Here is a 53,152-nt window from a genome sequence, read left to right as displayed (position 1 = left end):
ACGCTGACGGTCCCGCTTGGCGATCTGCAGGCCGTCGCCGGGACGTCGGGCACCGACCGGGCGACGTTCGTCACTGCCGACGTGGCCGACGACGCCGATCACGACGCCGTTGCGGCCGATATCGGTGAGCAGTATCCCGAGTACGACGTTCGGACCAGTGACAGCCAGGTACAGTCGATGCTCGGGGAACGCACGGCCGTACTCGCAAGCGGCGCGACGCTGGTCGGCTTGGCCGTCCTCGGTGGTATCGTCCTGACCGCGAATCTGTTCGCACTCGTGGCCCACCAGCAACGCGCGGAACTCGCGGCGTTGCGGGCGGTCGGCCTCTCGCGTGGCCTGCTCGCCGGCACGATCGGCACGCAGGGACTCGTCATCGGCCTGCTCGGTGGCGTCCTTGCCGTCGCGGCAACGCCACTGGCCGTGCTCGGTTTGAACCGCTTCTCGGCGTCGGTGTTCGGGTTCGAGCGTCTCCTGCGGACGCCACCCGAAATCTACGCCGGCGGGTTCGCACTCGCGCTCGTCGCCGGCACCATCGTCGCGATCGTCGCCGGCTGGCGGGCCGGCCGCTACGCCCGGATCGACCATCTCGAGGCCTGACACAACCGGTTGGAACAGTCATAGACTCCGGTGCTCGAGCGAGCGAGTCCGCTCGAGTCCGTTCCGGTGCTGGCTTTTGCACGCCAAACCGACTTGTCACCCGAGTCCGTATCGGTCGTGATGCGACTTCGACAATCCGATCGCGAGCGATCGAACCCCGCCGAGACGGAGTCGACGGCCGGCACGTCGTCCGTGACCCAACTTATCAAACATCTTCTAACTGCTGTTGGCGTGCTTGTGTTCACCTACGCCGTGTTGCGCGTGCTCGGCCGGCGGGACGACGTGCCGGTCCAGTCCATCGACGAGGTGCAAGACGAAATCGCAGACACCGTCTCCGACGATCACCCGCTCGTGACGACACAGGATCGAACCAGCGCCACCGTTCCTGACAGCAGTACGAATGGTCCGCGAAACGAGGCGGCCGAGAGCGGTTCCGACATCCAGCCGTCGATCGACAGCGCGGACGCCGAGCGCGACGACCCTGCCGAACCGGGGGACGAGGGCGGTGGCGACGTGCTCGACGCGTCGGAGACGCGTGCTGACTACACCGACGACCGCTCGGACGCGGAAATCGCAGAACGCGCCGAACCCGACGTACAGGACGAGCCGGCCGAACCAGGCGAGATGGCGGTCGACGAGGACATCACAACGAATCTCGTCGACGACGACACCGACGCTGAAACGGAACCGGGCGGCGAGGCCGACGCCGACTCCGAGGAGTGAGCCGCCCTCGAGTTCACCGGAAACGTGGCCCTTATGCGCCGGTCGTCCCTACCGTGGCTCCATGACTGACGGGGACGTCGCGGCGTTTACCCACCTCGGAGCGACGGTTCGCGGGGCGCTCTCCGAACGCGGCTTCTCGAAGCCGACAGCACCGCAGCGACTGGCGATCCCGCCGCTTGCGGCCGGCGAGAACACGCTCGTGATCGCCCCGACCGGCAGCGGCAAGACCGAGACGGCGATGTTGCCGGTCTTCGATCATCTGGTCGCCGGTGAAGGGGCTCCTGACGGCTTCGGCGCGCTCTATATCACACCGCTGCGGGCACTCAATCGCGACATGCGCGAACGTCTCGAGTGGTGGGGCGACTACCTCGATCTCGCTGTCGACGTTCGCCACGGCGATACGACCCAGTACCAGCGGGGCAAACAGGCAGAGAACCCGCCGGACGTGCTGATCACGACGCCCGAGACCGTTCAGGCGATGCTTACCGGCGAGCGCCTGCGCGAGGCCCTGGCTGACATCTCCCACGTCGTGATCGACGAGGTCCACGAACTCGCCGCCTCGAAACGAGGGGCACAGCTGTCGATCGCCCTCGAGCGGCTTCGGGACCTCGCGGGGCCGTTCCAGCGGATCGGCCTCTCGGCGACTGTCGGCGACCCTGGCGAGGTCGGCCAGTTTCTGACCGGCGGCCGCCCCTGCGAAATTCGAGAGATCGATGTGGGAAGTAATGTCGACGTAACGGTTCGTGAGCCCGAGATTACCGACGAAGACGAGCGGTTATCGGGGGTGCTCATGACCGAACCCGATACGGCCAGTCACGTCCGATTAATCCGTGACCTCGTCGCCGACCACGAATCGACATTGATCTTCGTCAACACCCGTCAGACTGCGGAGGCGCTCGGCTCGCGATTCAAAGAACTCGAGTTGCCGATCGGCGTCCACCACGGCTCGCTCTCGAAGGAGGCCCGAATCGATGTCGAAGACCGGTTCAAGGCCGGCGAACTCGACGGCCTGTTGTGTACGTCCTCGATGGAACTGGGTATCGACGTTGGCCAGGTCGATCACGTGATCCAGTACAAGAGTCCCCGACAGGTCACGCGGCTCCTCCAGCGGATCGGTCGCGCGGGCCACCGGCAGGATGCGATCTCGAGCGGGACGATCGTCACGACCCGTCCCGACGACACGCTCGAGGCGCTGTCGATCGCCCGCCGGGCCCGCGACGGCGAGGTCGAACCAGCGGCGATCCACGAGGGGAGTCTGGACGTCGTGGCGAATCAGTTGCCCGCGATCGTCCAGAGCCGCGGCGATACGCCGGTCGCTGAAGCCGTCCAGACCATCACGCGGGCGTATCCGTTTCGGACGGTTCCCGAAGCGACGATCCGCGAAATCATCTCAGAACTGAACCGGAATCGAATCCTGTGGTTCGACGAGGGCGAGGACCGGATCGAAACCACCGGCGGCACCTGGCAGTACGTCTACGCCAATCTCTCGATGATCCCCGACGAGGAGACCTACGAGGTCCACGACATTGCCTCGGGAGGTCAGATCGGAACCTTAGACGAGCGGTTCGTGGTCAACTTCGCCCAGCCGGGCGAGGTGTTCATCCAGCGCGGCGAGATGTGGCGGATCGCTGAGATCGACGACGAGGAGGCCCGAGTCAAGGTCAGCCCGATCGAGGACCCCGCTGGTGAGGTGCCGTCGTGGATCGGCCAGGAGATTCCCGTTCCCGCCGCGGTCGCCGGCGAAGTCGGTGAGATTCGAGCCGTCGCCGAGCCACAGCTTCAGTCGGGAGCCGACGCCGCGGCAGTCGGCCGCGAATTGGCCAGCCGGTATCCGGCCGACGAGTACACGCTCACCGAAGCCTGCACGCAACTCGAGCGCCAGGTCGACGCCGACGCGCCGATGCCGACGGCCGATCGGCTCGTTCTCGAGCGCCGGGGCCGGACGATCGTCCTCAACGCGCCATTCGGTCACATGGCAAACGAGACGCTCGGCCGGCTGCTCTCCGCACTGTTGGGCCAGCAGGCCGGTTCGTCGGTCGGCCTCGAGACCGACCCCTACCGGATCGAACTCGAGGTGCCGACGTCGATCGCGACCAGCGACGTACTTGCGGTGTTAGAAGAGACCGATCCCGACCACGTCGAGGCGATCGTCGAACTCGGGCTCAAACGGTCGGATGCGCTTGCGTTTCGGCTCGCGCAGGTCTCGGCGAAGTTCGGCGCGCTCAAACGCTGGCAGAACAGGGGGTCGGGACGTCTCTCCAACGATCGGTTGCTGGCAGCACTCGAGGACACCCCGATGTACGAGGAGGCGATCCGGGAGGTGTTCCACGAGGATCTGGATGTCGACCGTGCGAGTGCAGTGCTCGAGGGCATTCAATCGGGCGCGCTCGAGGTGGTGACCCATCGCGGTCGCACGCCGGTCGGACAGGGCGGTCGCTCGTCAGGTGGCAAGGAACTGCTTGCGCCCGAAAACGCCGATGCGAGCGTTATCAAGACGGTACGGGAGCGGATTCAGAACGACCGCGTCATCCTGCTGTGTACGCACTGTATGGAGTGGAAGGTAAAGACGAAGGTCAAGCGGGTTTCCGACCAGCCCGAGTGCCCCGAGTGTGGCTCGACCCGAATCGCATCGCTGAACCCGTGGGCCGACGAGGTCGTCCAGGCAGTTCGGGCCCAGGAGAAGGACGACGAGCAACGGAAAATGACCGAACGCGCGTTTCGGGCCGCAAGTCTCGTCCAGAGCCACGGCAAACAGGCCGTGATCGCGATGGCTGCCCGCGGCGTCGGCCCACACAACGCCGCCCAGATCATCAACAAGCTGCGCGAGGACGAGGCCGAGTTCTACCGCGATATCCTCTCGAAAGAACGGGAGTACGCCCGAACCCAGTCGTTCTGGGAGTGACCGCTCATTGGATGACAAACGAGTCTTCCATCTCCTTTGGAGTGATCACCTCGAGATCGCCAGCGGATTCTAATTCGTTTACGTAGCTGGCCGTTTCTCGGAGCACCGACTGGGAACTCCCGTCGAGTCGGGTGAAGGTCAGCGACGTGATGCCGCCCAGTTGGGCGGTGAGATCGAGCGCCGTCCGCGCCTCCTCGGCACTGAGACCGGTCACCCGCGAGCAGAGCTGTGGATTCATCGCGGCACCTTGCGATGGGTAGCGCCCGGCGAACGCGAGGCTGTGGTTTTCCGAGACGGCCTCGAGGACCGCCCCGTTGTACTGACCGACTGGGTAGGAGAAGTAGCGTGCACCCTCCTCGTAGCCGTTGTCCTCGAGCCACGCTTTCGCGTCGCTGACCTCCGTTGCCGGGTCACGACCCGAGAGGGTGGTGAGATTCTGGCCGTGCATCGAATGGCTCCCGATCGTCCAGCCGGCGTCAGACAGCTCCGCGAGCTGGTCGGTGAGGAGATGTTCGCCCGTCGCGCTTTCGTCCTCGCGAACCCGACTTGGGACGATAAACGCCACCCCCGGGTAGTCGTACTCGTCGAGGATCGGAAACGCCCGCGTATAGGTGGACTCGTGGCCGCCATCGAAATGGAGCATGACTTTGCCGACGTCCGGTGTGGGGGCAAACCGGAGGTCGTCGACCCAGACCGACCCCTTGTCGTCGTCGGCAGTCCAGCGGATGATCTGGACCTGGTTGATCGCGCTCAGATCAGGCTCGCCGTCGACGGTGTCGACGCCGAAATTATTGTGGACGAGCGGCGTATCGCTGTGCATTCGCTGCCTGAAGACCATCCGGTTCTCGTCCTCGTCGAGCAACTGGATGACCATGTCGGCCTCGTGTTCCGTGGCCATCGCCATGGTCGGCCGCACGCCCGTGAAATCCTGTGGCTCGTCCAGTTCGCGAACGATCCGAAACTGGTTGTCAGGCCCTGACTCGAGCCGTGCGGACTGCGAGCCGGCGTACGAACGCTCTTGATCGGCCGTGAGCGTCCCAAGTGGCACGTCCCACGCGTCCAAGTTTTCGAAGTCGTCGAACAGCTGGGCCGTCGGCTGCTCAGAGTCGGGGCCGTCGTCCGATTCTTCGGACGTCGAACAGCCGGCGAGAGCGGCGACGAGAGCGGCGCTGAGATATGTTCGTCGTTTCATTGCTGGCGACCGCTTGCGCCACGGTGCGGTATATTGTTATTCTCGGTTGTCAACGACATATTATACGTCATAGCGTCGGGAAAACACGGGTCAGCGATGGGGAGACTCCCTGAACGCCGGGAACGAACCGACCCCTGTTCTCGAATGCCGTCATCCGGGATAGTCCTCGAATACGCCGTTACAGGGCCGCCGTATCAGTCGCCGAGCGCGGACTGACTGCGAGCGACGAACCCCAGATATCGTAACCCACGCCGTACAATAGCTGTAGGTCTGGATTGTTGTGTCCCGTGGGCGTCAGTGTGAGCGCTCGAGACCCGCCGAGGCGGGGTATCGATCCGTAACGGCCATACGAGTCGCTCTCGTCGGCTCCGGTATGAAATTCGCGCCGGGGGCCTGGAAGTATGCTCTCGTGCCCCTGCTTGCTGCGCCGTTTGCGCTCCTCTATAGCGCCACTGTCGGACTCGTCGCGCTTGCGCTTGGCGCGGGGACGCTCGCGTTCTTTCGCGATCCGGAGCGCACGCCACCGCCGACCGGTGTCGTCTCGCCGGCTGACGGAACCGTTTCCGTCCTCCGTGAGGAAGGCGATCGGGTCCGGCTGGGCGTTTTCATGAACGTCTGGCACGTCCACGTCGTTCGCGCGCCGTTTGCGGGCCACGTCACCGACGTCGAGCACGTTCCCGGCGCGAACCGGCCCGCGTTCTCGAAAGAATCCGATCGTAACGAACGCGTCCACGTCCGTCTGGCGTCGGACTCCTCGAACCTCCCCTCGGAACCTGACGAGACAGTGACGGCCGGAGACGACACCACGGCGGCAGTCGACGGACCGGGTCACGATGCCGAAGTCACACTGATTCGCCGGCGCGTTCGCCCGCCGCATCCATCCCTACGCCGACCCTGGCGATGACGTCGCACGCGGCGACCGCATCGGCCACATCGCCTTTGGCAGCCGCGTCGACCTGCTCTTTCCGCCGACGGTCGACCGCGAAGACATCGCCGTCGACGTCGGGGACTCGATGACCGCCGGAGAAACCGTCGTGCTCGAGGCGTCGTCCCATCCGACGACTGATCGATCCGGCCACGGATCATGACCTCGTCGCTCACGCTCCCGTCTTCATCCGAGAGCCGCTATTCCGGCCGACAGCCGACTGTTTCGGTCGATAAACGACTCGTTCAGTGCGGCTGATTCCGGTGAATCCGCTGTAACCGATCGAAACTGTCGAATCGCTATTTGCTCCGCGCGGACGAACGAGACATCACTGAGACCGATGGCCAGCCCACCGTCTCTCTCTGACCAACCGTCCGCTGGCTCGAGTTCGACGACAGAGTCCCCTGACGACGCTCATGGGGTCCGCGAGCGAGTAACGCCGGGACTCGTCACCTCGATCCGCGCTGTCGGGTTCTGGACAGCCATCGCCATGCCGTTTCTCTATTTGCCCCTGCTCGCAACTGGATTATCGTCTTCGTTCGACGGCATCCTGTTCGTCTGTCTGCTCGTCGGAAACCTCCTCGCGTTGTACGTCGGCCATCCCCACCGCCAGTAGGCCCGCGCCAGACAGACTTCGCCAGCAGTTGTCTGCTTTGCGGCCGCCGGCCTGTTCGAGAGTACGGTGTTGAGACGGTCAGCCACTCCTCTAGATGGCGCTGTCGCCCCCTCTCGAACGTGCGACGCTGAGGTATACGAACTCCTGTCGGTCAGTGCCGGCCGGCCGCGACCCGCACTGCGGTCCAACCGGGAACTGGGTACGGCAGCCCGGAGACAGCTACTAGGGGAGTTCCCGACGGATCGCCCGCCGTTTGACGAGGACGAAACCGACCGCGATGAGCCCGAAGCCGACCAGCGTCACGGTCTCGATGGCTTCGTCGAGATAGAGCCAGCCAACGATGGCGGTCACGATCGGAGCCACGTACGAAACCATATTGATCTCGACAGCGCCCAGTCGCTCGAGCAAGTCGAAGTAGATGAGAAAGCCGACCGCGCTCGCGCCGAGTGCGAGGGCGGCGAGCGCGCCGATCGCCTCCGGGTGGATCCATGCGGCCGGCTCGAGCGGTTCGCCGATCGCCAAGCTCACGAGATGGAGAACGACTGCGCCCCCGACCATCGACCAGGCTTCCATCGTCTCGATCGGCAGTGCGGTCTCGAGACGGCGGGTGAGGACGCTGCCGAGTGCGAACGCCGCGGCCGCACAGAAGACGAGTCCTTTCGACACGGCGTCGGCTGCGAGCAGATTCGACGGGTCCGGCTGGACGATCACCGCGACGCCAGCGAGTCCGACGAGGACGCCGATCACGCCGGCCGGCGAGAGAGCGTCGGTTGGAACGAGCAGCCGCGCGAAGCCGGTACTTAAGACCGGTGAGAGACTCACCAGAATGGCCGCGGTGGCTGCCGGCGTGCGCTGCTGGCCGACGAACAGGAACGCGTGATAGGCCGCGATCAACAGGACGGCACCGACGGCGACTTGTCCCCACTCGGCTCGGTCACGAGGTCGCCACGGTTCGACGGCCACCGCTGCATAGCCAAGCATCACGACACCAGCGATATCGTAGCGAAACGCCGCAAACAGAAGCGGCGGAAAATACGAAAGCCCTGCACTGATCGCGACGAACGCACCGCCCCACAGCGTCGCGAGCGTCACGAACAGCCCGAGATTCCGATACCGGTTCACAGCGGCTCTCTCGGGTGAGCCACCCTTTGCATTTCGATTCGGACTACCCGGACCACGACTCGAGCGTGATACTGTCCCGTCAGTGTGCGGTAGAGCGCGTCACGATGGTCAGTACGACTGCACGTCGTCGGTTGTAGACCGCCCTCGCTGTCTCAGAGCGGCGGTCGTCCCCGAAGCTCGGGTTCGTCCTCCGTCGCCCGGAACTGCTCGAGTAAGGGTTTGATGTCGTCGAACCCCTCTGCCAGGACGATGTCACCGCTGCGGAGGTCGTACTCGATGATATCGTAATCCGCGAGCCGCGGCAGGTGGTTGTGGACGAGGCTGACGTAGACGCGCTGTCGGGTTTCCTTGTCGAGTGTGTGGGCGCTGACGTCCAGTTCCCAGGCTGCGATCTGGTCGACGAGGTCCTCGAGGTTGGCGGTCCGGTTGTCCGCTAACTCATAGAGGAGAAACCGTCGCTCGGACTCGGCAAGCAGGGAGCAGGCCGCTTCCATCCGACTGGCGTTCGTCGGGCTCATACACCGACCATGCACCCAGTGGTATTACACCTACTGCCAACACAGATTGGGTCCCACCCGATCGACGATAGCAACCGAATTCGAGATCTGTCGAATGCGGCCGATTTACTGCCTACTACTGGAAATTTCACCGCTCTGGTTAGCGCAGACGACTGTTCACGTTGGGAGTGTGCACAACCGATCGATTTCACTGACAATCACTGCAGATTGATTCTGCGGTGGCTCTGCGATCGGTATTCGAGCCGGTTTGGGTGGGACGACTGCCCGTTCCGGAGTGGACTATTGGTCTCCCGAGACGTACTATGTCATATGTTATCTCAGACGACATACCTAAGTGGTGGACCGACATACTCGGTTGTATGGCCGCTCACGGCCGGTCCGCACTGCGGGACCTGTTCGACGAGTCGCCCACGCCTCACATTGCCCATCCCCCTCGGACCCACCATCGTGATTTCTACGTCGCTACCGATGGGTCCTTCCGGGAATCGGGCGGTGGGCTGGGTGCTGTTATCGAAACGCGCGACGGCACCCGCGTCGCACGCGTCGCGACGACGGACACGCCGCCGGACAACAACGTCGCCGAGTATCGGGCGCTCCATCTCGGGCTCGACGTGCTCGCTGCGCGAGCACCACGAGACGCCGCCGTCGGCGTTCTTATCGACCACGACGCGCTCGCCAGCAACGTCAACAACGCCATCCTTGCGACCCAACACCCCGACGGAAAATCACCCCGCCCGATCTCCGTCCCGGCCGCGACCCGGTATCACTGGCGAGGCATTCAGGCCCGCCTCTGCGGGTTCGACGAGGTCCGGGCCGCTCGCATCGACAGCGATCAAAACCCCGCCCACCCGCTCGCGAACGCGCCCGAGCGGTACCGACACGTCAACCGGAAACCCGACCGGTGTGTCCTTCCCGAGACGCCGGAACCGACTGCTTCCACCGAGTTCCCACCGCCGTCTCGTGCCGACCGCAACGGCACCGGCGGCGGTCGTGCCTCGGACTAAGCCCGAGACGCAAGCCATGTGCCCGGCGACGGAGGCCGGCCCGAACCGTCATCGTTTTTTCACCGCTCGAGCAAGTCCTCTCCGATGAGTCTCCGCGTCGCGGTCGCCGCCCCGTTCATCCAGCACGGCACGCGTCGCCTCAAGGAAAACGAGTTCGTCGTCGCGCTCTCGCTCGACCGCGACTGGTTCTCTCCCGACCAATCGAAGCGACTGATCGATGTCGCAACGAAAGAGGGGCTACTCGAGCGAACCGACGACGGACTCGACGTGACGTTCGATCCCGCCGAGGTGACGGTCCCCGAGGAGTTTACGCCCGACGAGGATCTCCTTCGCGAGCGGTCGGCGTTCGAACGCGTCCTCGACTCGTTGGTCGCCGAGGGAATGGAAAAACACGAAGCCGTCGGCGAAATCAACACGCTTCAGGGGGAACTCGGCCTGACGATCGAGGCCGCCGCCGTCGTCTACGCCCGCCGCGAAGGCTTCGCGGTCGACGATCTCGTCCCGATCGCCCGCGCAGCCGTCCGCGACACCGAAGACAGTTAGTCCCGACGACCTGAGCCACGCGTATGGTCGAGGATCGGATCACCGATGGGAGACGGATCGCCGAACTGCTCTCGAGCGAACTCGACGGCCGCGAGGACGGCGACCTCGCAGCTGTTGCCGTGACCAACGCCGACCGCGATGTCGAGCCGACGGCCGAGGGCGCGCGTGCCTACGATGTCACTTGCACCGACGAGCGAATCGCCCGCGTCTTTATTCACGAGGACCGGGCACACCTCGAGTTCGAAGCGGGCCAAGATGTCGCGGCCGATGCCGCGTCGGACGTCGACCTCCGGGTACGACCGAAGGCGACGACACCCCCGCGAACGCTCGTTTTCGTCGAGAGCGGTGCGGAGGTCAAGCGAGCGACGGACGTGGTTCAGGCTGTGAGCCGATCGCTCTGAGCACGCTGGCGGGTAGAATCGGGTCGCCCAGCAGAACGCAGCGGCGTGCGTATTACCGTGGCATGAATGCCCTCGAATCGGTCAGTGCGGGTTTCCGCCGTTACATACCGTTCACGAACGTTCTCAGGCACAGTGCGTTGTCCACTGTTCTTGGAACCCATCCACGATCGTCACCTGCGCTCGCTGCCCTTCGCGTTCGCAGGTGATGACGTCACTGCCGATGATCGATTCATTGTCGCCCGCTTCAACGACGTATCCCCACGTATTACCCGGTTTCCACGCTTCAATCGTGGTTGTCGTGTCACCGGTCGGACGAACTGTAAGCTGGCGACTTCGGACCTCCTTTTCTGCCAGTGTTACGTTATAATACACGGCACCGCTCTGTAAGTCAGCAAGTCCGACGTATCTGCGGTCATCAGCTTTTGTTGTTGCTTGGAACGTCACGTCAGTCGGAGAGTCAGCGTTCGGGGCTGTAAAGACCGTGAGCTGATACCGTGTTTCGTCTTGATTTTCGACCGTTAGCGTCGGTGGTTCGTCGGGCGAGAGAACAGTCCATCCAACGAGGATGGTTGAGAGGACGATGAGGATGGTAAGGGATACTCGAGGGCGCAACATTGGTGGGGTATTTCATTTCAAAACATCTATTAAAAATCATATCGTTCCGTCACGACTCTCGCCGACCCGCCTCTCACTCGAGGTCTGCAACGAGTTCCGGAACCGCAGTCGCGACTTGCGCCTGCTCGACGTGTGCGACGGCGCGGGGATCGGGGTCGGGGCCGTCCTCGAGTATCACCTGTATCGCGGCCAGCCCGGCGTTGGTCGCACCCCGAACGTCGGCGTCGATCTCGTCGCCGACGTAGACCGCTTCGGCGGGCGCGACACGCAGTTCGTCAGTGATCGCCTCGAACGCACGGGGATCGGGTTTTCCGGCCTCGAGTTCGCCGGTGACGACGGCGGCGTCGAAGGCCTCCTCCCAGCCCAGCGTCTCGAGTTTGTCTCGCTGGGCGCGGACGGGGCCGTTCGTGAGCAGGCCGACCAGATACTCGCCGCGTAAGTCCGCGAGCATGGTTTCGACGCCGGGCAGCGGTTCGAGGGCGTCGGCGATCGTCTCGCGATACGCTGTCGCGACGGCGGCCGGGTCGGCGTCGCTGTCGGTGTTCTCGAGCAGGTCGGCGAAAATGGGTTCGCGTGTCTCGGTCGTGAGGTTCCGACGGTGGGCCGCGAGATACGCTTCACGCGACAGCGATGGCGCACCCGTGGTGGCTGTGGCCTCTTCGAGAAGGGTCGCCCGATCCCGCTGGGGAACGGCGAGCGTGTAATCGAGATCGAAGACGACCGCCTGTGGCATAGCCGTGTGAGGGGGCTCGAGCCGGTTGAAGCTTTCCGTTTTGGGGGGTCGGCGTCAGTCATACGGTCTGCTGTCCCGATGTCCCGGCGCACCCGCGACCCGTCATCGGGTGCGCCGGCACTGACTGACAGTAGTCCGTCTCAATCGTTTGCCCGACCAGTGTCGCCACGTCCCCGCTCGAGGAGCGAGACGACGATGGGTTCGAGCCGGCTCGAGTGCTGCATAAGCGACGTCCCGAGGACGCTCATGACGAGGACGTAGCCGACGGCGACGGCATAGATCGTCTCCGCTGTCTCGGTTGGTAGCCCGCTGCCGGCACCGGTAAGCGCGAGGCTCGCGATGATCAACGAGAACTCGCCGCGCGTGGCCATGCCGAGCCCGACACGCAGCGACCGACGGTCGTCGAGGTTGTAGATCCGCCCGCCGAGGTAGCCGCTGATGAGCTTCGTCGGCGTCGTCACGATCACCGCGGCGACGATGATCGCGACGACCGAGAGCGTAAACAGCCCCGGGTCGGTGACGAGCCCGATCCAGAAGAAAAAGATCGCCGCGAAGGCGTCCCGAAGCGGCTCGAGCAGTTGCTCTAAGTCGTGGACGTGATCGGTCCCGGAGAAGGCCATGCCGACGAAGAAGGCAGCGACGGCCTCGCTGACGCCCAGCGCGAGTGCGATGCCGGCGACGAGGATCGTCACGCCAAGCGCCCGGACGACGACGAACTCGTTGGTGTCAGCATCGAGAAAGTGCTGGAAGAAGTCAGTCCCGTACGTGACCAGCGCGAGCAGTGCGAGGATAACGCCGATCGCGAGCACGATCTGGCCCGCAGCCGCCCCGAGATCGCCGCTGCCGAGGACGAGTGCGGAGACGATCGCCAGGTAGACGGCGATAAATAGGTCCTCATAGACCAGCGTCCCCAGCATTGGTTCCGACTCGGCGTTGGCGATCCAGCCCAGATCAATGAGCGACTTCGTGATGATCGCGCTCGAGGAGATGTAGACGACGCCGGCGGTCAGCACGGCCGCGAGGACATCGCCGAAGACGAGGTAGCCGAACAGGAGTCCGATCCCGAAATTGAGAGCGAGGTCTATCGTGCCCGCCTTGCCGATCCGGTCCTTGCTCGCGAGTAGCCGATCCAGATTGAACTCCAGTCCCAGGAAGAACAACAGGAGGACGATCCCGATTTCCGCACCGACGACGACGAAGTCGGTATCGCTGAGTGCGACCCCGCCGAGTGCTGCCAGGAGGTCGACGCCAGCGACCGTCATCTCGGGGATGACGAGCGAGACACCGCCGACGGCGACCTCGCTGCCAGCGAGGTCGGGGAGTTTGCCGAGGACGTTCGATCCCAGCACCATCCCGGTGACGATGTACAGCGGGATGACGGACTGATTGATCCGATTCGCGGCGACGCCGGCGAGTGCAACCGCGGCAAAGAGCACACCCACGTCGACGAGTGCCGTCTCAGTTGCCACTAGCGATCACCTCCGACGAACACATCGGTTTCGATCACTCCTCGAGTTCGTCGCCGAGCAGCTCTTCGAACCGGGTACAGTCCTCGCTGTCGCCGATGACGACTACCGTATCATCAATCTCGAGGACCGTCTCCGGCGTCGGCGGTGAGATCAGTTCATCGCCACGCTGGATGGCGACGATCGAGACGCCCGTTCGATCGCGGATGTTCGATTCGGCGAGGCTCTGGCCGGCGATTTCAGCCGACGCCGTGACGGTGTACCACTCGAGGTAGGTCTCATCGGAGAGCATCGTCTCGACTGCATCGGCCTGGACTGGCTGGAAGTATGCCCCCTCCAGGATCGTGCCGATCTTCCGGGCGAGTCGATCCGAGACCTCGAACAGTTTGTCGCCGTCGGCGTCCGCGTCCGGTTTCAGGTAGACCTCCCGTTTCCCTGTATTATGTGTCACGATGACGAGTCGTTCGCTGCCGTCGAGTTCGACCTCGAATTTTTTCCCGACGCCGGGGAGGTCGCTCTCGTAGATGGTCATATCATAAAGAGCGGAACGTGTGGCCATAAATGGCATGACCCGGTCACCGGGTCACTCGTGGCCGGAAACCGGATGGGGACCGCCATTACTCAGCGAGTCCTTCGATGAGGAACGTCGCGGAGGCGAGGTTCGTCGCCAGCGCCGTATCCTGCACGTCACAGATCCGCAACAGCGCCGAGATATCCGGCTCGTGGGGCTGCGCTCGCAGCGGGTCGCGGAGGAAGACGACCCCATCGAGGTCCCCCGCTGCGACCTCGGCACCGATCATTAGGTCCCCGCCGTGCGGGCCGGACTCCATGCGCTCGATTTCGAGGTCAGTTTCCTCGAGCAGCCGTTTTCCCGTCGTTCCGGTCGCGATCAACTGGTACTCCCGAAGCTGTGACTCGTGGGTCTGTGCGAACTCGATGAGGTCCGGCTTCTTCCGATCGTGAGCGATCAGCGCGATGCGCGTCATACCGGCCCATCCACCCCGCCAAAAATAAGCGCTGGCTCCGGCAGGACTCTCGGCTCGAGCGGCCGCTCTCACCTATGATGAACCCCGTGGCGGGTCAGAACTCTTCAACGTGCGGCCGGAGGTCGACAGGGGTGTCCGAGATAGCGATCCAAACGAGCAACACGACCCGGGATAAGCCACTCCCTGACGACTGTCGGGCTGTGACCACCGTCACCGTCGCGACGGCGATTGCAGAACTCTCCGTCTCCGTCACCGTCGACGGCCCCACGGTCCGAACCGTCGAGCAGGTCGACACCGATGCGAGCGCTCCCAGCTCCCGAATCCGATCGAAGCAGACGGATGAGTGTCGGCAGTCTCGATACCGGACGCCAGCGTGACCCCTGTCCTAACACGACAGTTCCGGGGAGATCACACCGCATTGGTACTCAAGACGGACACTTTTGCCACCAAATCCCGTGAAACTGCGCATGGGTGTTTTGCGCGGCCGTGACGGTACGCGGCTCCTCTGGACCGGCCTTGGGCTAGTCATCGCGGTGCTGATCGGACTCGCCCTCTTTCGCTATGTCGGGACGCTGCTCTTTGCGATTTTCGTCTATTACGCGACGCGGCCACTCTACCGCTGGCTCGATCGCTATCTCGAGCATCCGAACGTGACCGCGACGGTCACGATACTGTTCGTCGTCATCCCGATGGTTGCCGTCATCGGCTATGCAGGCGTCGTCGCGCTCGGGGAACTCGACCGGCTGCTTGCCACGAGCAGCCTCGAGACGTATCGATCGGTCTTCCAGCCATATCTGCGATTGGCCCGAGAGGGACATATCGGCCGCCTGCGGGAGATGCTCGGGACCGGAATGGGTGGGTCGGTCGCGGGGACGCTGGCGCAGCGTTTGCCGAGTGCCGTCACTCGCCTCTCGTCGATCGCCGGTTTCGTCTTCTCGGTCCTCGCGCGATTCTTTCTCATGCTCACGTTCCTCTTTTATCTCCTGCGGGACGATCACAAGCTACGACACTGGTTCTACGACAGTGTCGACCACGACGAACGGATCGTCGAGTACACGACCGCGGTCGATGGTGACCTCGAGACGGTCTTCGTCAGCAATCTTGCGGTGATCGCGGTTGCGGCCGGCGTCGCCACCGCGACGTACGTCGGTCTCAACGTCTTCGCCTCGAGCGGGTCCGTCGTCGCAACGCCGGTGTTGCTCTCGTTGCTCATCGGGATCGGGACGCTGATCCCGGCGGTCGGAATGAAGATCGTCTACGTTCCGTACGGACTGCTCTTGCTGGGGCTTGCAGTGACGACGGCGACGCCACTCTGGCATCCGATTGCCTTCTTCGCCCTCACGTTCGTCGTCGTCGATACCATTCCCGACTTCTTCGCCCGGTCATTTCTGTCCGCACGAAGTGGCGTCCACATGGGGCTGGTTCTTCTGGGCTACTTTCTCGGGACGCTCGCGTTCGGCTGGTACGGCCTGTTTCTCGGCCCGATCGTCGTCGTCCTCGCGGTTCACTTTGCCGACAAAATCTTCCCCGACCTCGTGGACGACCTATTCGTGAGCTAATCGCGCCCCGTCCACGATCGGCCGTTCGTTGTCGCTCGAGACACGCCGCCATCGCGCAGACGAACGTTTTTCGTCGGTGCAGCGTCGATTCACGACGGATGACCGAACTCAGCGCACACCACGTCGGTATCACCGTCACCGATCTCGAGGAGACGCTCGCGTTCTACCGGGACGTGCTCGACCTCCCGGTTGCAACTCGGTTCAGCGTCGGCGGCGAGGCGTTTTCCGACGCTGTCGGGGTCGAGGGCGCAAGCGCCGACTTCGCCCACCTCGAGGCCGACGGCGTTCGGATCGAACTCGTCGAATACGACCCCGAAGGGGCGGACGTATCGGCGTCGGAGCTCAACCAATCGGGGGCGACACACATTGGCCTCTCGGTCGACGACCTCGAGTCGTTCGCCGCGTCACTTCCCGACGACGTGCCGACGATCAGCGGGCCACAGACCACCGAAAGCGGCACCACGCTCATGTTTCTGCGCGATCCAGAGGGGAACCTGATCGAAATCCTCGAGGCTTGATACGGACTCCTGTAAATCATTGCCGGTGCAACCGCGACCGTCCTGCGGTTACACCGGTACACAGTTACAACAGACCGTATGAACCGAGCGAGAACACACGCTCTAGCCGATTCGGCCACGTTACGGTCCTCGACAGGCCAACGTCGATCGCACTTCCTCGACATCGCCATCACACTGCGAACAGCTGCGTTTCTCGGCGGCGATGTAGACGATCCGACACCGCGAGCAGTGAAAGAGGTTCCCGACCGACTTCGAGACAGCATGTTCCGTTTCGCCGTCGTCTCGCGTCGTCTCAGTTCCCGTCGCGTCTCGGTCGTGCAGCAGTGCCGCCCGGAGCCGGCCGCGAAGACGACGTGAAGCCGCCGTCGCGTTCCGTCGGATTCCCATACAGTCGTCGACCAGAAGACGAATGAAATAGGCACTACCCAACATGTTTGGATGCCGGATGGGCGAACGCAGCATCCGCTGCCTCGCGGCAGCCATCGGTGCGGCCCGATCGACCGGGCCGTGGATAGCAACCTTTTCGACCATCCCGAAGCCAGTTCCGGCATGAACTTCTTCGACCGCCTGCACGACCGCATCCGAACGGTCGACAGCGTCGTCTCCGTCGGCCTCGATCCCGACCCGTCGCGCGTTCCCGACCATCTTCAGGATCACGACCTCCCTCGCTGGGCGTTTAACCGACGTATCATCGATGCGACCCACGAACACGCCGCCGTCTACAAGCCCAACGCAGCCTTCTACGAGGACCCCGACGGCTGGCGCGCACTCGAGGAGACGATCGCCTACGCCCACGGCAAGGACGTTCCTGTCCTGCTGGACGCCAAGCGAGCCGACATCGGGAACACGACCCGACAGTACGCCCAGATGCTCGAGACAGTCGACGCGATCACCGTCAACCCCTACATGGGTCGGGACTCGCTGCAGCCGTTTCTCGCCGACGAGGAGTCTGGCGTTTTCATCCTCTGTCGGACGTCGAACCCCGGCGGAGCCGACCTGCAAGATCTGACGCTCGAGACGGGCGAACCGCTCTACGAGCGCGTCGCCGCGCTCGCCGACCTCTGGAACGAAAACGACAATGTCGGGCTGGTCGTGGGTGCGACGAAACCGGACGAACTCGCGGAACTCCGCGAGCAGGTTCCCGACCTCCCCTTCCTCGTGCCCGGCATCGGGGCACAGGGTGGCGACGCCGAGGCGGCCGTCGAGTACGGGCTCGCAGACGGTGTCGGACTCGTCAACTCCTCGCGCGGAATTATCTTCGCGGGCGAAGATGATGGCAAAGACTTCGCCAGTGCCAGCGGTCAGGCTGCAAAGCGGCTCAAAAAGCGGCTCAACCAGTATCGAGAGTAAACACTAGTTCGTTTTATCCAATTCTTGGAACTGTGGCTCTTGAATGTAGTTTTCTAAAACTCCGATATCTGATTACAACATGTCTACACTTGATGGGTTACTCAAATCATCTCGTCCATCTCGTCGAGAAAAGCCTGAAAATCCTCCGCCCCGGCCTGTGTTGCGATGCTTCGGAGTGTCCCGGTCGCGAGTTCATCATGCAGCGGAACGATAACGTAGCGCGTCTCATCGGTATCTGGGTTGACGTATTGTAGTTTGACGTGGCTACCCGTCTGATCAACGCGGCGGAATCCCCAGTTTCCAAGGACCTGTATGATCTCTCGACCGGAATACGTTCCGCGTGTCACTCTATGCCAGCGTACTCGTGGTTGCGGTAAAAAGGAACCCTTTACGCGCGCGGGAAGGGGTCCTAAAACCAGGGTGCCGTTGACGGATCAGCCGTGTCTTCGTCGCTTTCTGGAACCGGCCGCTCGTGAAGTGAAAGTGCCTCGGCGAGGTTTTCCAGTGCTGCTACTTTCGTCTCACCTTGGCTGGCAATCCCACTTGATTCGTCAGTCGCGACGTACCACTGTCCCTCCTTGGTAACAGTAATGGTCTCGTCGGTCAACTCTCTGCGGGATTGCACGCCCATATATACTCACAGGACGACCGGCGTGAAATGTTTTCCGACAGCGTAACGGACACGGTCGGCTCGCTCAACACTCAAAACCGGTTAATATCCACGTCGTCGCGCTGTCCCGGCCGGGCCTGCCCAGCGCAGTCGGCACACAGCCCCAGCTCGTCGTCGTAGTGAATCTCGCAGACGAGCGTCCCGCAGTTGGGACACCGGTGCTGAGCGGGGCGCGATTCGCAGATTTGACAGAGGCCGCTGACGCTCATACGCCGAGAAACGCACTCGAGGTGCTTGAAACCGGGCCCGGCACGGGCGACCGACCGTCGATTCCCAGTTCGGTAGCCGCACTGTGTCATATAGTGCCAATCTACGGGAAGCCTTTTGCCATGTGGCCAACTACCAGGGGATATGAGCCGTGACCGGGCTCTCCTCGAGCGAGCCCTGGACCGTGGCGAACAGGACGGTGGCAACGTCGAATTCAAGGAACGACTGTCACGAGACGTCCACCTCGAGGGTGGACGACGGGAGAGTCTGGCCGCGCAACTGCGACATCGTTTGCTATCCGGCGACGGTGAGGCGACCTACGTGGTCGGCGTCACCGACGACGGCGGTCTCGCTGGCATCGATCCTGACACCTTCTCCGAGACGATGGACGTCCTCTCATTGCTGGCCGAAGAGGCCGACGCACACATCGAAGACGTCCAGACGTGGGGGATCAATGGGGTTTCGGACTCGCTCGAGTCCGACGCAGATCGGACATCGAAGACGGCCGAGCGTGGTCTGGTCGGCGTCGCGAAGGTACGAGAAGGCGGTGTCCTCGAGACGGACGACGAACACGTCGTCGTCGGGACGGCGGGCCACGTCGACCACGGGAAGAGCACGCTCGTGGGCTCGCTCGTGACGGGCAAAGCCGACGATGGCGACGGAGCGACGCGTGCGTTCCTCGACGTTCAGCCCCACGAGGTCGAGCGTGGTCTCTCGGCTGACCTGTCGTATGCCGTCTACGGCTTCGACGACGAGGGGCCGGTCCGGGTGCGGAACCCGAATCGCAAGGCAGACCGCGCCGAAGTCGTTCAGGTGGCCGATCGGCTCGTCTCCTTTGTCGACACCGTCGGCCACGAGCCGTGGCTCCGAACAACGATTCGCGGGCTCGTCGGCCAGAAACTCGACTACGGCCTGCTGGTCGTCGCCGCTGACGATGGCCCAACGCGGACGACGCGTGAACACCTCGGCGTGTTGCTCGCAACCGAGCTTCCGACGATCGTCGCGATCACGAAAACCGACGCCGTCGATGCCGAGCGCGTCGAGGAGGTCGAACGCGAGGTCGAACGACTCCTCCGTGACGTCGATAAGTCGCCGCTGCGGGTCAGCCGCCACGGCGTCGACGCCGCCGTCGAGGAAATCAGCGACCGCGTCGTCCCCATCGTCGAGACCAGCGCGATCACGATGGACGGCCTCGAGACGCTCGACGAACTGTTCGACCGGCTCCCCAAGACATCCCAGGATACCGGCGAGTTCCGGATGTACGTCGACCGCAGCTACTCGGTGACCGGCGTCGGTGCGGTCGCTTCGGGCACCATAATGGCCGGTGAAGTCGAAGCCGGCGACGAACTCCTGATCGGTCCCATGCCTGACGGCCGCTTTCAGGAGGTCGAGGTCCGTTCGATCGAGATGCACTACCACCGGGTCGATCAGGCACAGGCGGGCCGAATCGTCGGCATCGCGCTGAAAGGGATCAAAGAAAGCGCCATCGAGCGCGGCATGGTCCTGTTGCCTCGGGATGCCGACCCTGACCCAGTCCGAGAGTTCGAAGCCGAAGTGATGGTACTCAACCATCCCACCCGCATCGGCGAGGGCTACGAACCGGTGGTCCACCTCGAGACGATCGGCGAAGCTGCCGTCTTCCACCCCGAGAACGGTCGCCTCCTGCCGGGAGATACAGGCACGACCACCGTCGAGTTCAAGTTCCGTCCGTATCTCGTCGAGGCGGGTCAGAAGTTCGTCTTCCGCGAGGGTCGCAGCAAGGGCGTCGGCACGGTCACTGACGTCTCGCCGATGGAGTGACCGCCGGTATCGAGTTGGGTCGCCGCCCCTGTGAGTTCGCGTCGATCGATCGCGCCATATTTTGCTCCGTAAACCGTATACATTAGACGAGACTAAACCAGACCATGACTGGCGGCATCAGCGATATTATTGACTATCCGCCGTTGCGGTTGCTCGATCACTCGAGCGATCGAACAGCGGTCGCTCGGTCCGTCCGACGATGTGAACGACTGCGCGCTCTCACTTCGTTCGAGCCATGACCGGCTGGCTCGAGATCCTCGTCGTCGCGTTCGTCCTCCAGCTGTCGGTGCTGCCTGGCGAGAAGGTGCAGTTCATTATCGCTGGGCTCTCGACACAGTACGACCCACGGATCGTCGTCGCCGCTGCAGGGAGCGCCTTTGCCGGGTGGACGGCCCTCGAGATCCTCTTCGGTGCGGCGATCAGGGGCGTACTGCCGCCGATCTACCTCGATGCGATCACGGCAGGGCTGTTCCTGCTCTTTGCGGTGTTGCTCATCAGGTCGGCACCCGAGACGAGCACTCAGTCAGTCGTGACCAACGGCGGGACGGTGATGGGCGACGTACTGGACATCTCGCTTTTCGGGTACGATATCCCGCCGTATCTCCGCGGGTTCGTCCCGATCTTCGCGCTGATGGCCGTCGGGGAGTTCGGTGACAAGACCCAACTTGTCACGATCGGACTCGCGGTCAAGTACGGTGCCAACCCCGCGATCTGGGCCGGCGAGATGCTTGCGATCATTCCCGTGAGCGCAATTAATGCGTACTTCTTCCACCGGTTCTCGCATCGTTTCGATGCTCGGCTGGCCCACTTCGCCGGCGCGGCGCTGTTTCTCTTCTTTGGACTCGACACGGTCTTGCAGATCCTGACCGGGTTCTCGATCTGGGAGACGATCGTCGACGGGATCGCGACCGTGATTCTCGGTCTCGTCTAACCCGCCCCGCGGGCAGAACGAAACCAAAGTTGGTATGTCCGTCTCGGTTCCTGGGCTAGGGTAAGATGGTACAGACGAGCGTTATCGGTTGTGGTAACATGGGGAGCGCCCTGATCACGGGCCTCCATCGGTCGGGAAATCACACGGTGACCGCGTGTGACCTCGATCCCGACGCACTCGAGGCGGTCGCCGACTACGTCGACCACACGACGACGGACGTCGCCGAGGCGGCCGAAGCCGACGTTGTCGTCGTCGCAGTGAAACCTGACATCGTCGGCGCGGTTCTGGACGATCTCGAGCTCTCGCCCGAGCAGACGCTGGTCTCTATCGCTGCGGGCGTCTCCACCGACTACGTCGGCGCGCGAACCGACGCGAACGTCGTCCGGATCATGCCAAATCTCGCGGCCGAAACCGGAAACATGGCTGCGGCCATCACCGGCGACGACGTTCCTGACGAGGTCCGGACGCTGCTCGACGACGTCGGCGAGTTCGCCGAGGTCGACGAGAGTCAGATGGACATCGCGACCGCCGTCAACGGAAGCGGCCCCGCCTTCGTCTTCTATCTCATTCAGGCGATGAAAGAGGCTGGCATCGACGGCGGGCTCGAGCCTGACGACGCCGAGACGCTGGCCGCCCAGACGTTCAAGGGCGCTGCTGAGACGGTTCTCCGGTCGGACGAGGACCTCGATGACCTGATCGACGCCGTCTGCTCACCCAACGGGACGACCATCGAAGGGATGGAGGTCCTCTGGGACAGCACCGCCAAGGAAGATGTCGCCGCGGCGGTGAACGCGGCCGAAGAACGCTCTGCGGAACTCGCAGCGGAGTTCAGCGATGAGTAGCGAACTCGAGGACGCGGCCATCGACGAGACACGACAACTCGCAGCCGACGCTGATCGCGTGATCGTCAAGGCCGGGACGAACTCGCTGACCGACGACGAGTCGAACCTCGACATCGAGAAGCTCGACAAACTTGTCGACGACCTCGAAGACCTCCTCTCGCGTGACAAGGATGTCATCCTCGTCTCCTCTGGTGCAGTCGGTGCCGGGACGGGCCGAATCGAACCGTCCAGCGGGACTGTCGAGGAATCGCAGGCGCTGTCGACCGTCGGCCAGAGCCACCTCATGCACCACTACACCGAGAGCTTCGGGCGCTACGATCGGAAGGTCGCGCAGTTGCTTCTGACCCAGCACGACCTCGAGAACCCCGAGCGCTTTACGAATCTCCGGAACACGATCGAGACGCTGCTGGATTGGGGCGTCGTCCCGATCATCAACGAGAACGACGCGGTCGCGACCGAGGAGATCCGCATCGGCGACAACGACATGCTCTCGTCGGCGGCGGCGATCGGCGTCGACGCCGACCTGCTGGTCACGCTAACTGACGTCGGCGGCGTCTACACCGGGAACCCGAAAGAAGACGACGACGCCGAGCGCATCGAGGCCGTCGGAACCAACTACGACACGGTGCAGGATATCATCTCCGAGACCACCTCTGCGGGATTCGGCGGCATTCAGACCAAAGTCGAAGGCGCACGCGATGTCAGCGAACACGGCATCCCAGCGGTCATCGCGAAGTCCACCGAACCCGACGTCCTCGAGAAGATCGCTACTGCCAAACCCGTGGGAACCATATTCATCCCCATCAACGGTGTGAGCGATGACTGAGACCGATATCGAACACGATGTCGAAGAGGCACAGACCGCGGCTCTAGAGCTCGCGAAGCTCTCCGACGAGGACCGCAGCGCGGCACTCCACGAGATCGCCGACGCACTCGAGGCCCGAACCGACGCGATCCTCACGGAAAACGAGAAAGACATCGACGAAGGCGAGCGGCTGCTCGAGGAAGGCGAGTACACGCAGGCGCTCGTCGACCGGCTGAAACTCTCCGAATCCAAGATCGAGGACATCGCCGAGATGGTCCGCAGCGTCGCCGGGCAGGACGACCCGCTTGGCAAGACGCTCTCGGCCCGCGAACTCGACGACGATCTCGAACTCTACAAGGTCGCCGTGCCGATCGGCGTCGTCGGAACCGTCTTCGAGTCCCGACCTGACGCGCTCGTCCAGATCGCTGCGCTCGGTCTGAAATCAGGCAACGCCGTGATCCTGAAAGGCGGCAGCGAGGCGCTGCACTCCAACCGGATCCTCTTCGAGATCATCGAGGAGGCTGCCGCCGAAGCGGGCATCCCCGACGGCTGGGCCCAGCACATCGAGGCTCGCGAGGACGTCACTGCCTTGCTCGAGATGGATGACGCGATCGACCTGCTGATGCCCCGGGGCAGCTCCGAGTTCGTCAGCTACATCCAAGACAACACGAGCATCCCCGTGCTCGGCCACACGGAGGGGATCTGCCACGTCTACGTCGACGACGCGGCCGACCTCTCGATGGCCGAGGACATCGCCTACGACGCTAAGGTCCAGTATCCTGCCGTCTGTAACGCCGTCGAGACGCTACTGGTCCACGAAGACGTCGCCGACGAGTTCCTGCCGGCGATCGCCGACCGCTACGAGACGGCTGACGTCGAGATCCGCGGCGACGAAGCTACCAGCGAGATCATCGACGCTGAGGCGGCGACTGACGACGACTGGGACACCGAGTACGGCGACCTCATCGTCTCGATCAAAGTCGTCGACTCGCTTACGGCCGCGATCGACCACATCACGGTCCACAGCTCGAAACACACCGAGTCGATCGTGACCGACGACACAGACCGCGCAAGCACATTCATGCGCAGCCTCGACTCCGCAAGCGTCTTCCACAACGCCTCGACCCGTTTCGCCGATGGCTACCGCTACGGGCTCGGTGCCGAAGTCGGCATCAGCACGGGCAAAATCCACGCCCGCGGCCCCGTCGGCCTCGAGGGACTGACGACCTACAAGTACCACCTCGAGGGCGACGGCCAGCTCGTGGCCACCTACGCCGGCGAGGACGCGAAACCGTTCACCCACGAAGCGGTCGACAGCGAGTGGACGCCTGGCCGGCTCTCTGACGAGTAGAATTCGCCGTTTTCGTCTCGATTCTTCGCTTGGATTCCGCGCCCACGCGGGCGCGGAGTCATCATATCTTCTGTGTTGACGACCTCGAGCGCCTCAGAGATCGAAGGAGTCGACGAGGAGCTGCTCGTCCGTCTCGCCGTAGACGTACGTCGGCCCGCCGAGCACGTCGATCGTCACCGTTGCGGGCGCGAAGAGATCCGAGGGCACTTCCTCGAACTCCCAGTCGAGGTCGTCGAAGACCTCGCCAAACGGGCGGCCGTGATCCTCGGCGGCGGTCGACGGCACCGAGTCGAAGAAATCAGCGTCCTCCCGGACGGTAAGATGGGCACGCCCACCGTAGGCGATCGCGTCGTTCGTCCGCGCGATGGCCGTCCGTTCGTCGCTCGCAATGGGTGCAACCGGGGCGCGACCGGTCGCCGAGACGATGTCGAGGGGATCGTAGCCCAGTTCGGCGAGCCGGAAGGTGGCGAGTTCAGCGGTGCGGGCGGCGTTCGTGATACTGCCGGCGAGGCTGGCGGTTCGGTACGCGAGCAGGAAGACGCTACTCGTCTCGACCTCGGCGAGGTCGGCGACCTGCTCGGCCGCGGCCTCGGTCGGCTCGAGTTCGGTCTCAACGGCCAGCGCCGTCAGATCGAACGCATCGGTGTAGCCGACGCGGCGGAACTCCTCTTCTTCGGCTACGAGCGCCCGCGCAGGCCCGCTTCCAAGCCCCTCGAAATCCTCGGTTGTCAGCTCCCAGCCGGCCTTCTGGGAGCACAACAGCGAGAGTGCGGGCTGGTCGGTCGACAGTTCCACGTAGGGGATCGAAGCGTCGCCGAGTTCGCCCAGTTCGTAGCTCGGCGTCGCCATCCCCGCCGTCTGAATCTCGGTCAGTAACAGTCCGGCTTCGATCCCGCCGTCGAACTCGAGGCCGAAGTCGAGTACCGTCGCGTCGTTCGCGAGGTCGTAGCCGCCGATATTCAGCTCCTCGGCGTAGTCGAGGGCCTCGTCGACCAGCTCGATCGCCATCCGATTGAGACTTTCCATGCGACGGGCTTCAGCCTCCGTGGTAAAACCGTTTGTCAGTCCGGACTGCTGGCGGCATACCCGATGCGGTGCTGTCGCGGCTCGCTACTCGTCGACGCTGTACCCTGCATTCTCGACCGTCTTCGCCAGCGCCGTCGCGTCGACCGTCGACGCGTCGTGTTCGACTCGTATCTCGTCGAGTTCGTGGTCCGTGCGGGCAGACACGACTCCCTCGAGAGACTCGAGTGCGGTCGTCACGGTTCGTTCGTTGTCGGCACCGGACAGATCCCTGACTGTGAGCGTCGTCTGTTCCATATCTGACCCAGTCGCTCTGCTGGGTTGCGTGTTGAGCCGTCTGTTCCAAGCACCCGCCGGTGTGCGTTGTTCATACGGTCTGCTGTACCGATTTACCGGTGCAACCGCAGGACAGGTCGCGGTTGCACCGGAAATGACTGACAGCAGACCGTACAGTCAGAGGGTCACTCTTTCCGGGTCCGGGCTGGCCGACCGAGCTGGTCTTCGACGACCGTGACCTTCTCCGCAGCGTCGATATCACGCGTCCGCTTATCGTCGATCTTTAAGACTGTGCTCACGCGGTCGGCATCGACCGCATCGTGGGCCGCCTGTGCGGCCGCGAAGAGTTCGTCCGTCGTCTCGGCTTCGATCACCGTCCCCATCGGGTTCGTCTCGTAGCTGACGTCGTAATCCTCGAGTGCGTCGACCGCCTTCGCGACCTCGCCGGCCATACTGTCTTCGATTACCGGTGCAACGCTCAGGAGCGCGACTACCGTCATACGACCGAGCAACGATCGATGGCTCCCTAAATCCGTGCAATCCGGCGGTTTTCTCTGAGGGAGGGCTGGCCGGGAGCGCGCACCGAGCGACCGCGGCGCTAACAAGATGGACGGTTTCGAAAAACGATCAGCGCGGTTGCGTATGGATACCCGACCCGCGGTCAGGCTCTCGTCGGCGTTCGAGGCGTCCCCGTCGGTGGATAGATGATCACGTCACCGTTCGCGTAAACGTACACCTCGTGTTCGAGCGCGGTGAACGCGACGTGGCCACCCGTCCGCTCGGTGCCGTCCGATTTCGTGGCGAAGATGCGCTCGAGTGCGTCCGGGTCGACGCTATCGTACAGGGAGAACTCTCCCTGCGAGACGTCGGTGTCCGCGATCGACGCCAGCGCGTGGACGATCGTCGTGGTGATCGTCGCCGTCCCGTCGGTGTCGTGGTGGAAGACGTAGCGGTCATTGGGCTGGTCGTACTGGAGGTCGGTCATGCCGTCCGCAGGTGAGAAGTCCGTCTGCATTGCTAGATCTGATCGTTCAATCGTGCACTGTTGAGTACCCTCTCATAGTATAAAAGTCACTCGCAGCCGTTAACAGTACGCAAACGTGATATACACCCCTGTCTGAATGCTGTGCGTGAGGGTCACGTGGTGTCTCTCGAGCACACCAGAATGCTGACGCGACGGCTGTCGCCGCTTGCCACGGCCACCCCTGACTTTATCGACAAACAGGCCCAATCGAGGGTATGGCATCCGACACAGCAGCCGCCCTCAGCACGGACCTCGAGACACTCGAGGACGATCTCCCCGCCACGGTCGACGATGGCGCGATCGAGCGCATGCGCTTCGTCGCGCACACACTCGACGAGGGAATTCGAGTCCCGGGAACGGACGCTCGAGTCGGCCTCGATCCGATCGTCGGCATCCTCCCGGGAGCTGGCGATACCGCGGCCGCGGTCGTCTCGCTGTATCTCGTCGTCGAAGCTGCTCGTATGGGGGTCTCTCGATCGACGCTCCTTCGCATGCTTGCGAACGTCGGTGTCGACGCCGTGGTCGGCTCCGTCCCCGTTCTCGGTGTGCTCTTTGACTCGGTCTGGAAGGCTAACGCGTGGAACCTCGAATTGGCGCTCGAGGACCTCGCTGCGGAACACAACTAGCCGGAACGGCGCTTAGACACCAGCTACGCTCTCGAGTATTCGTTGAGACACACGGTTCAGCGGGGATTTGAATCAACGACCAGGCGTGCTCGCTCCGCTCGCGGAATATCAGTCTGCTTCACATCCGAAAACTGCGTTCCTGAATTCACCGCGTACTTGCGATGCGCTATCGCGGTCGCTCGTGGGATTGAATTCAGAGAAATGCGCTGGCTGGGATTTGAACCCAGGTTGTGACCATGGCAAGGTCACGTGATACCACTACACTACCAGCGCCCTCGACTGGCCTCGGTCAGCCAGGTTATCTCGAGTGCAAATAGACAATTGTGCCATACCTATTTATAACTGACGAACATCGAAACAGAACGTTCGCTAACAAATCAATCAGGCATATGAGGGTATCCGGTGGCTCGAAGTTACTGAGCGATACTCAATTTCTCTCGCGCCCGCGAGTCGATCAAAATGATCGTTTGGAGAAGTCCGTTCGGAGACGTACGCTGGCTGGGATTTGAACCACGTCCAGACGTGCTCGTTTCACTGCGCGCGTCTGGCCTCATTCAAATCCAGAGCGATTTTCTGAATTCAGTGTGTGCTCGCGACACGCTACCGCGATCGCTCGCGGGATTGAATTCAGAGAAATGCGCTGGCTGGGATTTGAACCCAGGTTGTGACCATGGCAAGGTCACGTGATACCACTACACTACCAGCGCCCTGCTGCACTCATACCTACTGCAGGATAGATGTATAAGGGTTGCGAATCTGCCGTCCTTCGGCATGGTTCGACATGCCGATTTTTGATCGCGAAGCAGCGACACTCTCCCAGGAGCCGGTAATATGATCCGCATTCGACAGTGGCCGTTTGCGACCAGTTGCCGAACGTGAGTGTGTTCCCGTTCGGCACGAATTCGCGGGTGTGAGCGGTTGTCAGCCGGAATCGAATCCGCTATTCTTTTAAGACCCTCTCCGCAATACATCGCTACAGTCTAGTGACGCGGTGCCGAAGCGTCTCGGCATGACCATCAGCGTACTCGTGCCGTCGTCGCTCAGCCGGGAAGCCGAGGACAAACGCGAGGCAACTCGCAAACTCGGATACGTCGCCCGCGCGGCGACGATCTTCCGGGCCGATCGCCTCATCGTCTATCCCGATCGGGACGGCGAAACGGGGCAATTCGACGGCGGGTTCGTTGCGACCGTCTTACGGTACGCCGCAACGCCCCCATACCTCCGCAACGAGGTCTGGGGAATGCGGGACGAACTGGAGTACGTTGGGGTCTTGCCGCCGCTCCGCGCGGTGTCACAGACCGGCTCCGAATCGAACGGTTCGGGGTCGTCAAGACAAGGGATCGTGACCGAGGTCGGACCTGAAGGGCGCGTCCGGGTCAATTGCGGACTGCAACACCCGATCTCCCTCAACACGCCTCCTGACATGGAGGTCGAGGAGGGAGAGCGCGTAACCGTCAGGATCTCTTCGCGACGACCGGTCCGGGCGAAGCTCGTCGACGAACCCCTTCCGGGGCTTTCGATCGAGCAGACGGACCTTTCGGCAGCACTCGGCCGTGAGGACGCTGGCGTCTGTATTGCCGCCTCCCGATTCGGTGAAGAACTCACCGTCGGGCGGCTCGAGACGCTGGCCGGCCGCGTCGAGGGCGACGGGATGACCGTCGCCTTCGGCGCGCCCGAACGAGGGTTGCCGGATATCCTCGGAATCGAGGCATCCGCTGTCGGGGCTGTCCAGGAGACAGCCACGGACGGGGATGACGGAGTCGAACCCACTGCCGATCCGGGGTTCGACCTCTGGCTAAACACGGTTCCGAACCAGGGAAGCGAGGTCGTGCGAACGGAGGAGGCTCTGTTCGCCACCCTCGCTCCCCTCTCACTCAGAGAGTGATTGCATGCCACAAGCAAATAGACCACGCAAAGGCTCACTCGGGTTCGGCCCACGAAAGCGTGCGACCAGCGAGGTCCCACGGTTCAATTCGTGGCCGGACGACGACGGACAGCCGACGCTGCAGGGGTTCGCGGGCTACAAGGCCGGCATGACCCACGTCGTCATGGTCGACGATAAATCGAATTCGCCGACCGAAGGGATGGAACAGACCGTCCCTGTGACGATCGTGGAGACGCCGCCGATGCGCGCCGTGTCCCTGCGAGCGTACGAAGACACGCCGTACGGTATGAAGCCACTGACCGAGGTCTGGACCGACGAGTTCGTCCCCGAACTCGATCGCGTCCTGGACCTTCCCGGTGACGATTACGACGCCGACGCCGCCACGGACGAGCTCCGTGGCCTCCACGAGGAGGGCCGCGTCGACGACGTTCGCGTCATCACCCACACGGTACCGTCGGAGGTTCCCTCGGTACCCAAGAAGAAACCGGACGTGATGGAAACGCGCGTCGGCGGCGGCTCCGTCGACGAACGCGTCGACTTCGCCCTCGAACTGCTCGAGGACGGCGGCGAACACGTGATGAACGACGTGTTCCGCGCCGGCGAGTACGTCGACGCAAGCGGCGTCACGAAAGGGAAAGGGACCCAGGGTCCCGTCAAGCGATGGGGCGTCCAGAAACGCAAGGGCAAACACGCCCGGCAGGGCTGGCGTCGCCGCATCGGCAACCTCGGCCCCTGGAACCCATCTCGCGTCCGCTCGACGGTCCCCCAGCAGGGGCAGACCGGCTACCACCAGCGGACGGAACTGAACAAGCGCCTCGTCGACATCGGCGATGGCGCAGACGCGACGGTCGACGGCGGCTTCGTCAACTACGGCGAAGTCGACGGCCCGCACGCGTTGATCAAGGGCTCGCTGCCCGGGCCACAGCAGCGCCTCGTGCGCTTCCGCCCGGCGATCCGACCCGGAGACCAGCCGCGCCTCGACCCCGAGGTGCGCTACGTCTCCACCGCATCCAACCAGGGATAACACATGGACGCAACAGTACGAGACCTGGACGGCTCCGAGGCGGGAACGGTCGAGCTCCCGGCGGTCTTCGAGACCACGTACCGCCCGGACTTGATCGGCCGCGCCGTGCGTGCCGCACAGGCCAACCGAAAACAGGACTACGGTGCCGACGAGTTCGCCGGCCTTCGAACGCCGGCCGAATCGTTCGGGAGCGGCCGAGGCATGGCTCACGTCCCACGACAGGAGGGTCGCGGTCGACGCGTTCCCCAGACGATCAAAGGACGCAAAGCCCACCCGCCGAAAGCCGAAAAGGACCAGTCCGAATCGATCAACACGAAAGCAAAGAAACTGGCCGTCCGCAGCGCCATCGCTGCGACGACCGACGCCGAACTCGTCGCCGAACGTGGCCACGAGTTCGACGACGACGCCGAGATCCCGGTTGTCGTCTCCGACGAGTTCGAGGACCTCAACAAGACGCGAGAGGTCGTCGAATTCCTTGAGGCTGCCGGCCTCGCAGACGACATCGAACGCGCAGACGAGGGTCGCAGCGTCCGCTCCGGTCAGGGGAAAGCCCGTGGCCGCAAGTACAAGACGCCGACGTCGATCCTCTTTGTCACCTCGAGCGAGACCGGTCCGTCCCGTGCAGCCCGCAACCTCGCGGGTGCCGACGTGACGACCGCCGCCGAGGTCAACGCAGAGGATCTCGCGCCCGGCGCACAGCCCGGACGGCTCACCGTCTGGACCGAGAGCGCACTCGAGGAGGTGGCTGACCGATGAGTTCGATCATCGAACACCCGCTCGTGACCGAGAAGGCGATGGACGACATGGACTTCGAGAACAAGCTCCAGTTCATCGTCAACCCGGACGCGACCAAGCCCGAGATTCGGGACGAGGTCGAAGAGCGCTTCGAGATTTCGGTCGAGAACGTGAACACGCAGGTTACGATGAACGGCAAAAAGAAAGCGGTCGTCCGCCTCTCCGAGGACGACGACGCACAGGAAGTCGCTTCGCGAATCGGGGTGTTCTGAGCATGGGACGACGCATTCAAGGACAACGACGCGGTCGCGGGACCTCCACGTTCCGTGCCCCGTCGCACCGGTACAAGGCGAAGCTCGACCACAAGAAAGAGGAAGACGACGATGTCGTGCGCGGGACGGTCGTGGACATCGAACACGACCCGGCCCGATCCGCACCGGTTGCTGCCGTCGAATTCGACGACGGCGATCAGCGACTGATCCTCGCACCCGAGGGAATCACTGTCGGCGAGGAGCTGCAGGTCGGCGTTTCCGCAGAGATCAAGCCCGGCAACACGCTCCCGCTCGCGGAGATTCCCGAAGGGGTGCCGGTCTGTAACGTCGAAGCGAACCCCGGCGACGGCGGTCGGTTCGCCCGCGCCTCGGGGACCAACGCAGACCTCATCACTCACGACCGCAACGCTGCGGTCGTCCAGCTTCCAAGCGGCGAGGTCAAGCGCCTCGATCCGCAGTGCCGTGCCACCATCGGCGTTGTTGCCGGTGGCGGTCGCACGGAGAAGCCGATGGTCAAGGCAGGGAACAAGTACCACAAGATGAAGGCCCGGGGCACCAAGTGGCCTCGCGTCCGTGGTGTGGCGATGAACGCCGTCGACCACCCGTTCGGTGGCGGTGGCCGCCAGCACCCCGGCAAACCCAAGTCCGTCTCGCGGGACGCCCCGCCGGGACGGAAGGTCGGTGACATCTCGTCCCGACGCACCGGTCGAGGTGGCAACAAATGAGTCAGGAGTACCGAACCGGCCGTGAAGGTGAGTTCACCTACCGCGGCTACACGGTCGAGGAGCTGCAGGACATGGAGCTCGACGAGGTCGTGGAACTGCTGCCCGCACGACAGCGGCGAAGTATCGAACGCGGTCTCTCCGTCGAGAAAGAGAAGCTGCTCGAGGAGGCCCGCAACGCGGACGAAGAGGAGACGGCGAACGCGCCGCTTCGAACGCACCTGCGGGATATGCCGATCCTGCCGGAGTTCGTTGGCCTGACCTTCGAGGTCTACAACGGACAGTCGTTCGAGCGTGTCCGTGTCGAGCCCGAAATGATCGGCCACTACCTCGGCGAGTTCCGGCTCACCCGGACATCTGTCGAGCACGGTCAGGCCGGTATCGGCGCGACCCGATCGTCGAAGTTCGTCCCACTGAAGTGATCCACGCATGGGAATCAACTACTCAGTCGACGCCGACCCCGACACCACGGCGAAAGCCATGCTTCGGGAGCGGCAGATGAGCCACAAGCACAGCAAGGAGGTCGCCCGCGAGATCAAAGGCCGCACCGTCGCGGACGCACAGGCGTACCTCCAGGACGTCATCGACGAAGTACAGTCGGTTCCGTTCAAGTCCCACAACGCTGGCGCGGGGCACCGCTCCGACGTCGACGGCTGGGATGCCGGCAAGTACCCCGAGAAGGTCTCCGGGGAGTTCCTCGACCTGCTCGAGAACGTCGAAGCCAACGCGGACAGTCAGGGCTTCGACGGTGCGTCCATGGAGATCGCCCACGTCGCCGCCCACAAGGTCGGCGAGTCCGTGGGCCGCAAGCCCCGCGCGATGGGGCGGGCGTCCTCCTGGAACACGCCGCAGGTCGACGTCGAGATCATCGTCGAGGAAGTCGACGAGGACGAAACAGGTGATAGCTAATGGCTGACGAACACCAATTCATCGAGAACGGCCTCCAGCGGTCCCAAATCGACGAGTTCTTCCAGGAAGAACTCGGCCGCGCAGGCTACGGTGGTATGGACGTCGCCAAGACGCCGATGGGAACCCAGATCGTCCTCAAGGCCGAAAAGCCCGGGATGGTCATCGGCAAAGGCGGCGAGAACATCCGGAAGGTCACGACGGCCCTCGAAGAGCGGTTCAACCTCGAGGACCCTCAGATCGACGTCCAAGAGGTCGAAGAACCAGACCTGAACGCACGGATCGTCGCCGACCGACTGGCCAACGCACTCGAGCGTGGCTGGTACTTCCGGAAGGCTGGTCACACGACGATCGACCGGATCATGGAAGCCGGCGCACTCGGCGCGGAGATCGTCCTCTCCGGGAAGGTCACCGGTGCCCGCTCGCGCGTTGAGAAGTTCAACCGCGGCTACATCAAGCACAACGGCGAACCCGCCGAAGAGGTCGTCGACCACGGCCAGGGCGTTGCGGTGATGAAACTCGGCACCATCGGTGTCGACGTCAAGATCATCCCGCCGGGAGCCGAACTCCCCGACGACTTCGAAGTCAATGAAGACATGGACCCCGAAGAGCTCGTCCCCGATGCCGTCGAGGCCAACGAGGCCGAAGGCGTCGAGGAGCTCCTCGAGGGCGAACCCGAGGAAGCCGAGGCCGCCGAAGCCGGTGCCGAGGCTGCGGCTGCTGAAGCCGACGAGGCCGAACTCGACGAAGACGTCGTCGAAGAGGTCATCGAAGAGGAAGTCGAGGCCGACGAGGAGTTCGAAGACGTCGAAGTCCCCGGCGGCGACGAAGACGTCGAAGAAGAGCTCGACGAGCTCGAGGAAGACGTCGAAGCGGAAGCCGAAGAACTCGTCGAGGAGATGGAAGCGGAAGACGAAGACGAGGGAGGTGACGCCTGATGGCGATCCTTCACGTCGAAGAGATCCGCGACATGACGCCCGCCGAACGGGCAGAAGAGCTCGACGAACTCGAGACCGAACTGCTGAACCAGAAGTCCGTCCTCGCAGCCGGTGGTGCTCCGGAGAACCCGGGCCGCATCGGCGAACTGAGTCGCACCATCGCGCGGATCAAGACGATCCAGCGCGAGGAAGGCGACCTCGAGGACGAAGAATAAAACAACAATGGCACTGACACCCGAGACTCTACCCCGACACGAACTCAACGGCCTGCCGGTACGCGTCGTCGAAAGCGACGACGCCTCGCGGGTCGGTCTGGAGGGACGGGTCGTCATCGAGACGACCAACACCCTCTCGATAGAAGTTCGAACGGACGGCGAGTCACGGGTGGTGATGGTGCCAAAGTCGGGCTCGACGTTCGAGTTCGCGATCACAGATGACGCCGCCGACTTCGCGAAGGAGTCGGGGACTGCGTCCAAACTGGCCGACACTCAACCTGCTGGGGTGGAGCAATCTCCCCCGGTGGACGGCGCTGGCGAGGACGTAGCCTACGTTACGGTCGATGGATCGCGGCTGCTCTCACGACCCGCCCGACGCACGGAAACGAATGGTGACTCACCATGGCAATAGGACTAGACGTTGAAACCCCTCCGGAACCAGAAAACCCGGAGGAATACGACTACGAGAAGTGTCCGTTCTACGGCGACCTCGCCGTTCGAGGCCAGGTCCTCGAAGGCACCGTCGTCTCGACGGACATGGACAAGACCGTAGTCGTCGAGCGAGAGTACGACGTGGCGGTTCCCAAATATGACCGCCAAATGAAACGTCGCTCGCGCATCCCGGCTCACGTGCCGGGCGTGCTCGAGCCGCTCTCGGTCGGTGACACGGTCAAGATCGCAGAGACCCGACCACTGTCGAAGACGAAATCGCACGTGGTCGTCGAAGTAACTGAAGAAGCAACCGCAGAGGACGTCGCCGAGTTGACGGGTCAGGCCGAGCCTGAGCCGGAACTCTCGGCTGAGGACCTCGCCGCGGACGAGGGTGATCAGTGATGGAGGCAATGAAAGCTGACGTCACGCAGGGCCTGAAGAAGGGCTCCCTTGTCACGTGTGCCGACAACACCGGCGCGCGTGAACTGAAGGTCATCAGCGTCTCGGGCTACCACGGCACCAAGAGCCGCCAGCCGAAGGCGGGTATCGGTGACAAAGTGACCGTCTCGGTCACGAAGGGGACCCCCGAGATGCGCCGCCAGGTCCTCGAGGCCGTCATCGTCCGCCAGCGGAAGTCGATCCGCCGGCCCGATGGCACCCGACTCAAGTTCGAGGACAATGCGGCGGTCATCATCGACGAGAACGAAGAGCCTCGCGGGACGGAGATCAAAGGACCGATCGCCCGCGAAGTCGCAGAACGCTTCGGCGCAATCGCCAGCACGGCGACGATGATCGTATAGATATGACGGAACAACCACACAAACAGCGAACGCAGACGCGAAACGCGCCGCTGCACAAGCGACAGAAGCAGCTGCACGCGACGCTGTCCGACGAGCTTCGCGAGGAGTACGACACTCGACGCACCCGCGTCAACGCGGGCGACACTGTCGAGGTCATGCGTGGCGACCACGCCGGCGAGGACGGCGAGGTCATCCGTGCCATCCTCGAGGACGGCACGATTCACGTCGAGGACGTCACCATCGAGACGGCCGACGGCGAGGAAGTGCCCCGGCCGCTCGACCCCTCGAACGTCCGTATCACGGAGCTCGACTTAGAGGACGAGCGTCGCGAGGCGCGACTCGAAGGTGATAACGAATGACGAAACACCAGAAGCGACTATCGGTACCGAAATCCTGGCCGGTCGAGCGAAAGACCGAGACCTTCACGGTGAAAGCCGGTGCCGGCCCGCACGGCCAAGACGGCGTGCCGCTCGTCGTCCTCCTGCGGGACGTGCTCGGCTACGTGGACTCGCGCAAGGAAGCGCGCTACGCACTCTCGGAGGATGCGATCCTCATCAACGGGGATGCGATCAACGACGAACAGCGCCCGATCGGCATGTTCGACATCGTTGCCTTCCCCGGACGCGAGGAGTACTACCGTGTCTTCCCCGACGAGGGCGGTCGACTTGCACTGACCGCGATCGACGAGGACGCTGCCCAGAGCCGCCTCGGCAAGATCGAGGGCAAACAGCAGGTCCCCGGCGGGCAGACCCAACTAACGCTGCACGACGGGACGAACGTCCTCGTCGAGGACGACGAGTACAACGCACGCGACTCGATCGTCGTCGACAACGACGACAAGTCGATTGTCGCCCACTTCCCCTACGAGGAGGGCGCACTCGTGACGGCCGTTCGTGGCAACCACGGCGGCAAAATCGGCGAAGTCGATGCGATCGACATCACGCCCGGCAGCGGCTCGAACACCGTCGGTGTCTCGACGGACGACGGTGGCTTCGAAACGATCGAAGAGTACGTCGTCGTCATCGACGAGAACTTCACGGGTGATGATGAATGAGCGAAGCTGAGGCAGGCGAGTTCCACGAGATGCGCAAACCGCGCGTCGAGAAGGTCGTCGTCCACATGGGCGTCGGCCAGGGTGGTCGCGAACTCGGCAAGGCCGAGGACATCATCGAGGAGGTCACGGATCAGGAGAGCGTCCGGACCCAGGCAAAAAAGACCGAACCCGACTTCGGCATCCGTCAGGGCGACCCGATCGGCACGAAGGTCACCCTTCGTGGTGACGACGCCTCCGACTTCCTCGAGAAAGCGCTGCCGCTCGCGGACATCTCTGCGACGCAGTTCGACGACACCGGCAACTTCAGTTTCGGTGTCGAGGAACATACCGACTTCCCGAGCCAGGAGTACGACCCGAACGTCGGGATCTACGGGCTGGACGTCACCGTCAACCTGGTGCGTCCGGGCTACCGCATCGCCAAGCGCGACAAGGCCACCCGCTCGATCCCCTCGAGCCACCGACTGACCCACGAGGACGCCATCGCGTTCCTCGAGGCGAACTTCGACGTCAGCGTGGAGGCCCCAGACGATGAGTGAAAGCGAAACCGAAAACGACCGAACGGGCGAGCACGCCGCAAAGCGGACGGGACAGATCGAGTCCTGTCAGCGCTGTGGCCGCGAGCAGGGACTGGTCGGCAAGTACGACATCAACCTGTGCCGACAGTGCTTCCGTGAGATCGCCCGCGACATGGGATTCAAGAAGTATCGATAACATGACTGGAAACGATCCACTCAGCAACGCGCTCTCGGGACTCGACAACGCCGAGAGTGTGGGTCATCTCACCCACGAGGTAACGCCCGCCTCGAACGAGATCGGCAGCGTGCTCGAGGTCTTCTACGACCGCGGGTACATCGACGGCTTCGAGTACGTCGATGACGGCAAAGCCGGTCAGTTCGAGGTCGAACTGAAAGGAGCGATCAACGAGTGCGGCCCCATCAAGCCCCGCTATGCCGTTGGCGCTGAGGACTTCGAGAAGTGGGAGAAGCGCTATCTCCCCGCTCGAGACTTCGGTGCGCTCGTCGTCACGACGAGCAGTGGCATCATGAGCCACTACGAGGCACGCGAGAAGGGTATTGGGGGCCAGGTGATCGCATACGTCTACTAACCATGCGAGTCGAACTGGAAATCCCCGAAAACGTAACCGTCGAGGTCGATCGATTCGACGTGACCGTCGAAGGTCCGGAAGGCAGCGTTTCGCGCCGTCTCTGGTACCCCGACGTGACCGTCGCAGTCGACGACGACCAGGTGGTCATCGAAAGCGACGCCGAGGACGCGAAGACGAACTCGACCGTCGGCACCTTCGAGAGCCACATCACCAACGCTTTCCACGGCGTGACCGAGGGCTGGGAGTACGAGATGGAGGTCTTCTACTCTCACTTCCCAATGCAGGTCCGTGTGGAAGGCGAGGACGTCGTCATCGAGAACTTCCTCGGCGAAAAGGCACCGCGACGCACGACTATCCACGGTGAGACCGATGTCTCTGTCGACGACGAGCAACTCGTCCTGTCCGGCCCCGACAAAGAAGACGTCGGACAGACGGCGGCCGACATCGAGCAGCTGACGAAGGTCAGCGGCAAGGACACCCGTGTCTTCCAGGACGGGGTCTACATCACCAACAAACCCGCCAAAGGAGGTGTCTGATAGATGGCAGACGAGAACGACGAACCACAGGAACTCGAGGACATTAGCGGCGTCGGCGAGAGCAAGGCTGAGGCCCTGCGCGAAGCCGGCTTCGAGTCCATCGAGGACGTCAAGGAGGCCGACCAGGACGACCTGGCCGAGGCCGACGGCATCGGTAACGCACTCGCCGCCCGTATCAAAGCCGACGTCGGTGACCTCGAGGTCACCGAGGAGACGGAGGCCGAGATCGAAGACGAAGGCGTCGAAGAAGAAGCCGAGCCGGAAGAAGCAGTCGAGACGGAACTGCAACCCCGCGGGCTGACCGAGAAGACGCCCGAGCTCTCCGAGGACGAGGAGCGACTCCTCAACCGACGCAAGAGCGAAGGGAAACCGCAGTTCAACCGACAGGACTACCACAAGAAAAAGCGGACGCCGGAATCCTGGCGTCGACCCCGCGGGACGCTGTCCAAGCAGCGCCGCGGTGTCAAGGGCAAGGGCCCGAAGGTCCAGGCCGGTTACCGGACGCCGGAGGCCGTTCGAGGCAAACACCCCAGCGGCTTCGAGGAAGTCTACGTCGAGAACCTCGACGATCTCGAGGGCGTCGACGGCGATCGCGAGGCCGTTCGGATCGCGTCGGCCGTTGGCGCACGCAAGCGCGAACGGATCGAAGAGGAAGCCGAGGAACAGGGCGTCCGCGTCCTGAACCCGACCTACGAGGAAGTCGAGGTGGAAGCAGATGACTGATCTCTCCGCACAGAAGCGACTGGCAGCCGACGTCTTAGACGTCGGAGAGAACCGCGTCTGGCTCGACCCCGAGGCCCAAGGCGACATCGCCGAGGCGATCACCCGCGACGAGATCCGCGAACTCGTCGACGACGGTCGCATTCAGGCTGACGAACCCTCGGGCAACTCCCGCGGTCGTGCTCGTGAGCGCAACGCAAAGCGTTCCTACGGCCATCAGAAGGGCCACGGCAAGCGCCGCGGCAAGAAGGGCGCACGCCAGAACGAGAAAGAAGAATGGCAGAGCAAGATCCGCGCACAGCGACGGAAACTGCGCGAACTCCGTGACAAGGGCGAGCTGACGCCCACGCAGTACCGCGAGCTTTACAAGAAGGCTGGCGGTGGGGAGTTCCGTAGCGTCCGGTACCTGTTGAACTACATTGACGACAACTACGGTGACCAATAATGGCGACAGGACCACGATATAAAGTGCCGATGCGGCGTCGCCGTGAGGTCCGGACGGACTACCACCAGAGGTTGCGCCTGCTGAAATCGGGTAAGCCCCGCCTCGTCGCTCGCAAGAGCAACAAGCACACTACGGCGCAGCTGATCACTCCCGGACCTCAGGGAGACGAGACGCTCGCAAGCGCACACTCGAGCGATCTGGCGGAGTACGGCTGGGAAGCACCCACGAGCAACATTTCCGCGGCGTACCTGACCGGCCTGCTGGCCGGCACACGGGCCGTCGAGGCGGGTCTCGAGGAGGCAGTCCTCGACATCGGCCTCAACACGGCCACGCCCGGCAACAAGGTGTTCGCAGTCCAAGAGGGCGCAATCGACGCCGGCCTCGAGATTCCGCACAACGACAGCGTGCTGGCCGACTGGTCGCGCACTCGCGGCGAGCACATCGCCGAGTACGCCGAACAGCTCGACGAGCCGCTGTACAGCGGTGACTTCGACGCAACCGAGCTTCCAGAACACTTCGACGAGGTACGAGAGGCGATTCTCGAATGAGCGCAAACGACTACAACGACGGCGGTTGGCAGCCCGTCACCCGTCTCGGCCGGAAGGTCCAGGAGGGCGAAATCGAGGACATGGAGACCGCCCTCAACTCGGGGCTTCCGCTGAAGGAACCCGAACTCGTCGACCAGCTCCTCCCCGGACTGGAAGACGAGGTGCTGGACATCAACATGGTCCAGCGGATGACCGACTCCGGACGACGCGTGAAGTTCCGTTGCGTCGTCGCCGTCGGCAACCGCGACGGCTTTATCGGCTACGCCGAGGGTCGAGACGACCAGGTCGGGTCTGCCATCCAGAAGGCGATCGGTATCGCGAAACTGAACATGATCAAGGTGCCCCGCGGCTCGGGTTCGTGGGAGGACCGCTCGGACCGGCCCCACTCGCTGACCCGACGGACGACCGGCAAGGCCGGCTCCGTCGAAGTCGAGGTCATCCCCGCCCCCGAAGGGCTGGGACTGGCCGCAAGCGACACCGTCCGTCACGTCCTCGAACTGGCCGGCATCGAAAACGCCTGGACCAAGAGCCACGGCAACACCCGAACGACGGTCAACCTGGCGAAAGCGACGTTCAACGCACTCGAGAACGCCTCGCAGTCGCGCCAGCCACGCCGAAACGTCGGTGAGGAACGTGAGGTGGCCGATCAATGAAAGCGATCGTTCAGGTTCGCGGCGAAGTGAACCGACAGGAAGACGTCCAGGATACCCTGGAGATGCTCAACATCCACAGCGTCAACCACTGTGCGCTCGTCCCCGAGACCGACGCGTACAACGGGATGATCGCCAAGGTCAACGACTACGTTGCCCACGGCGAACCCGACGTCGACGTGCTCGAGACGCTGCTTGCAAAGCGTGCCGAGCCCCTCGAGGGCAAGCAGGCAGACGTCGACGAGGAGTGGCTCGCCGACAACACCGAGTACGACGACTTCGGTGCGCTGGCCAAGGCGCTGCTCGCCGAGGAGACGACGCTGCGCGACGAAGGACTGTCGCCAACGCTTCGACTCCACCCGCCACGTGGCGGCCACGAAGGTATCAAGAAACCGACGGCCGAGGGCGGCCAACTCGGAAAGCATACAACGGGAGAGATTAACGACCTCCTAGAATCGATGCGATAACCATGACGAGCAAAAAACGACGCCAGCGCGGCTCGCGGACACACAGCGGTGGCAGCCACAAGAACCGACGTGGCGCAGGTCACCGTGGTGGCCGCGGCCGTGCCGGGCGGAGCAAACACGAGTTCCACAACTACGAACCGAAGGGCAAACACGGCTTCCAGCGACCGCAGGACATCCGCGAGGAGGTCCTCGAGATCGACGTCCAGAAGCTCGACGAGGACGCCATCCTCTATGTCGCTGACGACCTCGCCGAGGAGACCGGCGACGGCTACGAACTCGACGCACGCGATATCGTCGAGGACGGCCACGAGGCCGACGTCGTCAAGGTCCTCGGCTCGGGACAGGTCCGCAACCAGCTGACGGTCACTGCGGACGCCTTCTCGGATGCAGCCGAGGAGAAACTCGAGGCCGCCGGCGGTGAGGCGGTCCTCTCCGAGCGCGGCGAGGAACGAGCGGCCGAAGACGCTGACGCCGAACAGGACGAGGAATAACTATGGGATGGAAGGAAGCCGCTGAACCGGTCCTGACGAGGATGCCAGCAGTCCGCCGTCCGGAAGGGCACGTCCCCTTCAAAGAGAAGCTGATGTGGACGGCCGGCATTCTCATGTTGTATTTCTTCCTGACGAACATCACGCTGCTCGGCGTGCAGACGGGCCAGGGTGGCGACCTCTTCGGGCAGTTCCGCGCGATCCTCGCGGGCTCCCAGGGGTCGGTGCTGCAGGTCGGTATCGGACCGATCGTCACCGCGAGCATCGTCTTGCAGTTGCTTGGCGGTGCAAACCTGCTCGGGCTCGATACGGACGATCCGCGTGATCAGGTCCTCTACCAGGGCCTGCAGAAGTTGCTGGTCGTCGTGATGGTTGCGTTGACCGCGCTCCCGATGGTGTTCGCCGGCGGCTTCCTGCCAGCCCAGCCATCGCTGCAACTCGGTGGACTTGCCCTCGAACAGACGCAGGTCCAGTTGCTTATCTTCGCCCAAATCTTCGTTGGCGGGATCCTCATCCTCTATATGGACGAGGTCGTCAGCAAGTGGGGAGTTGGCAGCGGGATCGGCCTGTTCATCATTGCCGGCGTGAGCCAGCGACTGGTCGCTGGACTCATCCAGCCCACGACTGGCGGGTTCTTCTTCGACTGGTACCGGATTCTAACCGGACAGGTCGAAGTCGGCTCGCTCGTCTCGGGTGCCGGTCTGCAGACGCTGTTGATCGGCGACGGACACATCATCGCGTTGCTGACGACGCTGCTGATCTTCGGGATCGTCGTCTATGCGGAGTCGGTCCGCGTCGAGATCCCGCTGAGCCACGCCCGCGTCAAGGGCGCACGCGGTCGCTTCCCCGTGAAGCTCATCTACGCGAGCGTCCTGCCGATGATCCTCGTTCGCGCAGTGCAGGCGAACGTCCAGTTCATGGGTCAGATCTTGAACCGGCAGTGGGCCGGGATGCCTGGCTGGCTCGGCTCCTATTCGGGCGGCCAGCCGGACGGCGGGTTCTTCTACTACGTGTCGCCGATCTACTCGCCACAGGACTGGATGTGGTGGACGGCGAACGTCTCCCAGGAGTGGTGGCAGGTGATGATTCGGATCGGCATCGACGTCACGTTCATGGTCGTCGGTGGCGCGATCTTCGCCATCTTCTGGGTCGAGACCACGGACATGGGTCCTGAGTCGACGGCAAAACAGATCCAGAACTCTGGGATGCAGATTCCCGGCTTCCGACAGAACGTCGGCGTCATCGAGAAGGTCATGGAGCGGTACATTCCGCAGGTGACCGTCATCGGTGGCGCACTGGTCGGTCTGCTGGCCGTCTGGGCGAACATGCTCGGCACCATCGGATCCGTCTCCGGAACGGGGCTGCTGCTGGCTGTCTCCATTACGTACAAGCTCTACGAGGAGATCGCCGAAGAGCAGCTCATGGAGATGCACCCGATGATGCGCCAGATGTTCGGCAACGAGTAACCGCGTTCTCGCCGGTGCGGTTTTTCGTTCGTTCTTTCGACCGTGAGCGACTGCACTCCATCGATACCGTTTCGGCGTCGCCACCCTTGCTACACTGTGTAAGTGAGCACGGAGAGGTTTTTACTGACTATTGATTGAAGCGATCGACAGTTACCGCATTCACTCCGAAACCCGCCGCAGTCCGCCGCTCTCATGGCGGGCTGCGAGCTGGCGGGCGACTTCGAGTGGCGTGTGTGAGCCGACGAGATGTTCCTCGAGCGTTCGGTCGAGTGCAAGCGTCTCTCGGCAGATCGGACACTCGACTGGCGGCTGGAATGGCATGTCTTCCCCGTCCGAGTGCTCGAGGAAAACCGTTACCGGATGCATATGCATGGGGGCCCACTCGCAGCCAGTCGGTCTCGAACTAGCGGTGTCGGATCGCAGCCGTGGCTGTGATATCGCCCTCGACGGAATGTCGTTCTAGTAACTCATGGCACATCTGGTGGTGGAAGCAGATAATCGACAGCATGATCGAAATGATAGGAGCTCCTGACTATCAGCGTCCAGCAGATCGCACGATGGCTGTGCGATAGGTATGCAGTGACGTTCCATGACTAATATAAAAGAACTGGGACGGACCAATATGACATGATTTATTCGTACTCATATAGTATCTGGACGAGCTAACGATAGAAAAAAGGTCAATGACGACAACGACAGCGTGATGTGGGGTGACAGACGAACCGGATGAACTGCAGTCAAACGATCGGAGACTGCCCGGCACGCGTTGCAGATCAGTCCGGCCGGTTTCCAAATAGATAAGTGCCCCCAGAAACCATCGTCCGACATATAACTGGCCTTCAAAAGAGATGAATACAATTTACAGCGCACTCATTGCCCCGATGCAGCAGACCCGCGTTGACGTGTTCGAGAGTATCTTTACGGTATTTCTCGGACTCGGAACGCTCGTCGGCATCGTCGTAGTCGCGTACACCTTGTACAACGCGTACAAGTATCGTGACAGCGACACGGCTGACGACGACAAGGATCGGCCGTCACTCGGGGAGTTACCGACAGGCGGAAAGGGCGGAAAAAAACTGTTCCTCTCGTTCGGCATCAGCGCCGTCATCGTCATTTCGCTGGTGATCTGGACGTACACGATGCTTCTGTACGTCGAAGATCCCAGTGCCGATGACGGTGGCCAGCAAGAAGCGCTGGAAGTCGATGTGACCGGCGAGGGATTCGCATGGTTCTTCGAGTACGACAACGGGATCGAATCGACGAGTACGCTTCGCGTCCCAGCTGACCAACGAGTTTGGGTCCAAGTAACCTCAGGTGACGTCTGGCATACGTTTGGCATACCCGATCAACGGGTGAAAGCCGACGCGATTCCAGGCGAAGTCGACGAGAGCTGGTTCGAAGCCGAAGAACCCGGCGAGTACAACATCAAGTGTTTCGAACTCTGTGGTGAAGCCCATACCTCGATGGTTGGGACGCTCAATGTCATGCCGTCCGACGAGTTCGACTCGTGGATGGACGACCAGCTGACGATGGAGTTCGAGATGGTTGACGGCAACGAGTCCCCCGTGACGGACGGCTACGAGATGACGCTCGAAAGCCAGGAAACTGACTTCGAGCGTACGTACACCGCCGATGACTTCGACGAGAATGGAACGATCACCATCAACGATGTCGACCACGGTGGCAACTACAACGTGACGATCACGTCGACCGACGGTCAGTTCGAAACTGTCGAAGAGCAGTTCGACATGACTGGTCCGGTCAGCGAGACCTACACGCTCGAGATGAACGCAACGGAAAGTGATGCTACTGCAAGCGATACGAACGACGGAGGTGACGCCTGATGAGTGATCTTCCGCCGATGCGGTCGGTCAAGCGATGGTTGGTGACCACCAACCACAAGGACGTCGGGATTCTGTACCTCGCGACGTCCCTGTTCTTCCTGATATTCGGCGGCGTTCTCGCGTTGCTGTTCCGAGCACACCTGTGGCAATCGGGTGGCCTCATGCTCGGTGGCGAACCGCTGCTGACGAACGATCAGTACTACCAGTCGGTGACGGGCCATGGCCTGATAATGGTCTTCTGGTTCCTCTCACCGATCGCATCCGGCTTCGCGAACTACTTCGTCCCGCTTCAGATCGGGGCGAAAGACCTCGCGTTCCCACGACTGAACGCCCTGAGTTACTGGTTCTACCTGTTCTCGGGGATCCTGTTCATCATCTCGTTCTTCCAGGGTGGGTCGTTCTCCGGCGGCTGGACGATGTACGCCCCGCTGAACGTGCCCATGTACACCTCGGTGATGGAAGCAACGGCAGGTGGTAACGCCGCAATCCTCGGCGTGGTCCTGTTTTGCTTCTCGGTCACGATTGGGACGGTGAACTTCCTGACGACGATGCACCGCTCCCGTGCCGAGGGCATGGGGATGTGGAACCTGCCGATGTTCTCCTGGTCGTGGCTACTGACGGCCTGGATGATGCTGTTCGCGTTCGCCGCGCTGCTCGCTGCAGTGATGCTGCAGTCGATCGACCGACTGTTCCTCACGCAGTACTTCGCAACCAACGAGGGCTCGAGCCTCCTGTGGGCGCACATCTTCTGGTTCTTCGGTCACCCAGAGGTGTACATCGTCTACTTCCCCGCGCTCGGGGTCCTCTTCGAGACGTTCCAGACGTTCACTGGACGGCGACTGGTCGGCCGCAAGTGGGTCATGATCGCGATGGTCCTCGTTGCGGTCCAGTCGTTCCTCGTCTGGATGCACCACATGTTCCTGTCGACGATCAACCTCCCGATCAAGACGCTGTTCATGGCGACGACGATCGGAATCTCGTTGCCCTTCGACCTAATGGTGTTCGCGATGATCTACACCATGATCAAGGGCCGCATTCGGTTTACGACGCCGTTCCTGTTCTCGCTGGGTGCACTGCTGTTGTTCATCCTCGGCGGGATTACCGGTGTCTTCCTGGGTGCCGTCGTGCTTGACTACGAGTTCCGTGGCACCTACTGGGTCGTCGCGCACTTCCACTACGTGATGGTCTCCGGTGTCACCGCGCTGATCGGCGGCCTCTACTACTGGTGGCCAAAGATCTCCGGCAAGATGTACTCCGAACGACTCGGGAAACTCAGCTTCGCCGTGTACTTCTTCGGCTTTAATCTGCTGTACTTCCCGATGTTCCTCACCTGGGAGACGCCCCGACGTATCTTCCACTACAACGAAAGCGCACAGCTCTATCACCAGCTTGCGACCGCCGGTGCGTTCGTCCTCGGACTCGGCTTCCTGCTCGTGTTCGTGACGCTCGCAAAGAGTTTCATCTCGGGTCCCGACGCGCCCGACAACCCGTGGACCCACTCGCGAACCGCCGAATGGGCGATTCCCTCGCCCCCACCGCTCGAGAACTGGCCGGACCGGCCAAGCTACGCCAGTGGGAACCTCGAGTTCGTCGACGACACCCCGACTGCAACCGACGGTGGGATCGCACAGGGTGCGACTGCGACGGCCACAGCGAGCCACGAAGAAGAACACGCCGACCACGCCAGCATCTGGCCGTTCGGCATCGGTGTCGCGACGTTCACGTTCTTCCTTGGCATCAGCGGACTGACACCGTACGTCTACGACTTCGTCCAGTCTAACATCCACAGCGGTGACTTCGTGACCCTGTCCGAGGCACCGCCGAAGAGCGTCGTCTATCCCGCCCTGACCGGACTGGGGATCGTCCTGCTCGGAATCACGCTGTTCCAGTTCGGCCGCGAGCAGTTCGAGGCACCTGAGATGGAGGTTGCCGAGCGCTGGCCGTTCGGCGGAATCAACAACGAGAAGCTGGGTGTCTGGTTCTTCCTGGCATCCGACGTCGTCGTCTTCGGTGCAGCGATCGGTGCCTTCGTCTTCATGCGCCTCAACATGGGCTGGAACAACTGGCATCTCGCTTCCATCACCGAAGCAGGACTGTTCAACACCTACGTCCTGTTGACCTCGAGTTTCGCGGTCGTCATCGCACATGTGATGGCAGAACGCGGGAACAAGAAAGGGCTACTCGGCGCGCTCACCACGACAGTCCTACTTGGCTTCGTGTTCATGGGCGTCAAGGGCTTCGAGTACACCAGCAAGTTCGCTGACGGTCACTACTGGTTCAGTGGCCTCGAGTACTCGATCTACTTCGTGACGACCGGCCTACACGCGCTACACGTCATCCTCGGGCTGTTGATCGCCCTGTTCATGATCTACCGCGTCGTGACCGTCGACGCCTACCTCGAGGATCACATGCCAGTCGAGTACTTCGGGCTCTACTGGCACTTCGTCGACATCGTGTGGGTCTTCCTGTTCCCACTGTTCTACCTGATGTAGCGGTCCGCCGCTACACAGGCACAGGCTACCTTTCGTTTTCTCACTGCGTTTCTACTTTAGACATGCCGGACAGCGACAGCATCGCTTGACGGCTCCTGTGACTGTGTCGTGACCGTCGCTGACTGGACTGCGGCGTTGCAGATCCATCCCCAGGGACCGACACCGTCACGCTATCGCAGTGTCTCAGTTCGATCCGATCGGGAACTCATACTGCTGGATAACACGGTTCATACGTCGATCGAACGCGAGACGCGGCCGCTAGCGGTGTCGCCGCGAGTGCTGGACGCCGACTCGTCGGACGACTCCGACGGCAATAGGCGTCGAAACACGATCGAGCCTTCGCTGACTGATGTCGACAGTATCATACTGGGCGACAGTCAGTGCTGTGTCCGAGCGAGCGAGGGGCTATCGAACAACGACCGACAGATCAGAACAGCCACTGCGTCCTCGACAGACGTCTCGCTCGTCTGAGAGACGACACAGACAACAAACCCGTCGGCTACCGACTAGCCGGACCAGACCAGCGCGTAAATGAACGTAAAGAGGAAGTAGACCAGAAACACGGAGACAGCTGCCTTGAAGTGAAACGTGAACAGCTCGTACTCCTCGTCGCCGAGTTCCTCCTCGAATGCCTCGCGTTCGTCGTCGGAGCAGACCTCGGCGTGCTCGACGCCGATGTGGAACGTCGCGTATCGCTCTGATCGAAACGGCCGTCCACAGTACGGACAGGTTGTGGCGGGCGTTTCGTCCGGTGGCACCTCGTACTCCCGCTCGAGCGTTCGGTCAGTCGCCATTCAATTGGCACTTACGGGACTGTGAGGAAGTGTTTGCCGGTTCGGCACGCCGATTGAACACGACGACGACGTTGTCGTAATGGGCGAACGCGTGTCCATTCCGGCTCAGTTCGGGACGTACGGCGGGCTCATCGTCCCTTGCGAGACGAGATAGAGGCTCGCCATCGTGAAAACGATCATAACGACGATGAGCGGGTACTGGCTCCTGATCGCCTGAAGTTTCCCGGGAAAGAGATCGAACGAGACGGTATGTGAGACCCACACCGCGAGGATGTGGCCGACCAGAATGCCAGCGATTTCGATGTATCCGAACCAGCCCGGCACTACGTACTGGGTTGGGTTCGGCGGCGGGGAAAGCGGCGACGCGAGTGCGCCGACGAGCGCCGGCCACAGCGAGATCGCAAAGGCGATGTAGTGAGCGAAGTGGTAGCCGGCCGCGATCGCAAGCAGTGGTGCAGCAAACCGGAGTCCGAGGTACTCACGGGAGAGATACGTCTCGGCCCGCTCACGGGTTCGGTCGATCGCGATCCAGTATACCTTCCAGAACAGGGCGAACCCACCACCGAGCAAGAACAGATAGACGAGCACTGGCGGCACACCGAACCCGACGAGCGCTTCGACGGTCCTGACTCCAGCCGGCGTGACGATGAACCCGCTGTAGGTCAGCTCCCAGACCAGCGCGAGCACGAAGGCCACGAGGGAAGTATCAGTGATCACGTCGTCTTCACCCAGTTTCGACCCGGGATAGCGAAACTCGAGTCCGTCGGGGGTCCGCTGGATCGGCGCGACGGCGCTGTAGAGTCGAAACCACAGCGAGAGGGGGTCGCCGCGTCGAAACCACGTCTCCGGCGAGAAAATGACCGCACTCGAGATCGTAAACAGCGAATACATGACGAGCATCAGCGCTAGCACGGTCGTCGAGGTAGTCAGTGGAGCGACGACCTCGAGCCAGACGAACGTCAACAGTGCCACGACGGCGGGCCAGGAGCCAAAGGCCGGCGGGTACGTCTCGAAGTCGTTGGGAAGCGCTGCAGCGATGCGTCGCCATGGGTTGAGCGCCGGCCACGGGTTGCCGACGGTGTACGCAAAGATCGTCAGCAGCGCCCGCCCACCGACGAACGTTGCCAGCACAGTCACGCTGACCAACCCGATAGCTGGACCGACGAACCCAGCAACGAGGATGATCGCAAGCCCAAGCAGACCGATCGCGCCGAACAACAGCGAGCCCCCGGTACGGAGGCGATCAATAGTCGCCTCGAGTGTGCGATCGTGGTAGGTTCCGATCATGTCGCGGTCGGTGACGAGCATGGTCAACAGTGCTGATGCGCCGACGGTACCGCCGCCAGTTGCGAGGTACAGCCACGTTGGAATGGCGACATCACCACTGCCGTCCATGAGACCAGAGGCGGTCATACTCGCGGCGACGACACCGCTGCCCACAATGAGAGTTACGAGCGCGAACACGACCCCGATACCGGCTCGGCGAACCAAAGCCGAACGTCTACTCATTGTCGGCAATTCGAACCGGTGTTCCATCTACGTGTCGCTTCTGTGGAGCCACGGATAGACTCGCGTCCGTGCCGAATGGTCCCAAGCGATCGTATGAGGAAGCTATAAGTATTCGTCTCTCACATTCCCCACCAATGGCGAGTGTTCGGAACTACGCATTGATTTACGTGGCACTGGTACTGCTGGCTACGGGGAAGTTCGTCTTCTTCCACTTCGACTTCTTCACCTACACAATGGCAGTAGGTGGCACGCTGGTGCTGGCAGCTATCAAGGTCGGACTGATCGCGGGGTACTTCCAGCACCTCAAATACGAGCCACGGTCGGTCACCTACACGATGGCCGTTGCAGCGTTTATGGTCGTCCTGCTCACCCTCGCAGCAGGTTATTCGATCCAGTAACGCACCGCGACCATCGGCTGAACTGCCGACCTGTTCTCGCCTCGTCGATCGATGTTCACCGGCCAACGAGGATGCCATCTCACGACGCGGTGGCGATCTGTTTCTCGAAGCGACGTCGCTGTTCGAGCGTGCTCGTCACGCCTCGAGTCGACCGGAACGCGTAGCTGGCAGACATCTGCCCATACAAACTGAAACGAGTTCCATATCGATCGCACAGCGGTCGTACGATCGGTGTATGACCTGCGTCAGTTGATACGACAACCAATTGCTCACACGTCGACGAGCCAGATACGAACCGTCGACGGGAGGTCATACACCTCGAGAAAGACGTCGTCGATGAACTGGGCGATCCGGTTTGCATCTGCCTTTGCGCTGACCCGAACGTTGATCCCGTCGGCGTCGTCGGGCCGCGTCAGGTCATCGATTTTGAACGCCGGAAACGCCTCAAGCAGGTCTTTCAGCGCCTCGAGTTCCGCGTCGGTACAGTCGAGATTGACCGTTCCATCACCGAACTGAATCCACGGCACGCCCAACGCTGCGGCGGACTGGTCGGCTGTGTCATCGCGTTCTTCGTAGGCAGTGTCGTCTGCCTCGAGCGTCAGAAATCCGCTGGCGCGTTCGCGATGGGCCGTAATCGCATCGACGTACAGTTTCCGTCGCTCAGTGGGCTCAGACGCGTCGAAGCGGGTCATAGTAGATGGACGTGCTCGATTCTTTAAGCCTTTATGTGATGGGCATGAACGGTGCCATATGGCACAGCCACGAATCCTGATCCTGGGTGCACCCGGGGCAGGGAAGGGGACCCAGAGTGCAAAGATCATCGAAGCGTTCGACGTCGATCACATCACCACCGGTGACGCGCTTCGGAACAACAAGGAGATGGATATCTCCGATATGGACACCGAGTACGACACGCCGGGTGAATACATGGATCAGGGCGAGCTCGTCCCCGACGAGGTCGTCAACGCCATCGTCGACGAGGCACTCAGCCAGGCCGACGGCTTCGTTCTCGACGGCTATCCACGGAACCTAGAGCAGGCCGAGGAACTCGAGGACATGACTGACCTCGATCTCGCGCTTTACCTCGAGGTCGGCGAGGAGGAACTCGTCCACCGCCTGACGGGCCGCCGGATGGACCCCGAGACGGGCGACATCTACCACGTCGAGTACAACCCGCCGGAGGACCCCGAAGTTGAGGAGCGACTCGTCCAGCGTGACGACGACACCGAGGAGACGGTCCGCGAGCGACTGTCCGTCTTCCACGAGAACACCGAACCGGTCATCGAATACTACGACGAGCAGGGCGACTTAGAGCGTGTCGACGGCGAGCAGGCACCCGACGAGGTCTGGGAAGACGTGAAGGCGACGATCGAGGACGCAGCGTAGTCAGTTCTGTTCGACCTCGACTTCGTGTTTGACGACGTTGAGGTAGGTAAGGTCCGGCGGCAGTTCGTATCCTTGCGGATATGCATCGAAGTCTTCGTCTTCTAGAGTCTCGTCGTACGTGAAGTCTGCCGCATCTGCATGGATATTCGATGAATGAGTTACAAGAGCCCCATTGAATGTTGGGTTTGATTGGATAACGACTTGGTATTTATCCTTCTTACCGCTGACTAACTCATTCGACCCATCCCAATCGTCACTTGCTGCATAGAACGTTCCGTGAAAATAACCCTTCCAAATCGAGCGTCTAGTTCGGATGTTCCGTACACTTGCAATTGTTCTGCTTTTGCCGTGCCGTCCGACGGATCAGGTGCCACTTCGCCCTTATCCATATTAAAGTCTCCTGTCAAATACACGCGAAACGCGTGATCTTCATCATCGGTATCGGCAGTGATCTCTGCATCATTATGAGAGACTGTAATATCTCCATCAACGATTAGAGTAACATTCCCGTCGGAAGCATCAGCATAAATTTCATCACTGTTATCTTGGAGGTTTACTTCTTCGGCATAATACATTCCCTCATCCAGGTGTTCATCACCATTAACGACACCGAGATCCTCTATATCATCCTCTGGATCATCTTTTGCATCCTCAACCATTTGCTCTATGACTGGGTCCATTTCCGGCATATTACCGACCCGCGCTTCATCTCCGAACTCGTCTTTGAAATCGCTAATATCCTCGGAGTACGTCACTCCCGAATCGAAGGCATTCTCAAGGTCGATATATCCGACTTTGACTTCGACGGTCCGGTTTTCGTGATCGACGTACTGCACTGATGTATCTCCTGCCTGATTTCGGAAGAACGACTCCCAGCCGCGATAGTAGTCGCTTTTGACTGTGATCGTCACGTCCTCATTTTGAACGACGTTCGCTTCTTGAAACGTGGTCGTATTGGTATGGCTGATAGAGACGTCGCCGGACCCGAGTTTTTGTTCACCAGCGACAGCCGAAACTGGGAGTGTAAGCGTATCTGTCTCAGTCTCATAGTGAATTGGCGGTGCTGAGACGACCTGGGTCTCGTTACCAGTCTCACGAAAGACTGATCCTGATTGATAGGCAAGCTTTGTCCCATCGTCGCTCTCGTACTCGATCGTTCCGATGGTGAGGTTGATATCCTTACTAAGTGCGTCCGATGTTACAGTAATATGGCCCGTGTCCTTCTTGACAACTGCCCCTGACTGACCCACGTCAAGGTCGATAGAGTGTGAGACATCGTCGTTTGACGATGCAGTCTGCATCTGCTGGCTCAACTCGACGAACGACTGCTCGACACGTTCGTTTGCCGAACGTTGTTCTGCATCTTCCATCGCATCTCCGGCAAAGAGAAGAATACCGACGCTGATGCTTGCCACCATCCCAATTAACAGAATGAAACCAAGTATTGCGGACACCCCTCTTTCCGATGGCATCGCTGTGCCGTCATTACGTCCCAAAGTCATTTCGATCATCCAGTAATTCGGAGATCCATATAATAAAAGGTCCGACCGATCGAACAGTCATATTGGCTGAAAAGTACCGAATAGTATATCTATCCGGACTCGAGCGGTCGACGACATCCGTGGTCTCGTGGACACTGGGACTACCGAAGAAAAAACACTTGTATACCGGACGAACGCCTAGCTTTGGGCAGATGACGCGTACAGCGAGAAGATCGACGCCCTCGTCCGTGAGGATTCCTCGATGGCGGATGCGCTCGAGGCAATCCGCGAGGAAGCCGACAAGAACGCGGCGAGGTCCAGTGGGCCGACGTCAGCGACGAGCTGACGCAGCGGCCGATGGTGGGGCGGTTCGATCGAGAAAGGACTTATGATCGATCGGCGACGGAGGGTTTGCGATCGCCGATCGTGAGGCCTACGACCGGGCCCTCGATGGAAACGGTGACAGTGGCGGGAGCAGTGCCGTGGCCAGTGCCGATGTCGATATCGACGACGAG

At 62.2% G+C, this 53,152-nt stretch carries 68 protein-coding genes, 2 tRNA genes and 2 pseudogenes (1 of these 72 cut by a window edge); 48 read left to right on the top strand and 24 right to left on the bottom strand.

The features are described 5' to 3' along the window. The 3 genes from BDK88_RS00975 to BDK88_RS00965 all read left to right on the top strand — a co-directional run. On the top strand, positions 1-597 hold the 3' end of the coding sequence (locus BDK88_RS00975; RefSeq protein WP_130498756.1) for an ABC transporter permease. The gene continues 636 nt to the left of window position 1, outside the view; 597 of the gene's 1,233 nt are visible here — the last part of the coding sequence; its start codon lies beyond the left edge, outside the window; it ends in the stop codon at positions 595-597. 120 nt (positions 598-717) lie between these two features. Further along, entirely contained in the window at positions 718-1,320 is a 603-nt protein-coding gene (locus tag BDK88_RS00970; RefSeq protein WP_130498755.1) for a hypothetical protein, read from the top strand. A gap of 61 nt (positions 1,321-1,381) precedes the next feature. Further along, on the top strand, positions 1,382-4,222 hold the full coding sequence (locus tag BDK88_RS00965) for a DEAD/DEAH box helicase (protein WP_130498754.1): 2,841 nt from the start codon (positions 1,382-1,384) through the stop codon (positions 4,220-4,222). 4 nt (positions 4,223-4,226) lie between these two features. On the opposite strand, the gene BDK88_RS00960 is transcribed toward BDK88_RS00965, so the two are convergent. Further along, entirely contained in the window at positions 4,227-5,414 is a 1,188-nt protein-coding gene (locus BDK88_RS00960; RefSeq protein WP_130498753.1) for a polysaccharide deacetylase family protein, read from the bottom strand. Between the two features lie 373 nt (positions 5,415-5,787). Here BDK88_RS00960 and BDK88_RS00955 point away from each other — a divergent pair. After that, a pseudogene (locus BDK88_RS00955) lies at positions 5,788-6,502 on the top strand (protein sorting system archaetidylserine decarboxylase). A 177-nt stretch (positions 6,503-6,679) separates the two neighbouring features. Further along, a complete protein-coding gene (locus tag BDK88_RS00950) occupies positions 6,680-6,955 on the top strand; it encodes a hypothetical protein (RefSeq protein ID WP_130498752.1) in 276 nt (91 codons plus the stop codon). Positions 6,956-7,177: 222 nt separating this feature from the next. Here BDK88_RS00950 and BDK88_RS00945 read toward each other — a convergent pair whose 3' ends face one another. Further along, positions 7,178-8,077 carry a DMT family transporter gene (locus tag BDK88_RS00945; protein WP_130498751.1) on the bottom strand — a complete coding sequence of 300 codons (900 nt, stop codon included), beginning with the start codon at positions 8,075-8,077 and terminating at the stop codon, positions 7,178-7,180. Positions 8,078-8,229: 152 nt separating this feature from the next. After that, positions 8,230-8,595, bottom strand: coding sequence for a DUF7344 domain-containing protein (locus BDK88_RS00940; RefSeq protein ID WP_130498750.1), 366 nt, complete (start codon positions 8,593-8,595; stop codon positions 8,230-8,232). Between the two features lie 359 nt (positions 8,596-8,954). On the opposite strand from BDK88_RS00940, the gene BDK88_RS00935 reads away from it, so the two are divergent. The 3 genes from BDK88_RS00935 to BDK88_RS00925 all read left to right on the top strand — a co-directional run bounded on the left by BDK88_RS00935 (position 8,955) and on the right by BDK88_RS00925 (position 10,543). Then, positions 8,955-9,599, top strand: coding sequence for a ribonuclease H family protein (locus tag BDK88_RS00935; RefSeq protein ID WP_130498749.1), 645 nt, complete (start codon positions 8,955-8,957; stop codon positions 9,597-9,599). Between the two features lie 84 nt (positions 9,600-9,683). Next, the gene (locus BDK88_RS00930; protein ID WP_130498748.1) at positions 9,684-10,142 is read left to right on the top strand and encodes a DUF2240 family protein; all 459 of its coding nucleotides are present in this window, start codon (positions 9,684-9,686) and stop codon (positions 10,140-10,142) included. Between the two features lie 23 nt (positions 10,143-10,165). Beyond that, the gene (locus tag BDK88_RS00925; protein WP_130498747.1) at positions 10,166-10,543 is read left to right on the top strand and encodes a hypothetical protein; all 378 of its coding nucleotides are present in this window, start codon (positions 10,166-10,168) and stop codon (positions 10,541-10,543) included. A 123-nt stretch (positions 10,544-10,666) separates the two neighbouring features. Here the strand turns inward: BDK88_RS00925 and BDK88_RS00920 are convergent, their stop codons facing one another. The 5 genes from BDK88_RS00920 to BDK88_RS00900 form a co-directional block, all read right to left on the bottom strand. Beyond that, positions 10,667-11,158 carry a hypothetical protein gene (locus BDK88_RS00920; RefSeq protein ID WP_130498746.1) on the bottom strand — a complete coding sequence of 164 codons (492 nt, stop codon included), beginning with the start codon at positions 11,156-11,158 and terminating at the stop codon, positions 10,667-10,669. A gap of 73 nt (positions 11,159-11,231) precedes the next feature. After that, positions 11,232-11,891: an HAD family hydrolase gene (locus tag BDK88_RS00915; protein WP_130498745.1), complete on the bottom strand. Its 660-nt coding sequence runs from the start codon at positions 11,889-11,891 to the stop codon at positions 11,232-11,234. Positions 11,892-12,031: 140 nt separating this feature from the next. After that, the gene (locus BDK88_RS00910) at positions 12,032-13,360 is read right to left on the bottom strand and encodes a cation:proton antiporter (protein ID WP_130498744.1); all 1,329 of its coding nucleotides are present in this window, start codon (positions 13,358-13,360) and stop codon (positions 12,032-12,034) included. 34 nt (positions 13,361-13,394) lie between these two features. Further along, positions 13,395-13,889, bottom strand: a complete 495-nt coding sequence (locus tag BDK88_RS00905; RefSeq protein WP_130498743.1) for a cation:proton antiporter regulatory subunit — start codon at positions 13,887-13,889, stop codon at positions 13,395-13,397. An 85-nt stretch (positions 13,890-13,974) separates the two neighbouring features. Next, positions 13,975-14,343 (bottom strand): methylglyoxal synthase, encoded by a 369-nt coding sequence (locus BDK88_RS00900; RefSeq protein ID WP_130498742.1) that lies wholly within the window; start codon positions 14,341-14,343, stop codon positions 13,975-13,977. A 131-nt stretch (positions 14,344-14,474) separates the two neighbouring features. On the opposite strand from BDK88_RS00900, the gene BDK88_RS00895 reads away from it, so the two are divergent. The 3 genes from BDK88_RS00895 to BDK88_RS00885 all read left to right on the top strand — a co-directional run bounded on the left by BDK88_RS00895 (position 14,475) and on the right by BDK88_RS00885 (position 16,420). Beyond that, positions 14,475-14,720, top strand: a complete 246-nt coding sequence (locus BDK88_RS00895; protein ID WP_130498741.1) for a hypothetical protein — start codon at positions 14,475-14,477, stop codon at positions 14,718-14,720. Between the two features lie 90 nt (positions 14,721-14,810). Beyond that, the gene (locus BDK88_RS00890; RefSeq protein ID WP_130498740.1) at positions 14,811-15,902 is read left to right on the top strand and encodes an AI-2E family transporter; all 1,092 of its coding nucleotides are present in this window, start codon (positions 14,811-14,813) and stop codon (positions 15,900-15,902) included. 98 nt (positions 15,903-16,000) lie between these two features. Beyond that, positions 16,001-16,420: a VOC family protein gene (locus BDK88_RS00885; RefSeq protein ID WP_130498739.1), complete on the top strand. Its 420-nt coding sequence runs from the start codon at positions 16,001-16,003 to the stop codon at positions 16,418-16,420. A gap of 120 nt (positions 16,421-16,540) precedes the next feature. Here the strand turns inward: BDK88_RS00885 and BDK88_RS00880 are convergent, their stop codons facing one another. Then, positions 16,541-16,807 carry a hypothetical protein gene (locus BDK88_RS00880; protein WP_130498738.1) on the bottom strand — a complete coding sequence of 89 codons (267 nt, stop codon included), beginning with the start codon at positions 16,805-16,807 and terminating at the stop codon, positions 16,541-16,543. Between the two features lie 162 nt (positions 16,808-16,969). On the opposite strand from BDK88_RS00880, the gene pyrF reads away from it, so the two are divergent. Then, on the top strand, positions 16,970-17,770 hold the full coding sequence (gene pyrF, locus BDK88_RS00875; protein WP_130499757.1) for an orotidine-5'-phosphate decarboxylase: 801 nt from the start codon (positions 16,970-16,972) through the stop codon (positions 17,768-17,770). A gap of 101 nt (positions 17,771-17,871) precedes the next feature. On the opposite strand, the gene BDK88_RS00870 is transcribed toward pyrF, so the two are convergent. From BDK88_RS00870 to BDK88_RS00860, 3 genes are all read right to left on the bottom strand, one after another. After that, positions 17,872-18,117 carry a type II toxin-antitoxin system HicA family toxin gene (locus BDK88_RS00870; protein ID WP_130498737.1) on the bottom strand — a complete coding sequence of 82 codons (246 nt, stop codon included), beginning with the start codon at positions 18,115-18,117 and terminating at the stop codon, positions 17,872-17,874. 62 nt (positions 18,118-18,179) lie between these two features. After that, entirely contained in the window at positions 18,180-18,401 is a 222-nt protein-coding gene (locus BDK88_RS00865; protein ID WP_130498736.1) for a type II toxin-antitoxin system HicB family antitoxin, read from the bottom strand. Between the two features lie 71 nt (positions 18,402-18,472). After that, positions 18,473-18,649, bottom strand: coding sequence for a zinc finger HIT domain-containing protein (locus BDK88_RS00860; RefSeq protein ID WP_130498735.1), 177 nt, complete (start codon positions 18,647-18,649; stop codon positions 18,473-18,475). Positions 18,650-18,791: 142 nt separating this feature from the next. Here BDK88_RS00860 and BDK88_RS00855 point away from each other — a divergent pair, with 142 nt between their 5' ends. The 5 genes from BDK88_RS00855 to BDK88_RS00835 all read left to right on the top strand — a co-directional run bounded on the left by BDK88_RS00855 (position 18,792) and on the right by BDK88_RS00835 (position 24,376). After that, positions 18,792-20,447, top strand: coding sequence for a GTPBP1 family GTP-binding protein (locus BDK88_RS00855; protein WP_130498734.1), 1,656 nt, complete (start codon positions 18,792-18,794; stop codon positions 20,445-20,447). Between the two features lie 235 nt (positions 20,448-20,682). After that, on the top strand, positions 20,683-21,378 hold the full coding sequence (locus BDK88_RS00850) for a TMEM165/GDT1 family protein (RefSeq protein ID WP_130498733.1): 696 nt from the start codon (positions 20,683-20,685) through the stop codon (positions 21,376-21,378). A 65-nt stretch (positions 21,379-21,443) separates the two neighbouring features. Then, positions 21,444-22,220 carry a pyrroline-5-carboxylate reductase gene (gene proC, locus BDK88_RS00845; RefSeq protein WP_130498732.1) on the top strand — a complete coding sequence of 259 codons (777 nt, stop codon included), beginning with the start codon at positions 21,444-21,446 and terminating at the stop codon, positions 22,218-22,220. Then, positions 22,213-23,046 (top strand): glutamate 5-kinase, encoded by an 834-nt coding sequence (gene proB / locus BDK88_RS00840; RefSeq protein WP_130498731.1) that lies wholly within the window; start codon positions 22,213-22,215, stop codon positions 23,044-23,046. Before proC ends, proB begins: the two co-directional genes overlap by 8 nt. Beyond that, positions 23,039-24,376 (top strand): glutamate-5-semialdehyde dehydrogenase, encoded by a 1,338-nt coding sequence (locus BDK88_RS00835; protein ID WP_130498730.1) that lies wholly within the window; start codon positions 23,039-23,041, stop codon positions 24,374-24,376. Before proB ends, BDK88_RS00835 begins: the two co-directional genes overlap by 8 nt. Before the next feature lie 93 nt (positions 24,377-24,469). Here BDK88_RS00835 and mch read toward each other — a convergent pair whose 3' ends face one another. From mch to BDK88_RS00810, 4 genes are all read right to left on the bottom strand, one after another. Further along, on the bottom strand, positions 24,470-25,402 hold the full coding sequence (gene mch / locus BDK88_RS00830; protein WP_130498729.1) for a methenyltetrahydromethanopterin cyclohydrolase: 933 nt from the start codon (positions 25,400-25,402) through the stop codon (positions 24,470-24,472). 84 nt (positions 25,403-25,486) lie between these two features. Beyond that, positions 25,487-25,696 (bottom strand): heavy-metal-associated domain-containing protein, encoded by a 210-nt coding sequence (locus BDK88_RS00825; protein ID WP_130498728.1) that lies wholly within the window; start codon positions 25,694-25,696, stop codon positions 25,487-25,489. A gap of 164 nt (positions 25,697-25,860) precedes the next feature. After that, positions 25,861-26,175, bottom strand: a complete 315-nt coding sequence (locus BDK88_RS00815; RefSeq protein WP_130498726.1) for an MTH1187 family thiamine-binding protein — start codon at positions 26,173-26,175, stop codon at positions 25,861-25,863. 161 nt (positions 26,176-26,336) lie between these two features. Continuing rightward, positions 26,337-26,690 carry a HalOD1 output domain-containing protein gene (locus BDK88_RS00810; protein WP_130498725.1) on the bottom strand — a complete coding sequence of 118 codons (354 nt, stop codon included), beginning with the start codon at positions 26,688-26,690 and terminating at the stop codon, positions 26,337-26,339. A 224-nt stretch (positions 26,691-26,914) separates the two neighbouring features. Between BDK88_RS00810 and BDK88_RS00805 the strand changes: the two genes are divergently transcribed. Beyond that, complete coding sequence (locus BDK88_RS00805) at positions 26,915-27,325, top strand: DUF4112 domain-containing protein (RefSeq protein WP_130498724.1); 411 nt, start codon at positions 26,915-26,917, stop codon at positions 27,323-27,325. Positions 27,326-27,527: 202 nt separating this feature from the next. Here the strand turns inward: BDK88_RS00805 and BDK88_RS00800 are convergent. Beyond that, a tRNA-Gly gene (locus BDK88_RS00800) sits at positions 27,528-27,598 on the bottom strand. A gap of 363 nt (positions 27,599-27,961) precedes the next feature. After that, positions 27,962-28,032, bottom strand: a tRNA-Gly gene (locus BDK88_RS00795). Between the two features lie 302 nt (positions 28,033-28,334). Between BDK88_RS00795 and BDK88_RS00790 the strand changes: the two genes are divergently transcribed. From BDK88_RS00790 to secY, 25 genes are read left to right on the top strand one after another with little or no spacing between them, the layout of a single operon-like run. Further along, the gene (locus tag BDK88_RS00790) at positions 28,335-29,210 is read left to right on the top strand and encodes a putative RNA uridine N3 methyltransferase (RefSeq protein ID WP_130498723.1); all 876 of its coding nucleotides are present in this window, start codon (positions 28,335-28,337) and stop codon (positions 29,208-29,210) included. A gap of 4 nt (positions 29,211-29,214) precedes the next feature. Beyond that, entirely contained in the window at positions 29,215-30,234 is a 1,020-nt protein-coding gene (locus BDK88_RS00785; RefSeq protein ID WP_130498722.1) for a 50S ribosomal protein L3, read from the top strand. 3 nt (positions 30,235-30,237) lie between these two features. After that, positions 30,238-30,990 carry a 50S ribosomal protein L4 gene (gene rpl4p, locus BDK88_RS00780; RefSeq protein ID WP_130498721.1) on the top strand — a complete coding sequence of 251 codons (753 nt, stop codon included), beginning with the start codon at positions 30,238-30,240 and terminating at the stop codon, positions 30,988-30,990. Next, positions 30,987-31,241 (top strand): 50S ribosomal protein L23, encoded by a 255-nt coding sequence (locus BDK88_RS00775; protein WP_130498720.1) that lies wholly within the window; start codon positions 30,987-30,989, stop codon positions 31,239-31,241. Before rpl4p ends, BDK88_RS00775 begins: the two co-directional genes overlap by 4 nt. Positions 31,242-31,243: 2 nt before the next feature. Further along, the gene (locus BDK88_RS00770; RefSeq protein ID WP_092929696.1) at positions 31,244-31,966 is read left to right on the top strand and encodes a 50S ribosomal protein L2; all 723 of its coding nucleotides are present in this window, start codon (positions 31,244-31,246) and stop codon (positions 31,964-31,966) included. Further along, a complete protein-coding gene (locus BDK88_RS00765; RefSeq protein WP_130498719.1) occupies positions 31,963-32,385 on the top strand; it encodes a 30S ribosomal protein S19 in 423 nt (140 codons plus the stop codon). Before BDK88_RS00770 ends, BDK88_RS00765 begins: the two co-directional genes overlap by 4 nt. A 7-nt stretch (positions 32,386-32,392) precedes the next feature. Continuing rightward, the gene (locus BDK88_RS00760) at positions 32,393-32,872 is read left to right on the top strand and encodes a 50S ribosomal protein L22 (protein WP_130498718.1); all 480 of its coding nucleotides are present in this window, start codon (positions 32,393-32,395) and stop codon (positions 32,870-32,872) included. Next, positions 32,872-33,807 carry a 30S ribosomal protein S3 gene (locus BDK88_RS00755; RefSeq protein WP_130498717.1) on the top strand — a complete coding sequence of 312 codons (936 nt, stop codon included), beginning with the start codon at positions 32,872-32,874 and terminating at the stop codon, positions 33,805-33,807. The genes BDK88_RS00760 and BDK88_RS00755 overlap by 1 nt, the downstream gene beginning before the upstream one ends. Continuing rightward, positions 33,807-34,022 carry a 50S ribosomal protein L29 gene (gene rpmC, locus BDK88_RS00750; RefSeq protein WP_130498716.1) on the top strand — a complete coding sequence of 72 codons (216 nt, stop codon included), beginning with the start codon at positions 33,807-33,809 and terminating at the stop codon, positions 34,020-34,022. Before BDK88_RS00755 ends, rpmC begins: the two co-directional genes overlap by 1 nt. Before the next feature lie 7 nt (positions 34,023-34,029). Beyond that, positions 34,030-34,434, top strand: coding sequence for a ribonuclease P protein component 1 (locus tag BDK88_RS00745; protein WP_130498715.1), 405 nt, complete (start codon positions 34,030-34,032; stop codon positions 34,432-34,434). Further along, positions 34,425-34,856 (top strand): 30S ribosomal protein S17, encoded by a 432-nt coding sequence (locus BDK88_RS00740; protein ID WP_130498714.1) that lies wholly within the window; start codon positions 34,425-34,427, stop codon positions 34,854-34,856. The genes BDK88_RS00745 and BDK88_RS00740 overlap by 10 nt, the downstream gene beginning before the upstream one ends. After that, a complete protein-coding gene (locus tag BDK88_RS00735; RefSeq protein ID WP_008011513.1) occupies positions 34,856-35,254 on the top strand; it encodes a 50S ribosomal protein L14 in 399 nt (132 codons plus the stop codon). The genes BDK88_RS00740 and BDK88_RS00735 overlap by 1 nt, the downstream gene beginning before the upstream one ends. Before the next feature lie 2 nt (positions 35,255-35,256). Further along, a complete protein-coding gene (gene rplX / locus BDK88_RS00730) occupies positions 35,257-35,613 on the top strand; it encodes a 50S ribosomal protein L24 (protein WP_130498713.1) in 357 nt (118 codons plus the stop codon). Beyond that, on the top strand, positions 35,610-36,308 hold the full coding sequence (locus BDK88_RS00725; RefSeq protein WP_130498712.1) for a 30S ribosomal protein S4e: 699 nt from the start codon (positions 35,610-35,612) through the stop codon (positions 36,306-36,308). Before rplX ends, BDK88_RS00725 begins: the two co-directional genes overlap by 4 nt. After that, positions 36,305-36,844 carry a 50S ribosomal protein L5 gene (locus BDK88_RS00720; RefSeq protein WP_130498711.1) on the top strand — a complete coding sequence of 180 codons (540 nt, stop codon included), beginning with the start codon at positions 36,305-36,307 and terminating at the stop codon, positions 36,842-36,844. Before BDK88_RS00725 ends, BDK88_RS00720 begins: the two co-directional genes overlap by 4 nt. Beyond that, positions 36,837-37,019, top strand: coding sequence for a 30S ribosomal protein S14 (locus tag BDK88_RS00715; RefSeq protein ID WP_130498710.1), 183 nt, complete (start codon positions 36,837-36,839; stop codon positions 37,017-37,019). Before BDK88_RS00720 ends, BDK88_RS00715 begins: the two co-directional genes overlap by 8 nt. Position 37,020: 1 nt before the next feature. Next, positions 37,021-37,413 carry a 30S ribosomal protein S8 gene (locus BDK88_RS00710; RefSeq protein ID WP_008011522.1) on the top strand — a complete coding sequence of 131 codons (393 nt, stop codon included), beginning with the start codon at positions 37,021-37,023 and terminating at the stop codon, positions 37,411-37,413. A gap of 2 nt (positions 37,414-37,415) precedes the next feature. Then, positions 37,416-37,949, top strand: a complete 534-nt coding sequence (locus BDK88_RS00705; protein ID WP_130498709.1) for a 50S ribosomal protein L6 — start codon at positions 37,416-37,418, stop codon at positions 37,947-37,949. 3 nt (positions 37,950-37,952) lie between these two features. Next, positions 37,953-38,672: a 50S ribosomal protein L32e gene (locus BDK88_RS00700; protein ID WP_130498708.1), complete on the top strand. Its 720-nt coding sequence runs from the start codon at positions 37,953-37,955 to the stop codon at positions 38,670-38,672. Further along, positions 38,665-39,114, top strand: coding sequence for a 50S ribosomal protein L19e (locus BDK88_RS00695; RefSeq protein WP_130498707.1), 450 nt, complete (start codon positions 38,665-38,667; stop codon positions 39,112-39,114). Before BDK88_RS00700 ends, BDK88_RS00695 begins: the two co-directional genes overlap by 8 nt. Further along, complete coding sequence (locus BDK88_RS00690) at positions 39,114-39,662, top strand: 50S ribosomal protein L18 (RefSeq protein ID WP_008011529.1); 549 nt, start codon at positions 39,114-39,116, stop codon at positions 39,660-39,662. Before BDK88_RS00695 ends, BDK88_RS00690 begins: the two co-directional genes overlap by 1 nt. Beyond that, positions 39,659-40,315: a 30S ribosomal protein S5 gene (locus BDK88_RS00685; RefSeq protein ID WP_130498706.1), complete on the top strand. Its 657-nt coding sequence runs from the start codon at positions 39,659-39,661 to the stop codon at positions 40,313-40,315. Before BDK88_RS00690 ends, BDK88_RS00685 begins: the two co-directional genes overlap by 4 nt. Beyond that, a complete protein-coding gene (locus tag BDK88_RS00680; protein WP_130498705.1) occupies positions 40,312-40,779 on the top strand; it encodes a 50S ribosomal protein L30 in 468 nt (155 codons plus the stop codon). Before BDK88_RS00685 ends, BDK88_RS00680 begins: the two co-directional genes overlap by 4 nt. A 2-nt stretch (positions 40,780-40,781) precedes the next feature. Next, positions 40,782-41,270, top strand: a complete 489-nt coding sequence (locus BDK88_RS00675) for an uL15m family ribosomal protein (protein WP_008011534.1) — start codon at positions 40,782-40,784, stop codon at positions 41,268-41,270. Between the two features lie 2 nt (positions 41,271-41,272). Next, a complete protein-coding gene (gene secY / locus BDK88_RS00670) occupies positions 41,273-42,733 on the top strand; it encodes a preprotein translocase subunit SecY (RefSeq protein ID WP_130498704.1) in 1,461 nt (486 codons plus the stop codon). Positions 42,734-42,892: 159 nt separating this feature from the next. Here the strand turns inward: secY and BDK88_RS00665 are convergent, their stop codons facing one another. Further along, positions 42,893-43,054, bottom strand: coding sequence for a hypothetical protein (locus tag BDK88_RS00665; RefSeq protein ID WP_165396891.1), 162 nt, complete (start codon positions 43,052-43,054; stop codon positions 42,893-42,895). Positions 43,055-43,581: 527 nt separating this feature from the next. On the opposite strand from BDK88_RS00665, the gene coxB reads away from it, so the two are divergent. Then, complete coding sequence (gene coxB, locus BDK88_RS00660; RefSeq protein WP_130498702.1) at positions 43,582-44,577, top strand: cytochrome c oxidase subunit II; 996 nt, start codon at positions 43,582-43,584, stop codon at positions 44,575-44,577. After that, the gene (locus tag BDK88_RS00655; protein WP_130498701.1) at positions 44,577-47,069 is read left to right on the top strand and encodes a cbb3-type cytochrome c oxidase subunit I; all 2,493 of its coding nucleotides are present in this window, start codon (positions 44,577-44,579) and stop codon (positions 47,067-47,069) included. The genes coxB and BDK88_RS00655 overlap by 1 nt, the downstream gene beginning before the upstream one ends. A gap of 506 nt (positions 47,070-47,575) precedes the next feature. Here the strand turns inward: BDK88_RS00655 and BDK88_RS00650 are convergent. Together BDK88_RS00650 and BDK88_RS00645 are read right to left on the bottom strand one after the other, a co-directional pair. Then, positions 47,576-47,863: a DUF7410 domain-containing protein gene (locus BDK88_RS00650; RefSeq protein ID WP_130498700.1), complete on the bottom strand. Its 288-nt coding sequence runs from the start codon at positions 47,861-47,863 to the stop codon at positions 47,576-47,578. A gap of 105 nt (positions 47,864-47,968) precedes the next feature. Beyond that, complete coding sequence (locus BDK88_RS00645) at positions 47,969-49,372, bottom strand: hypothetical protein (RefSeq protein ID WP_130498699.1); 1,404 nt, start codon at positions 49,370-49,372, stop codon at positions 47,969-47,971. A 134-nt stretch (positions 49,373-49,506) separates the two neighbouring features. Between BDK88_RS00645 and BDK88_RS00640 the strand changes: the two genes are divergently transcribed. Continuing rightward, a complete protein-coding gene (locus BDK88_RS00640; RefSeq protein ID WP_092929654.1) occupies positions 49,507-49,770 on the top strand; it encodes a cytochrome C oxidase subunit IV family protein in 264 nt (87 codons plus the stop codon). Positions 49,771-50,039: 269 nt separating this feature from the next. Here BDK88_RS00640 and BDK88_RS00635 read toward each other — a convergent pair whose 3' ends face one another. Next, a complete protein-coding gene (locus BDK88_RS00635) occupies positions 50,040-50,462 on the bottom strand; it encodes a hypothetical protein (protein WP_130498698.1) in 423 nt (140 codons plus the stop codon). Between the two features lie 58 nt (positions 50,463-50,520). Here BDK88_RS00635 and BDK88_RS00630 point away from each other — a divergent pair, with 58 nt between their 5' ends. Continuing rightward, positions 50,521-51,156 carry an adenylate kinase gene (locus tag BDK88_RS00630; RefSeq protein WP_130498697.1) on the top strand — a complete coding sequence of 212 codons (636 nt, stop codon included), beginning with the start codon at positions 50,521-50,523 and terminating at the stop codon, positions 51,154-51,156. Here BDK88_RS00630 and BDK88_RS22490 read toward each other — a convergent pair whose 3' ends face one another. Beyond that, positions 51,157-51,453, bottom strand: coding sequence for a DUF7305 domain-containing protein (locus BDK88_RS22490; protein WP_449406699.1), 297 nt, complete (start codon positions 51,451-51,453; stop codon positions 51,157-51,159). Further along, positions 51,384-52,667, bottom strand: a complete 1,284-nt coding sequence (locus tag BDK88_RS00625) for a DUF7289 family protein (RefSeq protein WP_242611592.1) — start codon at positions 52,665-52,667, stop codon at positions 51,384-51,386. Before BDK88_RS00625 ends, BDK88_RS22490 begins: the two co-directional genes overlap by 70 nt. Positions 52,668-52,849: 182 nt before the next feature. On the opposite strand from BDK88_RS00625, the pseudogene BDK88_RS21675 reads away from it, so the two are divergent. Beyond that, positions 52,850-53,152: pseudogene (locus tag BDK88_RS21675) on the top strand (DUF106 domain-containing protein); the annotation flags it as partial.

This window comes from Natrinema hispanicum (assembly GCF_004217335.1).
GTDB lineage: Archaea > Halobacteriota > Halobacteria > Halobacteriales > Natrialbaceae > Natrinema > Natrinema hispanicum.
Note: the sequence above shows the minus strand (reverse complement) of the source record. Positions and strands in the feature narration are given on the sequence as shown.

Excerpts from the sequence above, each read along its gene's own strand:
- BDK88_RS00970 (WP_130498755.1), top strand. The coding sequence starts at position 718 with ATGCGACTTCGACAATCCGATCGCGAGCGATCGAACCCCGCCGAGACG.
- BDK88_RS00965 (WP_130498754.1), top strand. The coding sequence starts at position 1,382 with ATGACTGACGGGGACGTCGCGGCGTTTACCCACCTCGGAGCGACGGTT.
- BDK88_RS00960 (WP_130498753.1), bottom strand. The coding sequence starts at position 5,414 with ATGAAACGACGAACATATCTCAGCGCCGCTCTCGTCGCCGCTCTCGCC.
- BDK88_RS00950 (WP_130498752.1), top strand. The coding sequence starts at position 6,680 with ATGGCCAGCCCACCGTCTCTCTCTGACCAACCGTCCGCTGGCTCGAGT.
- BDK88_RS00940 (WP_130498750.1), bottom strand. The coding sequence starts at position 8,595 with ATGAGCCCGACGAACGCCAGTCGGATGGAAGCGGCCTGCTCCCTGCTT.
- BDK88_RS00935 (WP_130498749.1), top strand. The coding sequence starts at position 8,955 with ATGGCCGCTCACGGCCGGTCCGCACTGCGGGACCTGTTCGACGAGTCG.
- BDK88_RS00930 (WP_130498748.1), top strand. The coding sequence starts at position 9,684 with ATGAGTCTCCGCGTCGCGGTCGCCGCCCCGTTCATCCAGCACGGCACG.
- BDK88_RS00925 (WP_130498747.1), top strand. The coding sequence starts at position 10,166 with ATGGTCGAGGATCGGATCACCGATGGGAGACGGATCGCCGAACTGCTC.
- BDK88_RS00920 (WP_130498746.1), bottom strand. The coding sequence starts at position 11,158 with ATGTTGCGCCCTCGAGTATCCCTTACCATCCTCATCGTCCTCTCAACC.
- BDK88_RS00915 (WP_130498745.1), bottom strand. The coding sequence starts at position 11,891 with ATGCCACAGGCGGTCGTCTTCGATCTCGATTACACGCTCGCCGTTCCC.
- BDK88_RS00905 (WP_130498743.1), bottom strand. The coding sequence starts at position 13,889 with ATGACCATCTACGAGAGCGACCTCCCCGGCGTCGGGAAAAAATTCGAG.
- BDK88_RS00900 (WP_130498742.1), bottom strand. The coding sequence starts at position 14,343 with ATGACGCGCATCGCGCTGATCGCTCACGATCGGAAGAAGCCGGACCTC.
- BDK88_RS00890 (WP_130498740.1), top strand. The coding sequence starts at position 14,811 with ATGGGTGTTTTGCGCGGCCGTGACGGTACGCGGCTCCTCTGGACCGGC.
- BDK88_RS00885 (WP_130498739.1), top strand. The coding sequence starts at position 16,001 with ATGACCGAACTCAGCGCACACCACGTCGGTATCACCGTCACCGATCTC.
- BDK88_RS00880 (WP_130498738.1), bottom strand. The coding sequence starts at position 16,807 with ATGGGAATCCGACGGAACGCGACGGCGGCTTCACGTCGTCTTCGCGGC.
- pyrF (WP_130499757.1), top strand. The coding sequence starts at position 16,970 with ATGAACTTCTTCGACCGCCTGCACGACCGCATCCGAACGGTCGACAGC.
- BDK88_RS00865 (WP_130498736.1), bottom strand. The coding sequence starts at position 18,401 with ATGGGCGTGCAATCCCGCAGAGAGTTGACCGACGAGACCATTACTGTT.
- BDK88_RS00860 (WP_130498735.1), bottom strand. The coding sequence starts at position 18,649 with ATGAGCGTCAGCGGCCTCTGTCAAATCTGCGAATCGCGCCCCGCTCAG.
- BDK88_RS00855 (WP_130498734.1), top strand. The coding sequence starts at position 18,792 with ATGAGCCGTGACCGGGCTCTCCTCGAGCGAGCCCTGGACCGTGGCGAA.
- BDK88_RS00850 (WP_130498733.1), top strand. The coding sequence starts at position 20,683 with ATGACCGGCTGGCTCGAGATCCTCGTCGTCGCGTTCGTCCTCCAGCTG.
- proC (WP_130498732.1), top strand. The coding sequence starts at position 21,444 with ATGGTACAGACGAGCGTTATCGGTTGTGGTAACATGGGGAGCGCCCTG.
- proB (WP_130498731.1), top strand. The coding sequence starts at position 22,213 with ATGAGTAGCGAACTCGAGGACGCGGCCATCGACGAGACACGACAACTC.
- BDK88_RS00835 (WP_130498730.1), top strand. The coding sequence starts at position 23,039 with ATGACTGAGACCGATATCGAACACGATGTCGAAGAGGCACAGACCGCG.
- mch (WP_130498729.1), bottom strand. The coding sequence starts at position 25,402 with ATGGAAAGTCTCAATCGGATGGCGATCGAGCTGGTCGACGAGGCCCTC.
- BDK88_RS00825 (WP_130498728.1), bottom strand. The coding sequence starts at position 25,696 with ATGGAACAGACGACGCTCACAGTCAGGGATCTGTCCGGTGCCGACAAC.
- BDK88_RS00815 (WP_130498726.1), bottom strand. The coding sequence starts at position 26,175 with ATGACGGTAGTCGCGCTCCTGAGCGTTGCACCGGTAATCGAAGACAGT.
- BDK88_RS00810 (WP_130498725.1), bottom strand. The coding sequence starts at position 26,690 with ATGCAGACGGACTTCTCACCTGCGGACGGCATGACCGACCTCCAGTAC.
- BDK88_RS00805 (WP_130498724.1), top strand. The coding sequence starts at position 26,915 with ATGGCATCCGACACAGCAGCCGCCCTCAGCACGGACCTCGAGACACTC.
- BDK88_RS00790 (WP_130498723.1), top strand. The coding sequence starts at position 28,335 with ATGACCATCAGCGTACTCGTGCCGTCGTCGCTCAGCCGGGAAGCCGAG.
- BDK88_RS00785 (WP_130498722.1), top strand. The coding sequence starts at position 29,215 with ATGCCACAAGCAAATAGACCACGCAAAGGCTCACTCGGGTTCGGCCCA.
- rpl4p (WP_130498721.1), top strand. The coding sequence starts at position 30,238 with ATGGACGCAACAGTACGAGACCTGGACGGCTCCGAGGCGGGAACGGTC.
- BDK88_RS00775 (WP_130498720.1), top strand. The coding sequence starts at position 30,987 with ATGAGTTCGATCATCGAACACCCGCTCGTGACCGAGAAGGCGATGGAC.
- BDK88_RS00770 (WP_092929696.1), top strand. The coding sequence starts at position 31,244 with ATGGGACGACGCATTCAAGGACAACGACGCGGTCGCGGGACCTCCACG.
- BDK88_RS00765 (WP_130498719.1), top strand. The coding sequence starts at position 31,963 with ATGAGTCAGGAGTACCGAACCGGCCGTGAAGGTGAGTTCACCTACCGC.
- BDK88_RS00760 (WP_130498718.1), top strand. The coding sequence starts at position 32,393 with ATGGGAATCAACTACTCAGTCGACGCCGACCCCGACACCACGGCGAAA.
- BDK88_RS00755 (WP_130498717.1), top strand. The coding sequence starts at position 32,872 with ATGGCTGACGAACACCAATTCATCGAGAACGGCCTCCAGCGGTCCCAA.
- rpmC (WP_130498716.1), top strand. The coding sequence starts at position 33,807 with ATGGCGATCCTTCACGTCGAAGAGATCCGCGACATGACGCCCGCCGAA.
- BDK88_RS00745 (WP_130498715.1), top strand. The coding sequence starts at position 34,030 with ATGGCACTGACACCCGAGACTCTACCCCGACACGAACTCAACGGCCTG.
- BDK88_RS00740 (WP_130498714.1), top strand. The coding sequence starts at position 34,425 with ATGGCAATAGGACTAGACGTTGAAACCCCTCCGGAACCAGAAAACCCG.
- BDK88_RS00735 (WP_008011513.1), top strand. The coding sequence starts at position 34,856 with ATGGAGGCAATGAAAGCTGACGTCACGCAGGGCCTGAAGAAGGGCTCC.
- rplX (WP_130498713.1), top strand. The coding sequence starts at position 35,257 with ATGACGGAACAACCACACAAACAGCGAACGCAGACGCGAAACGCGCCG.
- BDK88_RS00725 (WP_130498712.1), top strand. The coding sequence starts at position 35,610 with ATGACGAAACACCAGAAGCGACTATCGGTACCGAAATCCTGGCCGGTC.
- BDK88_RS00720 (WP_130498711.1), top strand. The coding sequence starts at position 36,305 with ATGAGCGAAGCTGAGGCAGGCGAGTTCCACGAGATGCGCAAACCGCGC.
- BDK88_RS00715 (WP_130498710.1), top strand. The coding sequence starts at position 36,837 with ATGAGTGAAAGCGAAACCGAAAACGACCGAACGGGCGAGCACGCCGCA.
- BDK88_RS00710 (WP_008011522.1), top strand. The coding sequence starts at position 37,021 with ATGACTGGAAACGATCCACTCAGCAACGCGCTCTCGGGACTCGACAAC.
- BDK88_RS00705 (WP_130498709.1), top strand. The coding sequence starts at position 37,416 with ATGCGAGTCGAACTGGAAATCCCCGAAAACGTAACCGTCGAGGTCGAT.
- BDK88_RS00700 (WP_130498708.1), top strand. The coding sequence starts at position 37,953 with ATGGCAGACGAGAACGACGAACCACAGGAACTCGAGGACATTAGCGGC.
- BDK88_RS00695 (WP_130498707.1), top strand. The coding sequence starts at position 38,665 with ATGACTGATCTCTCCGCACAGAAGCGACTGGCAGCCGACGTCTTAGAC.
- BDK88_RS00690 (WP_008011529.1), top strand. The coding sequence starts at position 39,114 with ATGGCGACAGGACCACGATATAAAGTGCCGATGCGGCGTCGCCGTGAG.
- BDK88_RS00685 (WP_130498706.1), top strand. The coding sequence starts at position 39,659 with ATGAGCGCAAACGACTACAACGACGGCGGTTGGCAGCCCGTCACCCGT.
- BDK88_RS00680 (WP_130498705.1), top strand. The coding sequence starts at position 40,312 with ATGAAAGCGATCGTTCAGGTTCGCGGCGAAGTGAACCGACAGGAAGAC.
- BDK88_RS00675 (WP_008011534.1), top strand. The coding sequence starts at position 40,782 with ATGACGAGCAAAAAACGACGCCAGCGCGGCTCGCGGACACACAGCGGT.
- secY (WP_130498704.1), top strand. The coding sequence starts at position 41,273 with ATGGGATGGAAGGAAGCCGCTGAACCGGTCCTGACGAGGATGCCAGCA.
- BDK88_RS00665 (WP_165396891.1), bottom strand. The coding sequence starts at position 43,054 with ATGCCATTCCAGCCGCCAGTCGAGTGTCCGATCTGCCGAGAGACGCTT.
- coxB (WP_130498702.1), top strand. The coding sequence starts at position 43,582 with ATGAATACAATTTACAGCGCACTCATTGCCCCGATGCAGCAGACCCGC.
- BDK88_RS00655 (WP_130498701.1), top strand. The coding sequence starts at position 44,577 with ATGAGTGATCTTCCGCCGATGCGGTCGGTCAAGCGATGGTTGGTGACC.
- BDK88_RS00650 (WP_130498700.1), bottom strand. The coding sequence starts at position 47,863 with ATGGCGACTGACCGAACGCTCGAGCGGGAGTACGAGGTGCCACCGGAC.
- BDK88_RS00645 (WP_130498699.1), bottom strand. The coding sequence starts at position 49,372 with ATGAGTAGACGTTCGGCTTTGGTTCGCCGAGCCGGTATCGGGGTCGTG.
- BDK88_RS00640 (WP_092929654.1), top strand. The coding sequence starts at position 49,507 with ATGGCGAGTGTTCGGAACTACGCATTGATTTACGTGGCACTGGTACTG.
- BDK88_RS00635 (WP_130498698.1), bottom strand. The coding sequence starts at position 50,462 with ATGACCCGCTTCGACGCGTCTGAGCCCACTGAGCGACGGAAACTGTAC.
- BDK88_RS00630 (WP_130498697.1), top strand. The coding sequence starts at position 50,521 with ATGGCACAGCCACGAATCCTGATCCTGGGTGCACCCGGGGCAGGGAAG.
- BDK88_RS00625 (WP_242611592.1), bottom strand. The coding sequence starts at position 52,667 with ATGATCGAAATGACTTTGGGACGTAATGACGGCACAGCGATGCCATCG.